Raw genomic sequence first — 48,765 nt, forward strand, 5'->3', positions numbered from 1 at the left:
GGAGCGATTATCGAATAAAAGTTCGGCATGCTACGATGCTGGGACAGCCCACCCAGTAGTCCTTCATCGGAGAGAACGTCGTGGCGAAAACCAATTTTCAGTATGAGAAGCGGCAGAAAGAGCTTGAAAAGAAGCGCAAGAAGGAAGAGAAGCTGAAGCGCAAGCAGGAGCGCGGAAGCGAAAGCGGCGAGAGTGGCGAGAGTGGCGATACCCAGGCCAGCGGCACGGAAGCGCTGCCCGAGCCGGTGGAACACGATTCCCAGACCGAAACGCCCTGATCCGGTTACCGCTGGAACAGGCGCAGCCTGACCAGCACCGCGCCGTGGTCGGAGGTTTCGGGGGCGCGGAAAATGACATGGTCATTCAGGTAGGCCACGTCGAGCACTTCACCCAGCGCATGCTTTGATGCCGGATTGAACTCCTCCGAGACCAGCACATGGTCGATGGTCTCAAAGTTGCCGTCATGCACATGGGTATAGCCGACATCGCGCAGCGGGTCGCGCCGTGACTGCAGCCGGTAGCATTCAAACATCCGTTCGTCATGGCCATTCAAACCACGGCCGCCGCCCAGCGCCATCTGGGTCGGCACCGCGTCGGCCACATCATTGAAGTCGCCCATCACCATCATCGGCAGGCGCCGGCCGGCGGCGAAGTCGGTCAGCAGGTAGCGCAGGCCCAGCGCTTCGGCGCCGCGCCGCACCATGGATCGCAATACCGCCGCGCCGACGCTGGCGGGATCGGTTTCATTGTCATCGGTCCGGTAGTCAGGTCGCTTGGATTTGAGGTGGACCACAAAAATCGTCAGCGCCAGTCCAGGCGCCAGCAGGACCGGCACCTGCAGCACCGGCCGGGTGAAGCGGGTCATGGCTTCCTTCAGGTCCAGCAGCGGCACCGCCAAGCCACGCGGCAGGTCCACATGCTTGACGGGCTCGCCGGCCAGCGGCAGCCGGGTGACCAGCGCAACGCTGGGTGTAAGCTTGCCCGGCTCGGGCTCGAAGCCGATATGGACGGCATCGCGGTAGCGTTCGCTGCGGGCCATCACGTCCCTGACCGCGTCCTGCGAAAACACTTCCTGCAGGGCAATGACATCGGCGTCGAGCCGGTCGAACTGGCGCGCCAGCCAGTCGATCTTGGCGCCGTACTGCGCTTCGGTATAGGGTTCGATGCCGTCGTAGAAGCGCAGGCCGGGACGGGCGAGGTTCAGGACGTTAAAGGTCGCCAGGCGAATTTCCTGTTGCATAATACCTCACCAAAATTTCGAATGAGCGTATCACGCATGAGCAGGAAAGAGCATATCTCCGAGACCCCGGCCACCCAGTATCTGCGGCGCCAGCGCATTGTGTTCTCGGAACATCCCTATCAGTACGAGGAACATGGCGGCACCACGGTGTCGGCGCGCGAGCTGGGCGTGAATGAACACCAGGTGGTCAAGACCCTGGTGATGCAGGACGAGGCCGGCAAGCCGCTGATCGTGCTGATGCACGGCGACTGCAAGGTGTCGACCAAGAACCTGGCGCGCCAGATCGGCTGCAAGTCGGTCGAACCCTGCGCGCCCGAGGTTGCGCAGCGGCATTCCGGCTACCAGGTCGGCGGCACCTCGCCGTTCGGCACCCGCAAGGCCATGCCGGTATATGTCGAACAGGGCATCCTCGGGCTGGAGCGGATCTACATCAACGGCGGCCGGCGCGGCTACCTGGTCGGCCTCGATCCGGCCGTTCTCCCTGCGATACTCCCGGTGACCGCTGTATCATGCGCGCTGGCCGGGCAATAGCCGGCTCCGACACCATCAATAAGACCCAGGGAGTCTATGTATACCGTTTTGTTCGCCGTTGCCGCCTATCTGATCGGCTCCATTTCCTTTGCCGTGGTTTGCAGCCGGCTGTTCGGCATCGCCGACCCGCGCACCTACGGCTCGAAAAATCCGGGCGCCACCAATGTGCTGCGCAGCGGCAACAAGAAGGCGGCAATCGCCACGCTGATCGGCGACTGCGCAAAGGGCTGGTTCGCGGTCTGGCTGGCCATCCGCCTCGCGCCGCAGTTCGGCGTGGAAGAGGGCGGCATTGCGCTGGTGGCGATCGCGGTCTTTCTCGGCCATCTGTGGCCGGTGTTTTTCCGTTTCGTCGGCGGCAAGGGCGTGGCCACCGCGCTCGGCGTGTTGCTGGGCCTGAATGTCTGGCTGGGACTGGGAACGCTGGCCACCTGGCTGATCATCGCCTATGCCTTCCGCTATTCTTCGCTGGCGGCGCTGGTGGCCAGCCTGTTTGCGCCGTTCTTCTATGTGCTGCTGTTCGGCGTCGATGTGCAATTGCTGGCGGTGGTGGCGATGAGCGTGCTGCTGGTTTATCGCCATGGCAAGAATATTGCCAACCTGATCAGCGGCAAGGAAAGCCGCATCGGCAGCAAGAAGTCGTAGCGGCTGTTCTGGCAGCCGTGCTGGATCACGGTCCATCGCAGGCGCCGGCAGGCGGCATCTGCGCCGGCCCTGGCCTCAGATCCTCAGTTCATCCAGCGGCCAGCGCGGCCGCACATTGAAGGCATAGTCCTTCTGCGCCGCTTCCGGCTGCAATTGCAGCCGCATCGCGCCGGCAAAGGCGATCATCGCCCCGTTGTCGGTGCAGAACTCCAGTTCCGGGTAAAACACCCGGAAGCGTTTTTTCGCCGCCGCCGCATTCAGTGCTTCCCGCAACTGCCGGTTGGCGCCGACGCCGCCGGCGATCACCAGTCGCTTCAGCCCGGTCTGCTTCAGCGCCGCCAGGCACTTCGCCACCAGCACTTCCACGATCGCATCGACGAAGGCGCGCGCCACATTGGCCTTGTCCTGCTCGCAGATATTGGTGATGTTGTTCTTCACCAGCGTCAGCACCGCGGTCTTGAGCCCGGAAAAGCTGAAATTGAGGTTCTTCGAATGCAGCATCGGCCGCGGCAGGGTATAGACGCCCGGATCGCCGAATTCCGCCAGCCGCGAAATCGCCGGACCGCCCGGATAACCCAGGCCCAGCAGCTTGGCCGACTTGTCGAACGCCTCGCCGGCCGCATCGTCCACCGTCTCGCCCAGGAGCGTGTAGCGGCCAACGCCATCGACCCGCATCAGCTGGGTATGGCCGCCCGATACCAGCAATGCGACGAAGGGAAATTCCGGCGGCTCGCTGGCCAGCAGCGGCGACAGCAGGTGGCCTTCCAGGTGATGCACGCCCAGCACCGGCTTGTCCAGCGCCAGGCCCAGCCCGCAGGCGACGGAAGCGCCGACCAGCAGCGCGCCGGCCAGGCCGGGGCCCTGGGTATAGGCGATCGCATCGATCGCATGGCGGTCGGTGCCGCCCTGGGCCAGCACCTGTTCCAGCAGCGGCAGCGCGCGCCGGATATGGTCGCGCGACGCCAGTTCCGGCACCACGCCGCCGTATTGTTCATGCATGGCCACCTGCGAATGCAAGGCATGGGACAGCAGGCCGCGCTGCGTGTCGTACAGGGCCAGGCCGGTTTCATCGCAGGAGGATTCGACGCCGAGGACTATCATTCAGAAGGACCGGAAGAGGGTGGCAAGCTTTTTGCAAAGCGGTATTGTAAAGGAAAGCGCCCCTGCGCTTATCAGACCCATGACCTCCATGACCGATTCGAAACTGCTGCGCATTGTCGTCGTCAATTCCCTGGTTCCCGCCGACGGCGCGGATGCCGCCGCCATCGAGCGGGCCGAGCGCGCCCGCACGCTGCGCATCAGCCTGCTCGAAGCCGGCTACAACATCCTGGCCGCGCTGCCGCCGGACGCCAGGCTGCAGGAGCAGATCGCCCACCTGCAGCCGGATGTGATCATCGTCGACGCCCAGTCCGACGCCGCGCTGAAGGAAGTGGTGTCGGCCACCACCAACGCGCCGCGGCCCATCATCTGCTTTTCCGAGGACGGCGACCGCGACCGCATGCATGCGGCGCTGGAGGCCGGCGTCTCGGCCTATGTCGCCGCCGGGCTGTCGGCGGACTGGGTCAAGGCCGTGCTGGACGTGGCGGTGGCGCGGTTCGAGGTCGACCGCAAGCTGCGCGACGAGCTCTCCGAAACCCGCATGAAGCTGGCCGAGCGCAAGGTGATCGAGCGCGCCAAGGGCCTGCTGATGGAGCGCCACCGCTGCAGCGAGGACGAGGCCTACCGCAAGCTGCGCCGCCTGGCCATGGACAAGAACCTGAAGCTGTCCGATGTGGCGCAGCGCATGATCGACGTGGCTGATCTACTCATTTAACCGCACCACCGCCGGGCCATGTTCCGGGCATGGCCTGCACTTTTCCCGCCGCCTTCCTCTTCTTCTCCTTTGAAAACCCGCGCTGTCCTGGTGCGTCGCACAGGCGCAGGGCAAATCACGCCTCGCGGTGAGGCAAACCGGTTTTCTACTGTGCTGGCATACCAATTGCTGTATGGCAGTGAGCGCCAAGGGAGGCGCACAACACGGTAGTGGGTCGCGGCCAATGGTGGCCGCGATCTTATGGGATCGCTCCCGTTTCTCGACGCAAGGAAGCCATGACAGCCAAAGCAGACAAATCATCATTGACCCGCCGCAGCATGCTCAAGGCGGGCGCCGCGGCCGGCCTCGCCGGCGCCTTTTCCGCGCTGTCCACCCGGGGCGCCTGGGCAGCCGGCTCGGACAAGCCGGAAAAGGAAGAGGTCAAGGTCGGCTTCATTCCGCTGACCGACTGCGCGTCGGTGGTGATGGCATCGGTGCTGGGCATCGACAAGAAGTACGGCATCAGGATCACGCCGTCCAAGGAGGCGTCCTGGCCGGGCGTGCGCGACAAGCTGGTCAACGGCGAACTCGATGCCGCCCATGTGCTGTATGGCCTCATCTATGGCGTGCACCTGGGCGTGTCGGGCCCGAAGAAGGACATGGCGGTGCTGATGACCCTCAATAACAATGGCCAGGCGATCACGCTGTCGAAGAAGCTGGCCGACAAGGGCGCAGTCGACGGCGCATCGCTGGCCAGGCTGATGAAAGCAGAGAAGCGCGAATACACCTTCGCCCAGACCTTCCCGACCGGCACCCATGCGATGTGGCTCTACTACTGGCTGGCGGCCAACGGCATCGATCCGATGAAGGATGCCAAGATCATCACCGTGCCGCCGCCGCAGATGGTGGCCAATATGCGGGTCGGCAACATGGACGGCTACTGCGTCGGCGAGCCCTGGGGCCATCGCGCCATCGCCGACGGCATTGGCATTACCGCCATCACCACGCAGGACATCTGGCGCGACCATCCCGAGAAGGTGCTGGGCACCAGCGCCGAGTGGGTGAAGAAATATCCGAACACGGCGCGCGCGCTGACCGCGGCGGTGCTGGAAGCAGGCAAGTGGATCGATGCATCGCTGTCGAACAAGAACAAGATGGCCGAAACAATCGCCGACAAGTCTTATGTGAACACCTCGGTGGACGTGATCAACCAGCGCATTCTCGGCCGCTACCAGAACGGCCTGGGCAAGACCTGGGACGACCCGAATCACATGAAGTTCTTCAACGACGGCGCGGTGAACTTCCCCTACCTGTCCGACGGCATGTGGTTCCTGACCCAGCAGAAGCGCTGGGGCCTGCTGAAGAACGATGTGGACTATCTGGCCGTGGCGAAGCAGATCAACCAGATCGACCTGTACAAGGACGCCGCCGGCATGGCCAAGGTCAGCGTGCCGAAGGACGCCATGCGCAGCAGCAAGCTGGTCGACGGCGCGGTATGGGACGGCAAGAATCCGCAGGCCTATGCGGCCTCCTTCAACATCAAGGTCTGATCGACCAACCGCCAGAACAGGAAACGCCATGAGCGCTGTGATGAAATCCCTCGACCCTGCCAATCCTCTCGCCTCGCCGGACGCGGCGAGCCCGGCCCCCCAGATCGCCGCAGCAGCCCCGGCGCAGAAGCCCGTGGCCCGCGCCAGGCCGGCCGGCATGTCCCTGCGGCTGCGGCTGCGCGCACTGGCCGGCGTGGTGCTGCCGCCCATGCTGGGCATGGGCTTCCTGGTGCTGATCTGGCAGATCGTCTCGGTCAGCAGCAGCGGCATCCCGTCGCCCTTGGCCACGCTGGAAGAGGCGGTGAAGATATTTTCCGACCCCTTCTACCGCAAGAGCCCGAATGACCAGGGCATAGGCTGGAACCTGCTGGCCTCGCTGCAGCGGGTGGCGGTGGGCTTCGGCCTGGCGGCCGCGGTGGGCATCCCGGCCGGCTTCCTGATCGGCCGCTTCCGCATCCTGGCCGCAATGTTCAATCCCCTCATCTCGATCCTGAAGCCGGTATCGCCGCTGGCCTGGCTGCCGATCGGCCTGCTGGTGTTCAAGGCCGCCAACCCGGCATCGATCTGGGCCATCTTCATCTGCTCGATCTGGCCCATGATCATCAACACCGCGGTCGGCGTGCAGCGGGTGCCGCAGGACTACATGAACGTGGCGCGGGTGCTGAACCTGTCGGAATGGAAGATCCTGACCCGCATCCTGTTCCCCTCGGTGCTGCCCTACATGCTGACCGGCGTGCGCCTGTCCATCGGCACCGCCTGGCTGGTGATCGTGGCGGCGGAAATGCTGACCGGCGGCGTTGGCATCGGCTTCTGGGTGTGGGACGAATGGAACAACCTCAATGTGCCGCACATCATCATCGCCATCTTTGCCATCGGCCTGGTCGGCCTGGTGCTGGAGCAGGCGCTGGTCATGTTGGCCCGCGCATTCACCTATGAAGATGTCAAGAACTGAGGACAGCACCATGGACAACCGTAAATTCATCGATATCCAGGACGCGCAGATGTCCTTCAACACCCGCAACGGCGTGTTCCAGGCGCTGCAGGACATCAACCTGACCGTGGCCAAGGGCGAATTCATCACACTGATCGGCCACTCGGGCTGCGGCAAGTCCACGCTGCTGAACCTGATCGCCGGCCTGCTCAAGGCCAGCGGCGGCGCGCTGCTGTGCGCCAACCGCGAGATCGCCGGCCCGGCGCCGGAACGGGCGGTGGTGTTCCAGAACCATTCGCTGCTGCCCTGGCTGACCTGCTTCGAAAACGTCTATCTGGCGGTGGAGCGGGTGTTCGGCGCCAGCGAGAGCCGCGCGCAGTTGAAGGAACGCGCCAATGCCGCGCTGGCGATGGTGGGCCTGGCCCATGCGGCGCAGAAGCGCCCGAATGAAATCTCCGGCGGGATGAAGCAGCGCGTCGGGATTGCCCGCGCGCTGTCCATGGAGCCCAAGGTGCTGCTGATGGACGAGCCCTTCGGCGCGCTCGATGCGCTGACCCGGGCCCATCTGCAGGACGAGCTGCTGAAGATCGTCGCCCGCACCAGCTCCACCGTGGTGATGGTGACCCATGATGTCGACGAGGCAGTGCTGCTGTCGGACCGTATCGTGATGATGACCAATGGCCCCGCGGCCACCATCGGCGAGATCTTGCAGGTGGAACTGGAGCGGCCGCGCGAACGGGTGGCGCTGGCGCAGGATGCGCGCTATTCGCAGTACCGCACCGCGGTGCTGGAATTCCTGTACCACCGGCAGGCGCATCCGGCACGGGAAGCGGCCTGATTGGCTGCGATTGCCCGGCTCAGTTGGTCGGCTCGACCTTCAGCTCCAGCACCCGCGGCACGCCGCTCGGTCCGGGAAAGTCGGCGAAGGCGCTCTTTACCATGGCCGGCATCACGGTCGCCAGCGTTGGCGTCTGGCCCTGGCTGTCGACCGTGACCTGATACAGGTTGCGGCCATCGGCGGCGCGGCTGATCGTGATCTTCAGTTGCCGGCTGTAGACCACGAAGCGCCGCTCGACCGGCTGCACCACCGGCGGGCCAAACCAGAACGGATCGGCGAACGGGCTGTAGAAGCCATAAGGATAGCGATACCGGCCGAAGAAGCCCGGACCGTACCAGGGATCGACAATCACCGGCTCCACCACCCGCAGGTCGCGCGCATCGACGTGGTAATCGAGGCTGACGTTCAGGCGGCCGCGGTCCGACTCGGAAAAGCCCAGGCGCTGCAATTCGGCGCGCACCAGGTTTTCGTAATTGCGGTATTCCAGGTCGTTGGCCTGCGCGGCGTCCCGCCGGAAGGTATAGCTTTTCTCGCCCGCTTCGGCCGGCCATTCATGAAACGCCGTAACCTCGCTGCGCACGATGGTGCCGGCGCAGCCGGAGAGCAGCAGCGCAAACAGAATGGACAGCCAGGGCAGAAGCCGCCGCGCCAGTTGGCCAGGAAGAGACATATCGGACTCCCTCATGCAGATGGATTATTCTGCGCCGCCCTCATGCCGCCTGCACAGCCATGGCCATGGCGGCATGAGGGCAAACAATGCCGCGCCGCGTCAGGCGATGGCGGCAAAGGCGGCGCGGGCCGCATCCAGGGTGGCATCCACCACCGCGTCGTCATGCTGCGCGGAGAGGAAGCCGGCCTCGAACGCCGATGGCGCCAGGTAGACGCCGGCATCGAGCATCGCATGGAAGAAGGCGTTGAAGGCGCTCTTGTCGCACTTCATCATCTCGGCATAGGAGCGCGGCACCGTCTGCGCAAAATAGATGCCGAACATGCCGCCCACCGAATCGCCGCAGAAGGCCACGCCGGCCGCACGCGCTGCTTCCGTCATGCCTGCCACCATGCGCGCGGTCTGCGCCGACAGTGCCTCGTGGAAGCCGGGCGCCTGGATCAGTTTCAGCGTCGTCATGCCGGCCGCCACCGCCACCGGATTGCCCGACAGGGTGCCGGCCTGGTACACGCCGCCCAGCGGAGCCAGGTGCTTCATGATGTCGGCGCGTCCGCCGAAGGCCGCCACCGGCAGTCCGCCGCCGATCACCTTGCCCAGTACCGTCATGTCCGGCGTGATCTTGTAGATCGACTGCGCGCCGCCCAGCGCCACGCGGAAGCCCGACATCACCTCGTCGAACACCAGCAGCGCGCCATGCTTGCTGCACAGGCGGCGCATGGTCTGCAGGAATTCCGGCGTGGCCGGCAGCAGGTTCATGTTGCCGGCCACCGGTTCGACGATCACGCAGGCAATGCGGTCGCCGACCTTGGCGAAGGTGTCCTCGAGCTGTTGCGGATCGTTGAAGTCGAGCACCATGGTGTGGCGGGCAAAGTCTTCCGGCACGCCCGACGAGGTCGGATTGCCGAAGGTCAGCAGGCCGCTGCCCGCCTTCACCAGCAGGGAATCGGCATGGCCGTGGTAGCAGCCTTCGAACTTCACCACCAGGTCGCGGCCGGTGGCGCCGCGCGCCAGGCGCAGCGCGCTCATTGCCGCCTCGGTGCCCGAGGACACCAGACGCACCTGCTCCAGCGACGGCACCAGCCGGCAAATTTCCTCGGCCATCTGCACCTCGCCCTCGGTCGGCGCGCCGAACGACAGGCCGCGCTCGGCCGCTTCCTGCACGGCCTTGATCACGGTCGGATGGGCATGGCCGACGATGGCCGGTCCCCAGGAGCCGATGTAGTCGATATAGCGGCGATCGTCGGCATCCCAGAAATAGGGGCCGGCGGCGCGGGTGATGAAGCGCGGCGTGCCGCCCACGGAACGGAAGGCGCGCACCGGGGAATTGACGCCGCCAGGCGTGGTGCGCTGGGCGCGTTCAAACAGGATGTCGTTGTTCGAAGTCATGGTAATCGCTTTATAAAGGTTGGCGGGACGGCTGCGGAGAAAGGGCAGAGGCGCGGTCAGGCCATTTCGTCCGTATCGCGGGCCCAGAACAGGCGGTCCGGTATCAGCTTGCCCATGCCCATCCGGCCGGCATGGGCCAGGGCGGCCACGATGAATTCCTGCGCTTCCAGCACGGCTTCCGGCACATCCAGGCCATTGGCCAGCATCGCGGCGATGGTAGCCGACAGCGTGCTGCCGGCGCCGCTGAAGGCGCCGGGCTGGCGCGCCCAGCTGTCGTGCCGCACGCGGCCGGACTCGTTGAACAGGCTGTTGGCCACCTTCTGCACCTCGTCCGGCGCATTGGTGACGAACACGTATTCGCAGCCCAGGTCCACCAGGTGCATCGCGTCGTCGGCCAGCATGTCGCGGTTGCTGGGTTCGCGCCAGGTTTCGGCCAGCCGCGACAATTCCACCGCCGACAGCAGCAGCAGGGTGGTCTGTGGCACCAGCAATTCGCGCACGGCCACCAGCAGGTCCTCGCCGTCGCTGCCGAGGTCGGGCATGCGGCTGGAGAAGGGGTCCAGCACCAGCGCAATGTCGGGGTAGTCGGAGACGATCTCGGCGATCACCGAGACATTCTCGATGCCGCCCAGGTAGCCGACCTTGAAGGCCGACACCGGCATGTCCTCCAGCATGACCCGCGCCTGGTCAGACACCCAGTCGGCCTCGATGGTCTGCGCATCCTCGACGCGGGCGGTATCGCCGACGGCAATCGCGGTAACGACGGAAAGGCCATGGCAGCCCATCGCGGCGAATGAAGCCAGGTCGGCCTGTATGCCGGTGGCGCCGACCGGATCGGCGACATTGAAGCTCATCACGAGCGGAGAAGTTTGGTTTTGCACAGGGACTAGATTAAGATATCCGACTTTGCATTTTACTTGAAGGGCAGTACACCGTGAGCAATGACACAACAGCCGCAACCGACTACAAAACCTGGATGTGCCTGATCTGTGGCTGGATCTATGACGAGGCCGAAGGCCTGCCGGAAGAGGGCATCGCCGCCGGCACACGCTGGGACCAGGTCCCGATGAACTGGACCTGCCCGGAATGCGGCGCCCGCAAGGAAGACTTTGAAATGGTCGCCGTTTAACAATGTGACATTGGCATATCGCGCATTCGTGCGATTGCCAGTAGCAATTTCCCAAGCATTCGCATAAATACCACGTCAGGGAATGATGGCCCCGTGATGCCGATTTAACGATCTTGCTTTTAGTCATGAATGCGCCGTATATTACGAAGCTTCAACAGGATGGCGCCATGACAACACCTACTGAAAACGTCGCCCTGAAAATCATGGTGATCGACGACAGCAGCACGATCCGACGGTCGGCAGAGATTTTCCTGGGGCAGGCAGGGTACCAGACCGTTCTGGCGGAAGACGGTTTCGACGCGCTGGCAAAAATGAATGACCACAATCCAGCCCTGATCTTCTGCGACATCCTGATGCCACGCCTGGACGGCTACCAGACATGCTCGCTGATCAGAAAAAGCGTGCGGTTCCATTCAACGCCCGTCGTGATGCTGTCCTCCAAGGACGGCCTGTTCGACCGTGCGCGCGGCGCCATGGTCGGCTCCAACGCCTATCTCACCAAGCCGTTCACCAAAGACAGCCTGCTGCGCACGGTGCGCGAATACACGGCAGCCGCGGTCTCCCGGTAGTGCACTCATTCCAAGGTTAATGCGATGGCCATACAAAAAATTCTGGTAGTCGATGATTCGCCGACAGAGCGTTACTTTCTGTCCGACATCCTGATCAAGCACGGCTTTTCCGTTTCCACCGCCGAAAACGGCGAGGAAGCGCTGCTGAAGGTCAAGGCCGACCGGCCGCAGCTCATTCTGATGGACGTGGTGATGCCGGGCCAGAACGGTTTCCAGGTCACGCGCGCCATCAGCCGCAACCCCGAAACCCAGGACGTGCCCATCATCATGTGCACCAGCAAGGGCCAGGAAACCGATCGCATCTGGGGCCTGCGCCAGGGCGCCCGCGACTACATCGTCAAGCCGGTCGATCCGCAGGAACTGCTGGCGAAAATAGCGGCGCTTGGCTAAGCCATGGCCAGCCTCCAGCCCGCGCAGCAACACGCTTCCCCAACGACGCAGAACATTGCCGACCGGGCCGGCCGGCGGGCTCGGCTGCGTGATTACCAGACACACCTGGTCGATCGCATGCAGGCCGCGCGCAGCGGCGCCGAGCTCCATCGCAACCAGCTTGGCGTGATGGTCGGCGCAAGCCGTCTGCTGCTGGACCTGAAGCAGGCCGGTGAAATCATGACCATCGCCGGCATCACGCCGGTGCCGCTCACGCAGGACTGGTATCGCGGCCTGGTGAATGTCCGCGGCAACCTGATCGGCGTGGTCGATCTCGCCCGTTTCCAGGGCGGAGAAACCACCGTCATCACCAAGGAAAGCCGTATCGTGGCCTTCGCGCCGTTGCTTGGTTTCAACTGCGGACTGCTGGTGTCGCGGGTGCTGGGCCTGCGCAGCAGCAATGACATGACGTTAAAGAATCCGGCCGCGGCTGCCGATAATGCGTCATGGCTGGGCCGGCAGCATCTGGACCAGGAGGCGCAGGAATGGACTGAACTGGATCTTTCCCTGATCACGCGGGATTCCCGATTTTTGCATGTAGGTTCATGACCGCCAGGCGGTCGCGCCTGGAATTACCGTAATCGGCATCAGGAGACTATGCATGGCGTTCAATCTGGATTTCCTCAACAAGCTCAAGAAACAGCGCGCACTGCCTGAACTCGAGCCTGCGCTTGCCAATACCGCTTCCGCGTCGGCTGCAGTGCCTTCCGCCGGCGCTGGCCGCAAGGCCGGGGAAAAGGACAAGGCAAGGAATGCCGACAGGCCGGCTGCGTCCGCCGCGGCTGTGAGCGCCAGGTTTTCCCCGTCGATGTTCCGGCGTTTTCCGCTGCAATACCAGATGCGCATCCTGCTCGGCCTGCTGGGCGGCTCGCTGCTGCTCGGCTCCGGCGCGGTCTGGCTCAATTCGTCCACCTCCAGCATCAACTCGCTGCAGTCGCAGATCGCCGGCAATGCGCTGATGCACTCGCAGCGTATCGGCAAGGCGGCGCCGAACGCGATCCAGGGTAATGCGTCGGCGTTCTCGCAGCTGGTCGACAGCCGGCGCGAGCTCAACACCGATCTCGATGTGCTGGCCAACGGCGGCGCCTACCAGGGCCGCTCCATCCCTGGCGCGCGCGGCGAAATCAGCGATATCCTCGCCGAGACGCGCAAGGCCTGGGCCAGTTCCGACAAGGCCGCGGGCACGGTGCTGAAGCTGCAGAAGGAATTGTCCGGCTTCGGCGCCACGCTGCAGAAGCTCAATGCGCTGTCACCGACGCTGCTGGAACTGACCGAGCAGATCTCCACGCTCAAGGCCCAGGGCGGCGCTTCGCCGCGTGAAATTGCCGCGGCCGGCCAGCTGGTGATGCTGACCCAGCGTCTGGGCCGCAGCGCCAACGAATTCCTGACCTCCGAAGGCGTGAATCCGGAAACCGCTTTCCTGCTCGGCAAGGATACCAATACCTTCCGCGACATTACCGATGGCTTCCTGAGCGGCAGCGACATCATGCGCCTGTCCGTGACCCGTGATCCGGACACCCGCGAAAAGCTGATGGAGCTGCAAAAGACCTTTGCCGACTATCAGAAATCGGTTTCCAGCATTCTCGGCAACCTGCAGAACTTCATCGCCGCCAAGCAGGCGGAGCAGTTGATCTTTACGGAAAACGAAGCGCTCCGCGAGCGTTTGACCAAGCTGCAGCGCGCCTACCGCGCCCATGAAGAATCGATAGGCTGGACCTTCTGGCCCATGCTGGTCTTCGCGCTGACGGCGCTGCTTTCCGCTGCCGGCATTGCCCGCGTGCTGCTGCTCGACAGCCGGAACCGTGCGCAGGAAGCGGAAGCGCGGCGTGAATCGGCGGAAGCCCAGCGTCTGGAGGCGCAGCGCGAAGAAGAGCAGGCCAAGGCCGCCAATGACCAGAACCAGGCGGCGATTCTGCGGCTGATGAATGAACTGCAGGAGGTGGCTGACGGCGACCTGACCGTGCAGGCCACGGTGTCGGAAGACATTACCGGCGCGATCGCCGATTCGCTGAACTACACGGTCGAGGAATTGCGCGGCCTGGTCGGACGTGTCACCAAGACCGCCGAGCAGGTTCGCTCGGCATCGAACGAAGCGCAGAATATTTCCGCCGAACTGCTGGATGCATCCCAAAAGCAGTCCAGGGAAATTCAGGAAACCGGCCAGGCGGTATTGCAGATGGCGAGCCAGATTACCGAAGTCTCGCGTTCGGCCAGCGAATCCGCTGAGGTGGCCCGCCACTCGGTGACTGCCGCGGAGCAGGGATCGCGCGCGGTGGAAAACGCGATCAAGGGCATGACGGAGATTCGCGAGCAGATCCAGGAAACATCGAAGCGCATCAAGCGGCTGGGCGAATCCTCGCAGGAAATCGGCGAGATCACCGAGCTGATTTCCGACATTACCGAACAGACCAACGTGCTGGCGCTCAATGCCGCGATCCAGGCCGCTTCCGCCGGCGAGGCGGGACGCGGCTTCTCGGTGGTGGCGGAAGAAGTGCAGCGGCTGGCGGAACGTTCCGCCGAAGCGACCAAGCAGATCGGCGCGCTGGTGCGCACCATTCAGACCGATACCCACGATGCCGTGGCGGCAATGGAAAAGTCCACCCAGGGCGTGGTCGAGGGGGCTCGCCTGTCGGACGCCGCCGGTGCCGCGCTGCTGGATATCCGCCGGGTTTCCAATCAGCTGGCGGAACTGATTCAGGAGATTTCCGCGGCCACGGGGCGCCAGGCGCAGTCGGCCAGCAGCGTCGCCGGCAACATCCAGAATATTCTGACAGTGACCGAACATACGCAGCAGGGCACGCAACAGACCGCGCAATCCATTCATACGCTTTCCCAGCTGGCGGAGGAACTGAAGAATTCCGTATCCCGCTTCCGTGTTGCGTAGCGCCAGCCCAACGATGTCGCGGCCGGGCACTGCACCCTGACCAGGCGCATCCGATGCAGGGGCGCGCATCGTACCCATTTGAAACCATGAGGCATTCATGAGCAGCCATTCTTCCAATCCGGGTGCCCTGGATCAATTCGATACCGGACCCTTGTCCTGGGTGATGGAAGAGATCCGCGCCAGCCTGACGCGTGCCAGCGCCCTTGGCCTTTCGGCCAGCGGTGAGGAGTCCGATGCCCGGGCCACGTCGCTGCGCCAGGCCGGCGCGCTACTGCACCAGGCGCGCGGCGCATTGCAGATCGTTGACATAGCGGGCGCACCGCAGCTAATCGAAGCAATGGAAGAGCTTCTGACACGTGCCGCCGATGCCGAAGCAGCGTCGGAAGGAGAAAGCCTTGCAGCAGTGGCTGCCGGCTGTCGTGCCCTGATCGAATACCTGGATGAACTGCTGGCCGGCGTTGCGCCGCAGGCGCTCAGGCTGTATCCCTATTTCCGCGACCTGCAGCAGGCACGCGGGATAAGCCGGGTACATCCTTCCGATCTCTATTTTCCCGACCTGACGATCAGGCCCAGGCTGGCCACGCCGGCAGTGGCCGCCAGTGCAGCAGACGTGGCGCAGTTGCGTCAGCGGTTCGAGAAGGCATTGCTGCCCCTGCTCAAGAGCACCGATGCGCAAGCCGAGAAAAGCAGCGCCGCGGTGCTGGCCGACGTGCTGGCCGATTTCGTGCGGCGTGCGCCAGGAAGGCTGGGGCAGGCCTACTGGTGGGTGCTGCATGGTTTCGCCGCCGGCGTGGCAACCGGAGAAATCAGTCCCGCGGTCCATGTCAAGCAGCTGTTCGGGCGCATCAACATGCAGTTGCGCAAGCTCGACGATGCGCCTTCCGAAACCAGCGAGCGCCTGCTCAGGGATGCGTTGTTCTTTATCGCGACAGCCGCAGACCCGTCGCCGAAACTGCAGCAGATCCGCCAGGTGTATGGCCTTTCCGCGATCAATCCTGATGAGGTGGAAATCGCTCGCTACGGTCTGGTTGACAGCGCCATCCTGCACAACGCAAGAGAGCGCCTGCAGGCCGCCAAGGCAGCATGGGACCGTGTCGCTGCCGGAGATATGCAGGCCGGCGCAAGCTTTGCGCAGGAGATTGCCGTCCTTGCCGAACTGGTAGCTGGCCTGCGGTTGCTTTCATTGGACGACTTGACACAGCAGTTGCGTCGCAGCGCCGATCAGCACCGCGCAACGCAGGACGAAGCCCTGGCGCTGGATGTCGCCGCCAGCCTGCTTTTCCTGGAAAACGCATTGCGCCATGGCGCGCGCTCCAGCGCCAGCATGCATGCCACTGCGGCCAGCCTGGCTGCGCGCCTGGCAGCACGGCTGGATGGCGTCGCGCCGGCCGGCCAGGCGCGATGGCTGGACCAGTTTTCCCGCGATGCCCAGCAGCGCGATACGGTCGCCGCGCTTGCAGATGAAATGCGCGGCAACCTGGCGCAGGTTGAAAAGCTGCTAGATGAATTTTTCAGCAATTCCGCCAAGCGTACCGCGCTGGCGCCGATCGACGGCATCCTGCACCAGATCGAGGGCGGGTTGTCCATCCTCGATCTCGATCAGGCCGTGCTTGCAGTACGCAATGTGCGCGCGCAGGTTGCGGAATTTGCCCTGCCGGAATTCGAGGGCGAGCCTGGCCGGCCCGAATTCCAGCAGGTGGCGCGTAACCTGGGGCTGCTCAGTTTCTTTCTGGAGAGCTTGCGGGTGGATAGTGAGGCGGCGAAAGGCCGTTTCGTATTCGATATCCATAGCGGCTTGTTCAGAAACGTCAATGTGCCGCGAGGCCAGGGCAGGGAGGTTGATGTCGCTGTCGTAGCGGAGTCACAAGGCGCTGCCATGCCGGGGGCCGACGCTGTGCTGGCTGAACCAGCAACTGCGGATGCCGCCAAGCCAGCTGCGCCTCTGGAAACGGAGGCCGCCAAACCGGCGACGGACTTGTCTCAGCCACTGCATGCTGAAACGGTGACAGCGTCGTCCCCAATCGCGGCGGAAGCCGACGCCGCCGACACGGCAATGCCAGCCCCGGCGGTGCCGATGGCAGCCGCCATGATTGCCGACGGCCCGGACTGGCAACGCACTGCCGCCAGCCACCCGTCAGCAGAAGGCCCTGTACCGGCAGAGCAGGCGCACGGGTTCGTGGCTGCACCAGACCCGGTACCGACGCCGATAGCCGAAAGCACGTCGGACGAAGCGGTCGACGCCGAATTGCTGGAAATCTTCCTGGGCGAAGCCGAAGAGGTGCTGGAAAATGTCGCGACTAACCTGCCGCTGCTGCGCATGGCGCCACATGATCAGGCCAGCCTGACCACGTTGCGGCGGGCTTTCCATACGCTCAAGGGCAGCGGCCGCATGGTTGGGCTCAATGCATTCGGCGAAGCCGCATGGGGACTGGAAAAGACCTTGAACCTGGCCCTGTCGGATGGCACGCCCGCCAGCACCGATCTGTGCGACCTGATCGAGCGGGCGCATCGCGAATTGAGCGCCTGGGTGACCGACCTGAAGCAGGAAGGCTCGTCTGCACGCCGCCCCGACGCATTGGTATTCGCCGCTGAGGCAGTGCGCGATGGCGGCAAGTTGCCTGCCGAGGAAGCTGCGCCATTGGCCGCGCCCGCCAAGGCGGTGTCGGTATTGCCTGATCAGTCCGGAGCCGCTGGCGAAGCACCGTACCATTCTGAAACGCTGGAAAACGTCGAAGCGGTCGCGTTGATGCTTGAAATCGGGCAGGCGCCTGCCGCCGGGATCGAGCACGCCGGACTGGACGCATTCGCCACTGCCGGTCATGCGGATCATGTCGCGCTCCCACAGAGGGAACTGGCGGACCTGCTGTCCCCTGAGCATCTGCAGGCACACCCGATGGAAGCGATTCCAGCGCAAGAGGATCTGTTGCCTGCCGTCGGGGAAGTCCAGTTGCCCGAACTGCCGGCACTGGAAGAAGCCGGCGTTTCGGACACCGAAGCGCTGCTGGATGACATCCAGGAACCGACGATTCCCGACCAGACGACCGATGCGACGCAGCTGGTGGAAATGGAAATGCGGGACGACACGGTGCAAGCGCATGCAGACGATGCCAGCATCGACGACATGACGCCGGCGCATCCGGCCGAAACCGTGCCCATGGCGCAGGTAATCAGTTTCCCCGAAGTGCATCCGGTGGAAACCCGGCTGGACGACAGCATCAAGCGCATCGGTAATCTCGAAATCAGTGTGCCGCTGCACAATATCTACCTGGCCGAGACCGACGACCTGGTACGGGTGCTGGCTCAGGATCTGTCCGAATGGCGGCATGAGGCCGGCCGCACCGTCAACACGGTTGCCGTACACGCGGCGCATTCTCTGGCCGGCAGTTCAGCCACGGTAGGCTTCGTTCCCCTGCAGGAAGTCGCCTACGCGCTGGAGCGGGTGCTGCAGGCACTGGCGCGCAAGCCAGTTCCCTTGAGCGTTCAGGAATTCGATGCCCTCGACGCTGCAGTCGGCGAGCTCAAGCAGATGCTGCGGCAGTTTGCATTGGGCGACATGCCGCCAGCCGCGCCGTACCAGGTCCGCATCCTGGAAGAGATGCGCCAGCAGGTCATGGCGCGCGCCGCCACGGTGGTTGTGGAAGTGCAATCCGCCTTGCCTGCCTTCATTGCCGAGGAAGCCAGGCAATCAGGCGATGCCGCTGCGGACATGAGCGGGCTTGCCGAACCCGATCAGGTCGAGGCGGCAGACCCAGGCATTCCCGGCGCCAGGACGCGGCCGCTGGCAGGTTTTGGCAGCCAGGCATCAGCCGGCGCCGACCTCGCCCCGACGCCGGAAACCGGTGCGGCCATAGAGCCGTCAGCGGACGCCGGCCGCATGCCGTACGATGAACTCGATCCGGATCTCCTGCCGGTCTTCCTGGAGGAGGCCAGCGACCTGCTGCCCCAGATCCAGTTGCTGCTGCGCGCCTGGCAGGCTGAACCGGCGTCCCGGGAGCCGGTGCAGGGCTTGCTACGCCTGCTGCATACCGTCAAGGGCAGCGCCAGGATGGCCGGCGCAATGCGCCTGGGCCAGCAGATGCACGATATGGAAAGCCGGATCGAGCAGGTCAGCGCGGTCGGAACGCCGACGCCCGCCGTGTTCGAAGATCTGCTGGGCCGCTTCGATGTCGGCCTGTATCTGCATGACCAGTTGCAGAACCCGGAAGCCGGCAAGCTGGCGCCCGCGGTGGTCCACGGCGCGGTATCGAGCGCCGTTGTCGCCGAAGCTCCCGCCGAAAAAAACCATGCTTCCGCCAGCGCGCCGCTGCTGCGGGTGCGCGTGGATATCGTCGACCGGCTCGTCAATCAGGCCGGCGAAGTATCGATTTCCCGCTCGCGGGTGGAGAATGGCGTCTCAGGCCTCAACCAGTCGCTGTCCGAACTGACGGACAACGTGACGCGTCTGCGTTCCCAATTGCGGGAACTGGAAATCCAGGCCGAAAGCCAGATGGCCTCCCAGATGGCGCATTCGGCCGAGCGAGGATTCGATCCGCTTGAATTCGACCGTTTCACCCGGCTGCAGGAATTGACCCGGATGATTACCGAAACCGTGAGCGACGTCTCCTCGGTGCAGCAGAACCTGGTGCGTGGCGTGGAACAGGCCAGTGCCGACCTGCAGCAGCAATCGCGCCTGACGCGCGACCTGCAGCAGGATCTGATGCGGGTGCGCATGGTGCAGTTCGGCAGCGTGGCCGAGCGGCTGTACCGGGTCACACGCCAGGCAGCCAAGGAACTCGACAAGCGGGTCAACCTCGACATTCGCGGCGGCGCCGTGGAAATCGACCGTGGCGTGCTGGAAAAGATGGCCGGCCCGTTCGAACACCTGCTGCGCAATGCCATCGTGCACGGCATCGAGAGCAGGGAAGAGCGGCTGGCGGCGGGCAAGAAGGACATCGGCGAACTGAAGGTTGAAATCCGCCAGGAAGGCAATGAAGTCGTCATCCAGTTTTCCGACGATGGCCGTGGCCTCGACCTTGCGCGCATCCGTGCCAGGGCCGAGGCCGCGGGCTTTCTGGAACCGCATGCCTCGCCCAGCGACGCCGAACTGCGGGAACTGGTCTTCCATCCCGGTTTTTCCACCGCGCAGGATGTAACCGAGCTGGCCGGACGCGGCATCGGCATGGACGTGGTGCGCTCCGAAGCCGCCGGGCTGGGCGGCCGCGTGGCCATCGACAGCCAGCCCGGCCACGGCGCCACCTTCATGGTCAGGCTGCCGCTGACGCTGGCGGTGACGCAGGTGGTGGTGCTGACCACCGGCGGCAATACCTATGCGGTGCCCTCGGTGCTGGTGGAGCAGGTGCAGCAGCTGAAGGCCGGCGCGCTGGCCGATGCCTATGCCGAAGGCGCGGTAACCTGGCGCGGCGAGCAGGTGCCGCTTTACTACCTGTCCGAACTGCTGGGTGACGGCAAGGCATCGCCGGTGACGCAGCAATACTCGCCATTGCTGATTCTGAAAAGCGGCGAAAGCCGGGTGGCGGTGCATGTGGACGATGTGCTGGGCAACCGCGAGGTCGTGGTCAAGAACGTCGGGCCGCAACTGGCGCGGATGGCGGGCGTGGCCGGCGCCACGGTGCTGGGCTCCGGCGATATCGTGCTGATTCTTGACCCGGTGCCGCTGGCGCAGCGTCTGCTGGAAACAGCGCCACGTTCCCGGCAGGGCGCCAGGCCGGCGTCCGGGCAGGCGTCACACGCGCCGCACAGCCAGCCGATCGTGATGGTGGTGGACGACTCATTGACGGTGCGCCGCGTGACCCAGCGTTTCCTGACGCGCGAAGGCTACCAGGTAATGCTGGCCAAGGATGGCGTGGATGCGCTGGAACAGCTGCAGACGGTCACGCCGGACCTGATGCTGGTGGATATCGAAATGCCGCGCATGGACGGTTTCGACCTGACCCGCAACGTGCGCGGCGACAGCCGCACCCGGCACATTCCCATCATCATGATCACCTCGCGCACCGCCACCAAGCATCGCAACTATGCAATGGACCTGGGCGTGAACGAGTATCTGGGCAAACCCTATCAGGAAGCCGACCTGCTGAAGTTCGTCCTTGCGTTCACCGGGCGCGAGATGCCGGCGGCGGCGGGGCAATAAATCGGGGTGCGTCCTGTTGTCCGCTTTTCTTGATCAACCAATGGCGGAATGCTCCCGCGGGGTATTCCGCCATTGCTGTCCGGCACACTGTCTGCTACGGCCCTGAAGGTTGCCTTGAGGTGTACTGTCAATAGCGGACACCCTCGTGTCAGGCGGCCTGCCGATGTTTGAAAGTTTCAGCAAACACTGTAGGGGACAGGTAGCCAAGGCGTGAATGGCGCCGCTGGCGGCTGTAAAAAATCTCGATGTATTTCTGGACCGCTGCCTTGGCATGGGCACGCGTTTCATAATGCTGGTGATGTGTCAGTTCATTTTTCAGGCTGCCCCAGAAGCTGTCCATCGGTGCGTTATCGAAGCAATTTCCTTTGCGCGACATGGATGCTTGCATGCCAAACTGGTCCAGTAACTTGCGATAGGCATGCGCACAGATAGGCATGCGCACAGATAGGCATGCGCACAATATTGACTTCCCCTATCCGAATGATGGATCAGTCCCGCTGGTGGTCGCTTGTTGCGCACAGCTTGCCAGAGTGCCCTGGCCGTCAACTCCTGCGTCATGCGCTCGTCCATCGCATAGCCGACGATTTCACATGTGAAGACATCCTTCACGCCAGCCAGGTAAAGCCAGCCTTCCCGAGTGGGCAGATAAGTGATATCGGTCAGCCACATTTCATTTGGGCGGGTCGGCATAAATACTTGGGCCAGCAGGTTGGGCGCCACCGGCAGGTCATGCCGGGAATTGGTCGTGGCTGTGAACTTGCGTTTTTGCTTGCAGCGCAAGCCCAATTCCTGTCGTAGCCGTCCAATACGATCCCGCCCAGCCGGGAACCCTTGTGCCGCCAGCTCTGGCTGCAGCCGGCGTACGCCGTAGGTTTCACGGCTCTGCCGGTGTGCTGCCTTGATGGCCACCTTCAGTCGTTCGTCAGCTTGCTGGCGTTGTGACGGCTTGCGGGCAAGCCAGGCATAGAAGCCGCTGCGCGAGACGTCAAACACACGGCACAGCAATGCAATCGGGTAGTCGAGCCGCATCGTCTTCAATTGCGCGTACCGGGCAGCGACTCCCGAGCAAAGTACGCGGTGGCCTTTTTTAAGACTTCCTTCTCCATGCGCTCCACCGCGAGCTCACGGCGCAACCTGGCGTTCTCCGCTTCCAAGTCAGCAACGCTACGACTACCGGGGGCTGAGGTTGATGCTGTTGATCCCCGGTTGGCAGCCGCGACCCAGTTCGCCAGCGTCCCTTTGGGCACTGACAGCCGCTGCGCCGCCACTTCCAGCGATAGTCCCTGTTCCAATACCAGCTTGACCGCTTCCGCGCGAAACTCGGGCGTATAGGTCCTCAAATCTGTTCTCGTCATGCTTTCTCCCATTGACTCAGTTTATCAAACGGGAGCGTCCACAAAAGTCAGGCTACCTCAGTATCGGCAGCGCTGGAAGATCGAGACGCATTACCAGCGGCTCACCGAACAACTGCATTGCGAGCCACAAGGCCTGACACACCCGCGTGCGGCGCTATTTGCCTTTGCCATGGCCATTGTGGCGAGCAATGCGCTGGCCCTGGTACAGGCGGCATTACGCCAGCAGCATGGGCGCGAAGCGGTGGAAGAACTGTCTTATTACTATCTCGTGATATTCGTCACCAGTGTGTGGGAAGGCATGCACATTGTGGTGCCCACGCCAAGCTGGCGTTTCGTGCGCCGGTTCTGCGCAGCGCAGTTGGCATAGTGGTTAAGCCAGCTGGCGCAAGGCGTGGACATGGGCCAGCTACGTCGAAGTCGGCGCGGCCCGAAAGAACCCTGGACCAAGCGCGCTTCCGGCGACACGTATCACCATGTCTCCATCAAGCGCTTGCTGGATGCGCAATCTTGAATTTCAGCATGTTGACAGGGGTGCCCCCCATTACCCCACCCATTTGCCGAAGCAACAAACAGCTGTGCTACACTCTCGGGGTTTTTTTGCAGCGCCGCAGGAGCGGCTGTTGCCGTAGAAACTGCGGCAGCGACACGCAAATGCGGCTTTTTTGTTGCCGCTTCAACCGGCATTTCTCCATGCCCCTGTCATCACCTACATCCCGCCGCGTGCTCAGGCACCGCCGCGCCATCGAGATCGACGCCTATGCGCGGGAGGACGGCCTGTGGGACCTCGACGCCCATATCACCGATATCAAGACCCGCGACATCAGCACCGCTTCCGGCATCCGTCCGGCTGGCGTGCCGGTGCATGACCTCTGGCTGCGCGTCACGATAGACCGTGCAATGAACATCGTCGATGTCGAGGCGGTATCGGACAATGTGCCGTATCCCGGCTTCTGCAATACCATCGGTCCTGCCTATCGCGCCATGATAGGCCTGAACCTGATGAAAGGGCTGCGCCACGAGCTCAAGCAACGCCTCGGCGGCATTGCCGGCTGCACTCACCTGACCGAACTGGCGCAGATCCTGCCAACGGCCGCGGTGCAGGCGTATGCCGGCGAAGTCATCCCAGTGCAGGGCGATGCTGATGTCAAGCCTTTTCAGCTCGACCATTGCCATGCGCTGCGTACCGATGGCGGCGCGGTCGCCAAGTTCTACCCGCGCTGGGCGGTCGCCCAGGCGGATGATTCCACCACTTAATCCAGTCATTATTCAATCAGCGTCTGAAGGGAAGCTCGCATGAAAATCCATGAGTACCAGGGTAAAGAAATCCTCCGTAAGTTCGGAGTGACCGTTCCACGCGGCATCCCGTGCATGAGCGTCGAGGAAGCCGTCAAGGCAGCCGAAGAGCTCGGCGGCCCGGTGTGGGTCGTCAAGGCCCAGATCCATGCCGGCGGCCGCGGCAAGGGCGGCGGCGTCAAGGTTGCCAAGTCGATCGACCAGGTACGTGAATACGCCAACGCCATCATGGGCATGCAGCTGGTCACGCACCAGACCGGCCCGGAAGGCCAGAAAGTGCGTCGCCTGCTGATCGAGGAAGGCGCCGACATCAAGAAGGAACTGTACGTTTCGATGGTCACCGACCGCGTCTCGCAGCGCGTGGTGCTGATGGCATCCAGCGAAGGCGGCATGGACATCGAGGAAGTGGCCGAAAGCCATCCTGAAAAGATCCACAAGGTGGCGATCGATCCGTCGGTTGGCCTGACCGACAAGGATGCCGACGACATCGCCGCCAAGATCGGCGTGCCGGCGGAATCCATCGCCGATGCGCGCGCCCAGCTGCAGGGCCTGTACAAGGCTTACTGGGAAACCGATGCATCGCTGGCTGAAATCAACCCGCTGATCCTGACCGGTTCCGGCAAGGTCATCGCGCTCGACGCCAAGTTCAACTTCGACTCCAACGCCCTGTTCCGCCATCCGGAAATCGTCGCCTACCGCGACCTGGACGAAGAGGATCCGGCCGAAGTCGAAGCCTCCAAGTTCGACCTCGCCTACATCTCGCTGGACGGCAACATCGGCTGCCTGGTCAACGGCGCCGGCCTGGCCATGGCCACCATGGACACCATCAAGCTGTTCGGCGGCGAACCGGCCAACTTCCTCGACGTGGGCGGCGGCGCAACGGCAGAGAAGGTCACCGAAGCCTTCAAGATCATGCTGAAGAACCCCGGCCTGAAAGCCATCCTGGTCAACATCTTCGGCGGCATCATGCGCTGCGACGTGATCGCCGAAGGCGTGATCACCGCTTCCAAGGCCGTGTCGCTGTCGGTGCCGCTGGTGGTGCGCATGAAGGGCACCAACGAAGACCTGGGCAAGAAGATGCTGGCCGACTCCGGCCTGCCCATCATCGCCGCAGACACCATGGAAGAAGCCGCGCAGAAGGTTGTCGCTGCGGCCAACGGTCAATAACGAATACGCGCAGAAGGAAACACAATGTCCATCCTCATCAATAAAGACACCAAGGTCATCACCCAGGGCATCACCGGCAAGACCGGTCAGTTCCACACCCGGATGTGCCGTGAATATGCCAATGGCAAGAACTGCTTCGTTGCCGGCGTGAACCCGAAGAAAGCCGGCGAAGACTTCGAAGGCATTCCCATCTTCGCGAACGTGAAGGAAGCCAAGGCGCAGACCGGCGCGACCGTGTCGGTGATCTATGTGCCGCCGGCTGGCGCTGCCGCCGCGATCTGGGAAGCCGTTGAAGCTGACCTCGACCTGGCGATCTGCATCACCGAAGGCATCCCCGTGCGCGACATGATGGAAATCAAGGACCGCATGGCAAAGTCCGGCAGCAAGACCCTGCTGCTCGGACCGAACTGCCCGGGCCTGATCACGCCGGATGAAATCAAGATCGGCATCATGCCGGGCCATATCCACAAGAAGGGCCGCATCGGCGTGGTCTCGCGTTCCGGCACGCTGACTTATGAAGCAGTCGGCCAGCTGACCGCACTGGGCCTGGGCCAGTCGTCGGCCGTGGGCATCGGCGGCGACCCGATCAATGGTTTGAAGCACATCGACGTGATGAAGATGTTCAACGACGATCCGGATACCGACGCCGTCATCATGATCGGCGAGATCGGCGGACCCGACGAAGCCAATGCGGCCGAATGGGTACGCGACAACATGAAGAAGCCGGTGGTTGGCTTCATCGCTGGCGTGACCGCGCCTCCGGGCAAGCGCATGGGCCATGCCGGCGCGCTGATCTCCGGCGGCGCCGACACCGCTGAAGCCAAGCTGGCCATCATGGAAGCCTGCGGCATCAAGGTCACCCGCAACCCGTCGGAAATGGCGCGTCTGCTGAAGTCCATCATGTAAGCAGTCAGCTTGAGCGGGCCCGCTTGCGGGCCGCAATAAAAAAAGGCAGCGTTATCGCTGCCTTTTTGTTGCCTGAATCGGATCGGATGCGACGGTCAGTAGGGTGCAATACCCGAAGGGCATTGCACCGCCGATCGCCAACCGGGATGGCATTGTCGGACCATTCCCTCGATCGACCATCGGCGCAATGCCCCTGCGGGGTATTGCGCCCTACGAGTGCTACGAGTGCTCAAGCGGATCGGATGCGACGGTCAGTAGGGTGCAATACCCGAAGGGCATTGCACCGCCGTTCGCCGACCGGGATGGTGTTGTCGGACCATTCCCTCGATCGACCATCGGCGCAATGCCCCTGCGGGGTATTGCGCCCTACGAGTGCCGAACCTTCTGCGCTTGGGCAATTGCAGCGCCGCCGCGATTCCGGCCTTACCCCTGCGCCTCTTCCGTCACCGCGTCACCCAACCGGAATCTCCCGATCCTGATGATCTGCTCGATGCACTCCGCCGCCTCGACATCCCGGGCATTCTCCAGCCGTTGCGCGAAGTGCTTCAGGATGCTGTGCCGGTCATGCCCCTTCACCGCGATCACGAAGGGAAATCCGAATTTCTCGTTGTAGCGCCGGTTCAGGTCCTGCATGCGCTCGAACTCTTCCGGGCTGCACTGGTCCAGCCCGGCGCCCTTTTGCTCGCGGGTGGATTCGTCGGTCAGCTCGCCGCGCACCGCCGCCTTGCCGGCCAGCTCGGGGTGGGCGCGGATCAGGCGCAGGCGTTCCTCCTCGGTGGCGCCGCGCACTGCATCGGCCATGGCGCGATGCAGCGCATCGACGCTGGCAAACGGCCGCTTCGCCGCGGCGCGTTCGGCGACCCAGGGCGAGTGTTCAAAGATCGCGCCCAGGCGGGCGGTGAAGTCGGCTGCCGACATCGCGTTCAATGCATTCAGGCTGATGGTGCTGCTCATGCTTTTACCTCGTAGGGATGGGTCTCTATCCAGTGCTGGGCGATGTCGATGCGGCGGCAGATCCATACCCGCTCGTGCGACTGAACATAGTCAAGGAAGCGCTGCAGCGCGCGGAAGCGGCCGGGGCGGCCGAGCAGGCGGCAGTGCATGCCGACCGACAGCATCTTGGGCCGGTCCTGCCCTTCCGGGTCGCCTTCCGCATACAGCACGTCGAAGCTGTCCTTCAGGTACTGGAAGAACTGCTCGCCGGTGTTGAAGCCCTGCGGCGTGGCAAAGCGCATGTCGTTGCTGTCCAGGGTATAGGGCACCACCAGGTGCGGCTTGCTGGCGCCGCCGGCGAGGTCGACATCGGTCCAGAACGGCAGGTCGTCGCCGTAGTAGTCGGAGTCGTAGACAAAGCCGCCATGCTCGACCACCAGCCTGCGGGTGTTGGGCGAGTCGCGGCCGGTGTACCAGCCCTGCGGCGCAAAGCCGGTCATCTCGCGGAAGATGGCCACCGCCTCGCGCATGTGGCGCCGCTCGGTGTCCTCGTCCATGCCCTGGTAGTGAATCCAGCGCAGGCCGTGGCAGGCGATCTCATGGCCCAGTTCCTCGAAGGCGCCGGTCAGTTCCGGATGGCGCTGCATCGCCATCGCCACGCCGAACACGGTCAGAGGCAGCTTGCGCTGCTCGAACTCGCGCAGGATGCGCCAGACGCCTGCCCGCGAGCCGTATTCATAGATCGATTCCATCGACATATGGCGCGCCGGATAGGCGGCGGCGCCGACGATCTCCGACAGGAACTGCTCGGACGCCGGGTCGCCATGCAGCACATTGTTCTCGCCGCCTTCTTCGTAATTGAGCACGAACTGGACGGCGATGCGCGCGCCGCCGGGCCAGCGGGCGTGGGGAACGTCGCGGCCATAACCGATCAGGTCGCGCGGATAAGCTTCATGTCTGGACATAGGGTTAAGGATAGTCAGGTTATTCGGCGCCGTGCGTGTTGTCGCGCGCAGCCTGCCGCGCTTGCTCGCTCGACGCCAGTCCGTTGAAGAACAGGTTCAGCAGCACCGCCGAGATCGCCGCCAGCAGGATGCCGCTGTGCAGCAGCGAGGACAGCGACTTGGGCATGTGCTGCGCATAGTTTTCCGCCACCAGCGGCAGCATGCCGAAACCGATCGACACCGCGACGATGAACTGGTTGTGGCGGTTGGTCTTGTAATCGACGCCGGAGAGAATGCGGATGCCGGTGGCGGCCACCATGCCGAACATCACCAGGCCGGCGCCGCCGAGCACGAACTGCGGCACCGCTTCGGCAGCCTGGGCAATCTTCGGCAGCACGCCCATCACGATCAGGATCACGCCCGCGGCGACGCAGACCCAGCGGCTCTTGACGCCGGTCACGCCGACCAGGCCGACGTTCTGCGAGAACGAGGTGTAGGGAAAGGTATTGAAGACGCCGCCGATGATGGTGCCCAGGCCGTCGACCCGCAGGCCGCGGCTGATGTCGTCCTCGCGGATCGGCTTGCCCACCAGGTCGCCCAGCGCCAGGAACATGCCGGTGGACTCGATCATCACCACCAGCATCACCATGGTCATGGTCAGGATGGCGACCGCATCGAAGGTCGGCATGCCGAACTGGAATGGCGTCACCAGCGCAAAGCCCTTGGCTGCGGCCACCTTCTCGAAGCTGACCTTGCCCATGGCCCAGGCCAGCACGGTGCCGGCGAGAATGCCGGTCAGCACCGCGATATTGGCCAGGAAGCCCTTGCCGTACTTGGCCATGGCCAGGATCACCAGCAGCACGAACAGCGCGATGCCCAGGTTGTCCAGCGCCGCATAGGCGGGGTTGGGAATCATCGGCGCGGGTCCGGCCGGCAGTGCGGCGCCGGCCGCCTTGGCCGCTTCCACCAGGCCGGCAAAGGCCGGGTCGGGAATCTTGGCCAGGTTGGGCGGGCCGCCGACGGCCCAGTTGACGCCGACCCGCATCAGCGTGATGCCGATCACGGCGATCACGGTGCCGGTGACCACCGGCGGAAACAGCTTGAGCACGCGGCTCACGAACGGCGCAATCAGCAGCGATATCACGCCGGCGCCAATCACCGAGCCGAAGATGCCGGTGACGCCCAGCGCGGGATTGTTGGCCATGGCCAGCATCGGGCTGACCGAGGCGAAGGTCACGCCCATCATCACCGGCATCCTGATGCCGAACAGCTTGCCGAAGCCGAGCGATTGAATCACGGTGACCAGGCCGCAGCAGAACAGGTCGGCGCTGATCAGCGCCGCCACCTGCTCCGGCGGCAGCTTGAGCGCCCGGCCTATGATCAGCGGCACCGCGATCGCGCCGGCATACATCACCAGCACATGCTGCAGGCCGAGCGTAAGCAGCTTGCCGGCCGGCAGGCGTTCGTCGACGGCGGAGGGCAGGCTGGCGTCGGCAAGCGCCGCGTCGGCGTCCGGCGAGGCCGGTATGGTGGCGGGCCGGTCCGGGCGCGCTGGGAAAGGTGTATGGGCTAAGGACATGCTTGTCTCCGGTTTCCGGGAAGGTGGATGGGTATTTTTATTATTGGGCTGGGGTGGGGCAGGGTTAGCTTTGCCGGTTCGTCAGGGAAGAGGCATGCCGGCGCTCAGGCCTGCTCGGCCTTGCCCAGCGCGGCACGCAGGTCGAAGCGCCGCTCGGGGCGGTTCAGCATGCGGCATGCGCATTGATCGAGATGGCGCGCCATTTCCTGCTGGGCGCGGGCGCAATCCTTGCGCTCCAGGGCGTCGACCACGGCCAGATGCTCGTCGAACGAGCATGGCTGCTGGCCGGCCAGCGCGTCGGCGGTGGAAATGAGCAGCGTCGTGCGCGACACCAGCCGCCGCAGGATGTCCACCACCAGCGCATTGCCCGACAGCCGCGCCAGCGCGATATGGAAGTCGGCCGACAGCCTCACCCACAGCGGGCGGTTGCCCTGCATGTAGGCATCGCGCTCGTCGGCGATCATCTGGCGCAGCCGGGCAAAGTCTTCCGGCCCGGCCTGCTGCGCCAGCTTCTGCACCACGCTCTGCTCCAGCGTCTGGCGCAGGTCGAACATGTCATGGGCTTCCTGCGCATCGGGGCTGGCGATGAAGGCGCCGCGGTTGGGTTCGAGGTCGACCAGGCCGTCCGCTGCCAGCCGCCCCAGCACCTTGCGCACGTGGTGCCGCGCCAGGCCATAGATCTCGCCCAGCGTCTGCTCGGCCATCTTGGTGCCGGCCGGCAGCCGGTGCTCCATGATGGCGTCGTAGATTTCCAGGTACATGCGCTCTTCGGCCGATATGTTGAGATCCGACGGCGCGGACTCGGACGGCGGCGAATTGGCGGCAACCAGTCTTGGGCGTGTGCTCATGCTAGGAAGGGGAGAAGGATAGCGATTTCACTGGTTGACGAGGATGCCAACCGAGGCTAGGATTGTCAACAATTTATTTCCGATTTTGTTTAACCCCCTCCGGGTGAATGCAGTCTCCAGCAGAGATACGTCCCGCCCACTCGTGATACCGCCCAGGTATCAGTCCAAACCCCAATGATGGAGCATCAATGAGCCGCTTGACGACGCACGTCCTGGATACCGCCCATGGCAGGCCGGGACAAAACATTCAACTTTCGCTGTACTGGATTGTCGACAATCAGAGGCAGCATCTGTTATCAACAAAAACCAACGACGATGGCCGCTGCGATGCGCCGCTGCTGGAAGGCGACGCATTCCAGGCCGGCATCTATGAACTCGACTTTGCCCTCGGCGCCTATTTCGCCGGCCTCGGCATCGACCTGCCGCAGCCGCCCTTCCTGGACATGGTGACGCTGCGCTTCGGCGTGGCCGACGCCAGCCGCCATTACCACGTGCCGCTGGTGGCCAGCCCGTGGAGCTATTCAACCTATCGCGGCAGCTAAGGCCGGCGGCACAAGGAGACAAGAGCATGGAAGGTTATCTGCTGGACTGGGCCAATCTGCTGCTGCGCTGGCTGCATGTGATCGTGGCGATTGCGTGGATCGGTTCGTCGTTCTATTTCGTCTGGCTCGACAACAGCCTGCGCGCGCCGATCGACGCGGCGCTCAAGGAAAAGGGCGTCGGCGGCGAGCTGTGGGCCGTGCATGGCGGCGGCTTCTATAATCCGCAGAAATACCTGGGCGCGCCGCCTGCGCTGCCGCAGGACCTGCACTGGTTCTACTGGGAGTCGTACAGCACCTGGCTGTCCGGCTTCGGGCTGTTCTCGGTGCTCTACCTGTTCAACCCCAGGGTCTTCCTGATCGACCCGAACGTGGCCAATATCAGCCCGACGGTCGCGGTGGTCGCCGCCCTGGCTTTCCTGGTGCTGGGCTGGCTGGTCTATGACATCGCCTGCAAGGCATTGCAGAAGCAGGAAAAGCTGCTGGCGGTGCTGGTGGTGCTGTACGTGGTGGCTGCCGCCTGGGCTGCCTGCCATCTGTTCTCGGGCCGTGCCGCTTTCCTGATCATCGGCGCCATGATCGCCACCATCATGAGCGCCAATGTATTCTTCGTGATCATCCCCGGCCAGCGCAAGGTGATTGCCTCGATGAAGGCCGGCGAGCCGGTCAACCCGATCCACGGCCAGCGCGGCAAGCAGCGCAGCGTGCACAACACCTACTTCACGCTGCCGGTGCTGTTTGCGATGCTGTCAAACCACTACAGCATGACCTACAGCCACAAGCACAACTGGCTGGTGCTGGTGCTGATCATGCTGGCCGGCGTGCTGATCCGCCAGTTCTTCATCCTGCGCCACAAGGGCAAGCTCAACCTGGCTTATCCGACGGTGGCGGTGGCGGTGCTGGCCGGCGTCGTGGCCTGGCTGTCGCCATCGGCCCTTCCGTCCGCGCCCGTCCAGGCCGGCGCCGGCGGCGCGGCGGCCACCGACGTGGTGGAACTGGCCCAGGTGCAGAAAATCATGCAGGAGCGCTGCGTGCAGTGCCATGCGGCGCAGCCGAGCATGATGCCGACGCCAGCCAAGGGCATCATGCTCGACACCCCGGAATCGGTGCGCAGCCATGCCCAGCAGATCTATCAGCAGGTCGTGGTGCAAAAGGCCATGCCGCTGGGGAACGCGACCAAGATCACCGACCAGGAACGCGGCACCATCGCCAAGTGGTTCGAGACAGGCGCAAAGTAGGCCTGCAGCCAGGCTGCAGGCCCGGCTGGAGGGGCCGGCGGTGAATGGTACGGAACGGCATCGCGCAAGCGGTGCCGTTTTACTTGGTGCGCCCGGCATGGGCGCTATGCCGCGGATGCAAGGGCGGGCGCGGCAATGCGTCGTGGCATACCTACGGGGAAGAACCGCAACGCAGTGCCGGGGGGCAGTCCAGCCGGTATCGGCAAGTAAGCCCTTTCATGCTCGGCTAGCTGATTTCCGACACCAGCGTGGTCACGCCGCCATTGGCGAAATTCGGCAGGTCTGCCACCGCCACCTTGGCCTCGGCGGAACCCATGACCTGCTGCATGTGGTCCATGTCGTCGAAATAAAGTTCGGCGATCCGGTAGTAGGCCGGCTTGCTGCCGTCAGCGGTCCCCCTGACCAGCGAGAACTCGGTGCGCCGCAAGCCTTGTATCCTGGCCGCCAGCGGCAGGTGGGTGTTGGCGTAATAGGATTCGAACGCCGCCGAATCGGCCGGGTGGCCATACAGCAAAGTCAACTTCACCATCGCAGTCTCCTTTATGTCGCCTTGTCAAATGCATGGCGATGGCCAGGGCGCCGTGCCTTGCCTATTCCATGCTTTCCGGGTGGAACAGATTGCGTCTTACATGCGTCAGGTGTTCGATGATCGCTTTCCGGGCCAGCGCCCCATCCCGTTCGCGCAGTGCATCGACCAGCATGCGGTGCTCCTGCTGATAGGCGCGCCGCCGCTCCGGCGTCAGGCTCTTTCGCTTGAGTTGCCCCCATTCGGCCCGCTCCCGCACTTCATGCATCAGCCGGAACACGGTCAGCACGAAACTGTTATGGGTCGCCTCCGCGATCGCCTGGTGCAGCGCGCCATCCCAGTGTTCGAACTCCTCGAAGCTGATCGCATCCTCGGCCTTGTTCAGGCACTGCTCCATGATGGAGAAGTCGGTGCTGTTGGCATTGCGGATCGTCATCTCCACCAGCGCCGGCTCGAAGGCGATGCGCGCGTCCATCAGCTCGGCCGGGCTGGTGCCCAGGGTGGGAAGCACCGCATCGGCCGCCGGCGCGGCCTGCGCCAGACGCTCCAGAGCGTCGGCCGCCAGATAGGTGCCGCTGCCGACGCTCTGGGTAATCAGGCCCATTTCCTTCATCTGGGTCAGCACCCGCCGCACCGTCGAGCGTCCGACCTGGAAGTCTTCCATCATCCGGCGCTCGGCCGGCAGCCGTTCGCCCGGCTGCCAGCGGCCGCGGCGCAGGTCGGCAAGCAGCATTTCCTTCAGGCGAAAAGCGGTATCGGTAGACAAGGGCGGCCAGGGTCGGGAGGGGAATGCAGATAATAATGGATGTCGGCCAGGCTGACCACATACGTAATTGTTGATTGACAACCGCACGAAGGCGCTGCTAAATTGGTTCAATATTCAAACCTCATAAAACCAATTAAAACCAATTAAGCAAGGCCTGCATCCAGCCGCCCTGGGCAGGCGCATCAAGATAAAACGAAGGCGGAGGAGACACCATCATGCGCAACAGATTCGCTGTACCTTTCCAGCGGGCGGCGACAGCCGTGCTCGCTTCCTTGCTGCTGGCTGGCGCCGGCCACGCGCTGGCGCAGGAATACCCGACCCGGCCGGTGAAGCTGATCGTGCCGTTCGCCGCCGGCGGGCCGGCCGATGTCTACGGCCGGGCGGTGGCGCAGCGGCTGCAGGATGTGCTGAAGCAATCCTTCGTCGTGGAGAACCGGCCCGGCGCCGGGTCGCTGATCGGCACCGAGGCAGTGGCCAAGAGCGCGCCGGACGGTTACACCCTGCTGCTGATGTCCAACACCCATACCGTCAACGAGTCGCTGTTCGCCAGCAAGCCGTACGAGCTGATGCGCGACTTCGCGCCGGTGGCGCCGATCAATTATTCCGACCTGGTGCTGGTGACCCGGCCGACGCTGGAAGCCGGCACCACGGCCGAACTGCTGAAGATGGCCAAGGCCAGGCCGGGCGACCTGTCCTATGCTTCCTCCGGCCCCGGCACGCCGTACCACATGGCGGGCGAACTGTTCAAGGCCATGGCCGGCGTCAACATTCTGCACATTCCCTACAAGGGCAGTTCCGGCGCCCGCACCGACGTGCTCAGCGGCCAGGTCGACATGATGTTCGACGCGGTGCCGACCATGGTCGAATTCGTCAGGAGCGGCCGGGTCAAGGCGCTGGCCACCACCGGCAAGACCCGTTCCCAGGTGCTGCCCAATGTGCCGACCATGGCCGAGTCCGGCGTGCCGGACTACGAGGCGGTGATCTGGCTGGGTCTCCTGGCGCCCAAGGGCACGCCGGCGGCCATCGTCAACCGCCTCAACGAGGAAGTGGGCAAGATGGCGTCCGACCCGCAGGTGGTGCAGGCCTGGGCCAGGCAGGGCGCCACGCCGATGAAGATGAGCCCTGACGCGTTTTCGAAGTACATGCAGGACGACATCGCCAAATGGGCCCGCATCGTGAAACTTTCCGGAGCGAAGGCGGATCGGTGAGCCAGCCTGGCACCGTCACGCTGCTGGTCAATCGCCGCGAGTGCGAGATCGAGGCAGACCCCGACCTGTCGCTGCTGGAAGCGCTGCGCGACCTGCTGGGCCTGAAGGGCAGCCGATATGGCTGCGGCGCCGGCCAGTGCGGCGCCTGTTTCGTGCTGGTCGGCGGCCATCCGGTGCCGGCCTGCGATACGCCGCTGTGGGCCGTGGCCGGCAAGGCCGTCACCACGGTGGAAGGGCTGGGCAGCCCGGACGCGCCGCATCCGCTGCAGCAGGCCTTCATCGCCGAGCAGGCGGCACAATGCGGCTACTGCACTTCCGGCATGCTCATCTCCGCCGCCGCGCTGCTGCGCCGTCATCCTGCCCCCAGCGAGGCGCAGGTGCGCGAAGCGCTGGAACGAAACCTGTGCCGCTGCGGCGCGCATAACCGCATCGTGCGCGCGGTGCTGCGCGCCGCCGCCGCAATCGGTGGCCAGCCATGAACATGGCCTATGTCAGCGCCACCGAGGGCCAGAGCCTGGGGCCGCCGCTGCCGGGCAGCATGCAGCGCAACCGCCGGCTGTGCCAGTGGCTGCGCTTTTCCGTGCAGGGGCACGTTGACGTCCTGTCCGGCAAGGTGGAACTGGGGCAGGGCATCCTGACCGCGCTGGCGCAGATCGTTGCCGAAGAGCTGGACCTGCGGCTGGACCAGGTGCGCATGATCCCCGCCAGCACCGCAACCAGTCCGGACGAGGCGGTGACCTCGGGCAGCCTGTCGGTGCAGGAATCGGGCGCTGCGCTGTGCTGCGCCGGCGCCGAAGCCCGTCATCTTTTCATCGAGGCAGCCGCTGCGCTGCTCGATTGCGCGCCGGCGGACCTGTGCACGGTCGACGGCGACATCGTCCATGCCGACGGCCGTCGCACCAGCTACTGGGCGCTGGCGGAAAAGGTCGACCTGGACCGCGAGGCCAGCGGGCTGGTCGCACCCAAGGACGGCAGCGCCTACCGCCTGGTCGGCCGGGCCGCCGCCCGGCTGGACCTGCCGGCCAAGGTGTTCGGCCTGCCGCACTTCATCCATGACATCGTTCTGCCCGGCATGCGCCATGGCCGCATGCTGCGTCCGCCCGGTCCCGCCGCGCGTTTGGTCTCCAGCGACGCTGCCGCCGCCGCGCTGGAGAGCAGCCAAGCGCAACTGCTGTGCGACGGCTCGCTGGTGGCGGTGGTCGCCGCCAGCCAGCACCTGGCAGAGCGCGCCGCCGCGCTGGCGGCGCCGCTGCTGGCCTGGCAACTGTCGCCCGCGGCGGCGCCGCTGCCCGACCGGCACGACCTGGCCGGCTGGATGCGGCGGCAGCCCGCGCAGTCGGCGCCGATTGCCGCCAGCGAAGGCGGCACGGCAGCCGCGCCGGCCGCGGCCACTCTGTCGGCCAGCTACGGCAAGCCTTATATCGCCCATGCATCGATTGCCCCTTCCTGCGCGCTGGCGCTGTGGGATGGCGCCCATCTGACGGTCTGGACCCACAGCCAGGGCATCTACAACCTGAGGAAAGACCTGGCGCTGGCCTTTGCGCTGCGGCCGGACGACGTCACGGTGCAGCATGCGCAGGGCGCCGGCTGCTATGGCCATAACGGCGCCGACGATGTCGCCTATGACGCCGCCTGGCTGGCGCGCGCCATGCCGGGCGTGCCGGTGCGGGTCCAGTGGTCGCGCGCCGACGAGCTGGCCTGGTCGCCGTTCGGCCCGGCCATGCTGGTCGATCTGGAAGCCGATGTCGATGCCAGCGGCGCCGTGCTGGACTGGCGCCACGTCGTGCGCGGCAATGGCCACAGCAATCGCCCCGGCCGCGCCGCCACGCCGGCGCTCCTGGGAAGCTTTCATGCGGCCGAACCGTTTCCGCCGCTGCTGGCGGTGAATGCGCCGCTGGTGGCCGGCGGCGGCGCCGAGCGCAATGCCCAGCCCTGCTATGACTTCCCGTCCTGGCGCGCCACTGGCCAGCGCCTGCTGACCATGCCGCTGCGCACCTCGGCGCTGCGGGCGCTGGGCGCGCTGGCCAATGTGTTTGCCATCGAGTCCTTCATGGATGAACTGGCGCTGGCGGCCGGCCGCGATGCGCTGGAATACCGCCTCGCCCATTGCAGCGACGCCCGCGCCCGCGCGGTGCTGCAGGATGCCGCGCGCCGGGCCGGGTGGCCGGGCACGCAACTGCCGCCGGAGCGCGGGCTGGGCATCGGCTTTGCCCGCTACAAGAACACTGGCGCCTGGTGCGCGGTGGTGGCCGAGATCGAGGCGGGGCAGGAGATCCGGGCGGTCCGGCTGACCATCTCGGTCGATGTCGGCACCGTGATCAACCCGGACGGCGTGGTCAACCAGATCGAGGGCGGCGCGATCCAGGCATGCAGCTGGGCGCTGAAGGAAGAAGTCGCCTTCGACGACGAGCGGGTCACCAGCGACAGCTGGGAGACTTACCCCATCCTGCGCTTTTCGGAGGTGCCGGCGGTGGACGTGGCGATCATGCCGTCGGACGCGCCTTCGCTAGGCGCCGGCGAGGCCGCGCTCGGGCCGACTGCCGCGGCCCTGGCCAACGCGGTGGCCCGCACGCTGGGCGTACGGGTGCGGGAGCTGCCGCTGACGGCGCAGCGCATTACCCCGTTGCTGCTCTGAATGCCGGCAGCGGGAACAGACAATCAAAGGAGAAGAAATGGATGTACAGATTCTGAGCGGCGGCGCCGCCCAAGGCGTGGTCAAGGCATTGCAGGAGGCGTTCCGCAGCGAGACCGGCGCCGGCATCGCCGGCACCTTCGGCGCGGTCGGCGCGATGAAGGAAAAGCTGCTGGCAGGCGCGTCCTGCGACGTGCTTATCCTGACCCAGGCGCTGATCGCCGAACTGGAAGCCTCGGGCCGGGTAATGCCCGGCAGCGCCGCGCCGCTGGGTCGTGTGAAAACCGGCGTCGCGGTCAAGCGCGGCCAGCCACGCCCGGATGTTTCCAGCGCCGACGGCCTGCGCGCTGCGCTGCTGGCGGCCAGGGCCATTTACTTCCCCGACCCGCAGAAGGCCACCGCCGGCATCCATTTCATCAATGTGGTGAAGCAGCTGGGCATCCTGGCCGACGTGGAAAAGGCGCTGCGGCCCTTCCCGAACGGCGCCACCGCCATGGCCCAGATGGCCGCCTGCGACGAGCCGGGCCTCCTGGGATGCACCCAGGTGACGGAAATCCTCTACACCGACGGCGTGCAGCTGGTGGCCGCGCTGCCGCCGGAATTCGAGCTGGCAACGGTGTACACGGCGGCGGTATGCAGCAGGGCGGCGGAACCGGAACTGGCGAAGAAGCTGGTGGCGATGCTGGGCGGGGAGGTATCGAGGGAGGTGAGGCAGAGCGGCGGGTTCGAGTTTTAAAGCTTGTTATTGCCGGCGCGACCTTGCCTGTCGGTGGCAGGTAATGTCGCGGGAAGCATGCGCCTGGCCAGGGACTTGGTGCAAGGCGGCCGCACTTGGGCTGCTTTGCGCCAAAGCGCTGAGATGGGTTTTTCGGCTGCCGGCGCGGTGCACTTCATGGGCCGCAAACCGGAGCTGCATGAACGACTGGCTTCCCTGCTTGGAACTATCGGTGGAATGCCCCTTCGGGGTATTCCACCCTACGAATGATCAGCGGATGGCTGCGCTCAGGGGACTGACGCTGCGCTCTTCAGGCTCCGGCCACCCAGTCGCCCGACTTCCCCCCATGCTTCTCCAGCACCTTCACGTCCGTCATCACCATCCCCCGGTCCACCGCCTTGCACATGTGGCTTTCAATCGCTAAGTGGCTGATAGTTCAAGATCGGCTGTTACATTTGTTCTGCTTCTTGCGCAGGATTTGGGCCATGATTGGGACATAAACGAAGCCCACACCAAGCGTAGGGTAAAGGGCGTCTCAGTGCAAGCTATCTAGCAAAAGGAATGAGAAGGCAGGTTAGCGGAAGTCGGCTTAAAAATTTAACTTATACAGCATCCGAGTATCGTTCTAATGTAGGCTTTAAATGTGAAAGGAATAAAGCTCGTTAGACTAGAGACCTAAAACTAAATGTTCAAGAGGCTGATAATCGTGCTGAGCAGCAAAGTTCCTTATTTCGCGAATTACTTCTGGGGATAATTCTTTTTTACGGGCTTGCCAAGTCTTATTGGCGACCCAAGACTGTCCAGGTCCATCGCCCACGTAATACGCTGTGCGATACAATCCGTAGGCAGCTGTTTGAAATAAAGCTGGCGGGAACTGCGCCATCGAAAAGGAAGTTAGTATGTCAAGGATAATCTTTAAGTAATTATTATACTCATGAAAAGCCCCCCAAACGTTTGTACGAGCCCACGTCGTATCAATGCATTTGTTTAAGAAGAATACGAAACCTGAGATAAGATAAATTGAGGATTTGCCTAAAGTGTTTAACATGTCTGCCCTAAAGGCTTGATCGTCAATAAATTGGTCAATCATCTTAACGTCTGCCGCGTCAAGTCGTTGAGCCAGTTCCGTTAGATTCTCACGTTCTAACTTTTCTTCGGCGATAACCCTGCTTCGCACTTCCAGATACTGTTGGAAGAACTCTGAAAGATCCTCTACTTCGATAATCACAATTCCATTCTTGTCTCGATAGGGAGCTTCATTTGGGTTCGTTTTGCGAAGGACTTGAACAACGTCATTAGGATAGTTCGCTTGGTTGCCTTTGAACACATTCCGCGACCAGTCTAGAGCCGTTAAGACGTTTACATCTCCAACGCCATAGCCAAGCAAAAGGGTTGTTGATTCTTTTATGGTTAACGCCAACTTAATCTGCCTGTATTCACTAGGCCTAAAGAGGGCCACGTAATCTTCCTGTGCAATTATTATTTCTTCCGGGTTTGTCCGGATCCCATGCAAATGAAAGACTGGTATTACCCCGTTTTGCGACGAAAGAGAATCGTTCGGTCCGAGTGGTATCGATTTCCCTGTGAGCAAACTTTCAATGATTAGATCGTAATTTGTTGTAATAACCCATGCTGGTGATAAGCTTTCTAAGTACTTTGAAAACTTTTCGCGTTTGTCTTTGTCCGGATACCAGCTAGTCAAATTAGCGATCATTCGCTTTAACTCATTGAGAGACTTTTCGTGATCGTTTCCGTTTGCCAATGCATGCAATTTACAAATCTCTGAAGCAACCTCCGGGTAACCGACACCTTCCTTCCAAATTTTGTCGTAATCAATGCCCATTTCAGATGATGCCCGATTGAGCAGTTCTCCCCAAGAAAGAGCGATCTCGCTGCCAGTGTCATTCAAAACTGCTTTTGAGAAGCCAGCACCTATAAATGCACCTAAATTTCCATAACTTGCTGATTTCGATAGAAAAGTTAAGACTTCTTCTCGTGATGGGGATTCCGAAATGTTGTACATTAATTCATTAACCTTCTATAGCTTCAAAATTGAAAGGAAATTCTATAACATTATTGTTTTAGCAGGTGTTTAAATGGCGAGAGTCTGCGGCAGAAAGTTCAGCTCTCGTCGCGAGTTTCGGGAATAAAAATCGAGTTTAATGGCTACAATAAACTTGCCCATTGCAGCCTCTTTGGCCCGATCTGTGCTAAACCCATAATAAAACTGTCCCTATCACAGTGAGATTTTACAGAAATTAGCACGCTTGAAACTTTAGTCATTTACATTTCTAAATACAAATGCATTTCCGAGGTGCTAAACGTTCTCACCTTCGAAATAGTCTGAGTCAATCCTTTTTAGCGCGAAAATGCTCACAGGGGACACACCGACATTGTGATCTACCATCAATGCTGTAAGTTGTTCACCCGAAATCAGAATAATTTTTGATGAGATTAGGCTTACATAATCTTCAGCATCTTTTGAGAATCCCGAAGTAGTAATGAAAACTCCCTTATTAGCACGCTGCCCTTGAAGTGCCCCGGCAAACTTTTGTATTTCAGGACGCCCAACAGTTCCTTCCCAGCGTTTGGCTTGGATGTAAATCACATCTAGGCCTAGCTTATCTTCTTTAATGATTCCGTCAATTCCCCCATCGCCGCTTTTCCCGACCGCTCTTCCAGCATCTTGGCGAGAACCGCCGTAACCCATAGCAACCAGTAGATCAATCACAAGACGTTCAAAGAATGCGGGGGACGAAGATTTGATCTGTTCTAGCAACTCAACTTCAAGATTACTTCGAAGTCGCTGATACGCTTGCGAAAAGGCCTCCTCAGGGGTCGAATCAGATACTCCGCCATTAATTTTAGCTATGTAACTTGGCTGCACTAACGCTGGAAGCTGAATTGACTGTTTATCTTCATTGCGACGATTCTTGAATTCAAGGTATTCAGGAAACCGTTCTAGGACAGAATTATCGATGCGTGGCAGATTTTGTGAAAGGAGGTCTTTCCCTCTTGGGGTAATCTTAAACACACCGCGCTTCCTGGATTCGAGGAGTGCCGCTTGCTTTAAATAAGTCCTCGCCCAGCCAACCCGATTGTCGAAAAGAGGCGCTGTTCCACTAGGTAGCATTGTGTTACGCTCGTCGTCTGTGACATTAGCTTCAACCGCTAACTTCTCAACAGCATCACGGAAACGATGTTCTTCACCATCTCCCGCCAGTCGTAATAATGGTAGCATTAAGCTTTGATAATCTGGTATGGGCATGATAGCAATTATTGAATGGAGCAACGACTGAGAAAGTGAAATAGAATTGGTCAACCGATTTTAGCTGTGCTAACAATCCCCTTGTCGCCAAATACTTGTACCATAGCAGATCGTAAATCTGTAATTGCGCTAGTATAAGAGGACTCATCTTCATCAAATCTTTGAAATAGGCCGGATACAGTATCTTGTAATTTGCACAGTAGGTCAGGTCCAATTGCAAATTCGACATCTGAAAGATTGTATTCTTTATCGCTAGAAAAATCCGTCGAAGCTAATCTTGATTGCATCGTCTCAGCTGCTGCTGTGTACAATTTAATGACGCTTGCTAAATCGTAGTACCGCTGCTCTGCTAAAGCAAGCGTGGTAAATAACTCTGCTCTCCCATGTTCAAACAGAAATGCTAATGAGGCATAATCAAACTTTAGATTCTCGCTAAAGTAATAATGAGTTGGCTTTGCCTGTAGGTAAATCGGGACACTAGCATTTTGCTCAGTAATGGCTTGCTTTGTTTGCATAAAGCCCTTCCGAATTACAAGAAAATCATTCCACTGACGAATGGCTGTTGCAAGTGCAAGGTTCCCTGCTGCTTTATGCTTGCGTTTTCTGTCTTTATGGTGAAACCATAGATTTGAACTGAATGCAAGGCTAGCGCCAACAAATGAACCTACAAGAGTCTTGGTTAAATCAGGCCAAAAATTTTCTGGCAGGATAAAGAGTTCAAACACGTTTCGAGTCCATTCACAATTGAACGTTTATTAAGTTCGCTAATGTAATGGAATTAGGAGCGAGGTAACGCTATCCCAAACAATGCATTCAGTTGTCCAAGTTGACCAGCAATAGGAGGTCGAGTTTTATCAGCTTCGTCTGCTGCCTCACTCATCTCTCTTACAAGGGATTGAAACTCTTCTACCAATTGCTGTTCAGATTCATCTACTTTAGCGTATGCACTTCGCAATACATTTGCTCGAATACTGGCTTCTCCTTGAGTGCGAATTAGGGCATCTTCCATAGTCTTGAGTCCCGTAATCCTGTAGCCATGCAACGCGTCAAGCGCTGTTAAAAGATTGTTTGTGATAAATGCACGAATTTCATTAGGCAAAAGACTGGATTGAATTTTTTCGATTAGTTTCTCAACGGAGACTATCCATTCTTCAATTTGTGGCCCTTCAAGTACTTCTTCTTCGTGAATTAAAACTTCAGAGCACCATTGAAGTGAAAGGAGAAGTTCCGGACTAATTGATCCAAAGTATGCTCGCCAGTGTTGATCACTGTTCAGTGAAGCCATTAGATTGCGAAGCTGTTCCAAATGTGGAAGATAAAGCTCCTGACTGAACTCTAATTTCTTCATCTGAACTTTGATGGTTTGAATCTGATCAATTAACAAGGATCGACGTTTGTCAACAGCGACCCGACGATCGATAGGGCTATCAGCGATAACTCCGAGGACTGCGGCCCAAGCCTCGAAAGTTGGCTGATCCGGTTGGGCTTGAGACAACGCGTTAGCAATGCTAAAGACTCGGTAAGCTGCGTTGATGTGCTTTGCCATTTCCTCTTCCGTGAATTTTTTGTTTTATTAAATCTGCTTAATAGATTTCTTGAAATTTATAGACCATACGTTTTCAAGCTGCAATGATACCTTAGCGACATGGCTAGACTTGATGATTCCATGCTTCACTAGCATCAAATTTGTCAATCGAATTTTGATTAGGTATGCGAGACTGCCTCTCAATAAATACAAGCGATTCTGCCCCCCTCGTGCCCTAGCTGGTGTTCCAGCGTTTGCGAACATTGCGAAGCCGGGTGTGCCATGTCGCTTGCAAGCCCTGCGCCTTTACCCTGTACTCGCAACAAAGCTGTGACAGCGGCGGGTATAGATCTTAGAGTCTCAGGATAACGAACAAGGAGAGGAGCGCATAGACTAGCAGCGAGAGTGCAGCAGGTATAACCCTCCAGCTTTAAAGCCGCAAACTCAGGCTTCTATGCCGCGCTGTAAGGAACATGCCGCATTACCACCGCACTGCCGTAGCACAGCAGCGCCATGTCATACGGGGCCGCATCGTATCTGAAACCTTGTACTTTCTGACCACACGATCGAAACCCAGCAGTAGAGCCCGCCAGTGCTAGCAAGCAGGGTAATTCAGTGGACGCCCATCAAACCACATTGCAAGTGAAAACGGACCAGAAGCGAAACCTTCCAAGATGGACCGGATTCATTCCCTCTCTCGTCTATTACAAAATTGGAATGGATTTCCAAACTCGTAGATTTCGGCCCTAGTCAGGAGTATTCTGACGTTTAGTTTCCTATTGGACACGGTTAGTTGTGTCTAAGGAGGTAGAAGGTGAATTAACAGGACGCGTTATGACACAGTACAGCTTTAAGGTCGGACAGAAATACAAGCGAGAGCAAGTTAGCCAACAAGCAGGTGATGGAGGCAACATTGGTGGCAATTGGGCTACTGGCTATCCCCAGAAAGACGGGGTGACGTTTATCTTTAGCAACGTTGGCAATCCTGGCCAAACTGGTCACGATTACGACAACTACTTCGACGGGCCTGACTTAGTGTGGCGCGGAAGAACAGGAAGCCATAGAAATCAGCCTTCTATACAGCGCATGACGACTTCTGGCTCAGAAGTGCACGTGTTCTGGCGGACCGGCGGCCGTGATCCGTTCACCTATGGCGGCATAGGTAAAGCCGTGGACATTACCGACGAAATTCCTGTCCGCATTCGCTGGCAGTTAAGCGATCCTAGCAATCCCCAGCCGGTGTCTGCGAAAACCCAACGGTTGCCTGCATCGGAACTGAATAAAGTCAGGCCAGAGAACGTATGGGAAGCAGTTCAGCTGTTGATTGGTGGCTACGCCGATCATCCGTTTGCCCCGTCTACTGATTACGACGTTGTTACTGATGACGGAAACAGGCTTCCCCCAAAAGCTGTCTTCGGAATTGCGGCTAAGCTTGCCCTTGGTTTCGAAGTAGGCCCAGCCCATTTCACAGCAGGACTCTTATCCCCGTGTTTCAGAAGCATTGAAGATGCAGGATTCAAGATTGTCGCGAAGAATGAACAGCCTCCTGAGTCTCCGACACTCATTCCTGAAGACCAGTATTGGACAGAAGGAAACAAGAAGTTGACTTCCCACATGAAGCGTGAGCGCTCACCTGCAGCTAGTAGAGCAAAAAAAAGTCAATTCAAAGCGGCGCATGGGAATCTCTTTTGCGAGAAATGTGGGTTAGTTCCAGTTGATCATTACGGCACAACACACGCAGAATCTTGTATTGAAGTCCACCACCGATACGTTCAGGTACAAGACATGCCAGAAAACCATCGCACAACCCTCGACTCGCTCCAATGCTTATGTGCGAACTGTCACCGTCTTGAGCACAAAATCCTTAAGGCAGAGGCAGGCGAGTTGCCTTAACCCAATCTATAGACGGTGCTGATTACGCTGTAGCGTTAGTCCGCTTGCGGATTGAAAGCACCTCGACCAACCCCACTTCGATCCGCAAATGAAGATGCCTAGCGAAATCGGGCATGCCCTCAAAATTCACTCAGCACAAAAAGCATCCCCGCCGATCTCCTTCAAGTTTTTTTCGGCTCAATAAGAACGCCAAATCTTGCAAAGGATACTGAGACAGGATTAGTCCCACGTTTTCCCTATAACATTACCTAGGTCACAACTTGTACCTTGTGACCCAGCAGCAATGATGGGCTCTCGCGTGGCTCATAAGATACTTGACGGCAATTGTGCGCCAGTTCATAATGTGCACTCTATCTTCTGAGCCTCACGCCGCTCATCATGGCACACATCGCGTACTACCGAGTAAGCACCTCCGACCAATCCGTATCAGCGCAGAAGGCTGCACTGGCCCAGGGATGCAGCATTGACCGTGAGTTCATGGACGAGGGCATCAGCGGCGCTGTGCTGGCTGCGAACAGGCCCGCCTTCAGCGCCCTGCTGAACTACATCCGAGAGGGCGATACGCTGCATGTGTACGCCGTGGATAGGCTGGGTCGGGATGCCATTGACGTGCAGAGCACCATCAGGACGTTGCTTGCCAAGGGTGTGCAGGTTCATGTCCGTGGCCTTGGTGTCATCGGCAAGGGCGTAGGAGAGTTGATTATTGCCGTGCTGGCTCAGGTTGCCGAGATGGAGCGGGAGCGCATCAGGGAGCGTACAGCCACCGGGCGAGAGGCCGCGAAGGCTGCGCTTGCAGCCACTGGCAAGACTCACCGTGGCAAAAACAGCCTTGGCAGACCGCCAGCACAGGATGCCGCAGCAGTCCGTGCATGGCGTGCCGAGCATTGCGCCACCATCCGGGCGACCGCCAACCACTTCAATCTCTCACATTCAACCGTGAAGCGATACACAGCCGCCGCACCTGCTTGAATACAGCCCCGTGGCAGGGTTTCCAGAATGCAAGCAAGGGCAGCGTACCTGCCCGCCTTTCGGATGCCCCTGAGGCCCGCTGAGCCAGCCTTGTTTTCTGCCTCCAGCTCTTGCATCCTGCTCCGCACTCCCTGAACAGTCTCCCGCCGATCATCCTCCGCGAGCAATGCCCGCCCGGCTGCAGCAGCGGCCCTGCATGGCGCTGGACCGTGCCAGCCCTGCCCAGCTGTACCCACCGTGAACAGGACCGCCTGTGCAGCCTATGGCCCCTTTGAATAGAGGCACATAGATTGAGTACATAGGATGCCCCTCTGACTTAGAGCCTCATACCTTGGATAGAGAAGATCGCCTGTGTCGGTGTAAGGCATTCTGATAGAGCACCCGTCCTGGGCATAGGATGCCCCTCTAACTTAGAGCGACCTAGTATGGACAGAAGAACATCTGCGGTTATGCAAGGAAGGAATTCATTAGAGTCGCGCAGACTGGATACATAGGCTTCCGCTCTGATAGAGCCACATGTCTCTGAACAGGGTAACGCCTGCTCCTATTCAACGTAGCAGCGTACTTCCTAGCCCAGCAATGTCCCACCGAGCATTCCGCTTGAACCCTTCTGTATAGCCTACAAAGCTTGCAGCGTTCCAGCGCTAGCAAGCACAGCGCTATCCCCCTGAGCAGTACAGATCACCTCCACTATTCCTAAGGATCAACATGACTAGCCTCGACCGCATTATCTCGCTAGGATTCAACAGTACCAGCATCCGTATTGTTAGCATTGAGGATCAGCCCTGGTTCATCGCTGCCGATGTTTTCCGAGCACTTGGTATCCTGAACTGCACCACTGCTGTGAAGTCTCTCCGCAAGGATGAAGTACGCCTTACCGAAACCCTTGCACAGCGCACGGTTCAAGCCCTCTCTGAGAAGGGACTCCGTAAGAAGTGCATGCGCTCCTCGAAACCTGAGGCTCAAGCCCTACTGCATTGGGCAGAGCAAGAGGCCCTCCCGGCTTTCAAGGAAGCAGCCAAGGCTGCACAGGCTGGACAGCGCAGCGCTCCTGATGCCGTATTCCGCTTAGCAGCTAGGGTTGCCGAGCTTGAACAGCAAATCAGTACTCTTAGGGCCGCTACCTTGCATGCCATGCAGACCCCGAGCCAGCGGCAGAGCCGGATGCTGTAACCCGATTCGCCATCACTAACAACCCAACAAGGCCCGCCACTGTGCGGGCCTCTTCACATCTAAAAGCCATGTCTATGAATTTCGCACAGCAAGAACAACTCCGCATGCTAGAGCGGCTCACTGAGTCTGTAATTGCACGCAGGGATACCCTCAGTAACATCGCTAACACCTTTGGCCCGAGATACGCCGAGATAATCCAAGAACGACTATCCGCATCAGGGCATACCGGGAACGGCACAGCCGAGAAGCGCAGCGTCATCATGCGCCAGCAGCGAGAACGGAATGAACTCGCCGCCAAACAAGCGCAGGAACGGACAAGTGTTGGGATGCTGGCGTACAACCCGAAGCAGGAAATCTTTACCGCTGTACTGCGCAAGCACCTAGACGGCTGTGAGTCCGGGGAGTACCCAACAGCGACCAAGACGGCACAAGCTATAGTCGGTGACAAAGCTACCAAGCTGCTTGCTAAGACTGCTAAGACACGCCTTCGTACTGCCTTCAACGACAACAAGGAGCATCCCGGTATGCAGCGTATTAGCGCCCTAGTGAGTCACTCGTCTATCACCGCAGCGTCATCAGGCACTGTGTCTAGTTGCCTTGGCGCGCTTGCGGATACACATAAGATTGCCCGCCTCATAAATCAGGAACGGGCAGAGCGGATGCAAGAGCAGGAGCAACAGCGCCAGCGTGATGCCGCGATGCAAGCTGAACTTGTTACTGTACGGGCAGAAGCAGCAGAAGCTAAAGCGGAAGCCGCACGAGCCAATTCCAGGCTCGATGAAACGGACCGGTGGAAAGCAGATGCTGTGAAGCTGTACCTCGCTGGGAAATCGTATGGCAGCATCGCCGTCAGCGTAGTCAAAGGAAAGTCCACGGTGAATGACTACATCCGAACCCTGATTAGTGCAGGCACGCTCGAAGCTAGATCCTGAAGGCTCCAGAACGGTACGGCCACAGCCTATACATCGGCGTGACCGTCCGGCGCCGGACGATTTCCGGAGGATTTCGAGGGCACTTTCTATAAGCTCTAAAGAGCTATTACAAACCCACTCCACTGCCGCTGCCTTCCCAGAACACCGAGTCGATACCCCAACGATTCGCGCGAAAGCACACTGACTCAATAAGCCTATTCTGGGTGACTCTGCATTCAGAGCAGCGTTGGGATCACCCTGCTGTGTCATCAGGAACGCACAGGAGTAGCGTGCTTTCCATCAGGCACTCGACATACCACCCATCATCTTGCGCTTCCCCTGAGCAATCCTGAGCAGCTCCGGAGGCATTCCGAGCACAAAGCCAGCGCCAACATCAGCGCCGTGTGCGAGCGATACCTGCTTCTTCGTTCTTGCGTAGCTATCCCTCTGTGCACCCTAGCACCGCCCTGATTGCCTAGGGCTTTCCGTGATCTAGCACCGAAGCCAGTAAGCCTGAGTAGTACCGCTAGAACTGTCAAGGCAGCACCGAGTACAGGCAGTGCCAAGCAGCATCTCCGCAGCACCCGCCCACCCGTAGCAGCCTAGCGCTGCATCCTACGAATTGGAATCGAAATGACCACCACGCAGTTACCAAGCCTTGAAGTCCTAAACAATCTATTCATTCTAGACGCCGATACCGGAGAGCTTGTACGGCGGTGCAAGGCTCGAGGCCGGGAAAGGAAGCAAAGCACCAAGGAACGTTATCGTCGCATTAGGATCGGCAATACCCAGTACGCTGTCCACGTGATCGCATGGATGCTCGCGAATCAACAAAGTATCGATGCAGGGCTTGTAGTCGATCACATCAATAGCGATACGCACGACAACAGGCCATGTAATCTCCGTCTCGCCACGCCCATACAAAATCACTGCAACCGCAACCTCTATAGCAATAATCGCAGCGGATACAAAGGTGTGCGTTACCACAGCAAGCACGGCAAGTTCCTAGCTTGTGTCGCAATGAACGGAATGTCCTACCACGTAGGAATCTTCGGCACTGCCGAGGAAGCAGCAGAAGCGTATGACCGGGCAGCGATTGATCTGCACGGCGAGTTCGCCAGGACGAATGCACAGCTTGGACTGCTGCCGACAGCGCCAGCGTCACCAGCCATGGACCGAACGCCTGTACCAACGCAAGCCTCCCGGAGCTATCCCGGCGTGCCAGACATGCCCTTGCCATTCCCGCGCTGTGTACCTGCATAGGGCCGCCCAGCACCTAGCCGGGCTGTACCTGTCCTGTATTAGCAGCTTGTTCTGAGCAAAGTATTCCCGACCTTCTTGCTAGCTAGCGCGTAGCGCATTGCCCAATACCCGCTACGGCATCGTCACACCGCTCAGCCTCCCAAGCTGCTTGGTCATCACCCTAGCCGGTGGCTATCACCTGCACCGTGCTTCGCAGCTTTACCAATCCTCTACCGCAGCATAAGCCGCACCAGTGGCCTAAATCCCGGCGCTATGCGCTTCCAATACTTAGAGCATCTAACAAAATGAGTTTTTCAAAATGCGCCAGCAAATAAGGGCGCAGCCCAAGTGAAGGAATGCTTCATGAATCGAGGGCAGTCGTTCGTAGCGTACGCGCAGTCGCCGGAATTGATGCAA

44 protein-coding genes and 3 pseudogenes (1 of these 47 only partly in view) are annotated in these 48,765 nt (G+C 61.1%); 29 read left to right on the plus strand and 18 right to left on the minus strand.

Going from position 1 to position 48,765, the window contains the following annotated elements; all coding sequences use genetic code 11:
- Both IGW04_RS14790 and IGW04_RS14795 read left to right on the plus strand, forming a co-directional pair.
- Positions 1-18, plus strand: partial view of a DUF488 domain-containing protein gene (locus IGW04_RS14790; RefSeq protein WP_194713894.1) — the 3' portion only. 369 nt of this gene lie to the left of the window's left edge; 18 of the gene's 387 nt are visible here — the last part of the coding sequence; its start codon lies off the left edge, out of view; its stop codon occupies positions 16-18.
- Positions 19-80: 62 nt separating this feature from the next.
- Positions 81-278, plus strand: coding sequence for a hypothetical protein (locus IGW04_RS14795; protein ID WP_194713851.1), 198 nt, complete (start codon positions 81-83; stop codon positions 276-278).
- Between the two features lie 5 nt (positions 279-283).
- Here IGW04_RS14795 and IGW04_RS14800 read toward each other — a convergent pair whose 3' ends face one another.
- Positions 284-1,240, minus strand: coding sequence for an endonuclease/exonuclease/phosphatase family protein (locus IGW04_RS14800; protein WP_194713852.1), 957 nt, complete (start codon positions 1,238-1,240; stop codon positions 284-286).
- A gap of 36 nt (positions 1,241-1,276) precedes the next feature.
- Between IGW04_RS14800 and IGW04_RS14805 the strand changes: the two genes are divergently transcribed.
- Positions 1,277-1,771, plus strand: coding sequence for an aminoacyl-tRNA deacylase (locus tag IGW04_RS14805; RefSeq protein ID WP_194713853.1), 495 nt, complete (start codon positions 1,277-1,279; stop codon positions 1,769-1,771).
- Between the two features lie 36 nt (positions 1,772-1,807).
- A complete protein-coding gene (plsY, locus tag IGW04_RS14810) occupies positions 1,808-2,413 on the plus strand; it encodes a glycerol-3-phosphate 1-O-acyltransferase PlsY (protein ID WP_194713854.1) in 606 nt (201 codons plus the stop codon).
- A gap of 75 nt (positions 2,414-2,488) precedes the next feature.
- Here the strand turns inward: plsY and tsaD are convergent, their stop codons facing one another.
- On the minus strand, positions 2,489-3,514 hold the full coding sequence (gene tsaD, locus IGW04_RS14815) for a tRNA (adenosine(37)-N6)-threonylcarbamoyltransferase complex transferase subunit TsaD (RefSeq protein WP_194713855.1): 1,026 nt from the start codon (positions 3,512-3,514) through the stop codon (positions 2,489-2,491).
- Positions 3,515-3,602: 88 nt separating this feature from the next.
- On the opposite strand from tsaD, the gene IGW04_RS14820 reads away from it, so the two are divergent.
- From IGW04_RS14820 to IGW04_RS14835, 4 genes are all read left to right on the plus strand, one after another.
- Complete coding sequence (locus IGW04_RS14820) at positions 3,603-4,226, plus strand: ANTAR domain-containing response regulator (protein WP_194713856.1); 624 nt, start codon at positions 3,603-3,605, stop codon at positions 4,224-4,226.
- Positions 4,227-4,543: 317 nt separating this feature from the next.
- Positions 4,544-5,755: a CmpA/NrtA family ABC transporter substrate-binding protein gene (locus tag IGW04_RS14825; protein WP_228527114.1), complete on the plus strand. Its 1,212-nt coding sequence runs from the start codon at positions 4,544-4,546 to the stop codon at positions 5,753-5,755.
- A 28-nt stretch (positions 5,756-5,783) separates the two neighbouring features.
- Positions 5,784-6,707, plus strand: coding sequence for a nitrate ABC transporter permease (ntrB, locus tag IGW04_RS14830; RefSeq protein ID WP_194713858.1), 924 nt, complete (start codon positions 5,784-5,786; stop codon positions 6,705-6,707).
- Between the two features lie 10 nt (positions 6,708-6,717).
- Positions 6,718-7,524: an ABC transporter ATP-binding protein gene (locus tag IGW04_RS14835; protein WP_194713859.1), complete on the plus strand. Its 807-nt coding sequence runs from the start codon at positions 6,718-6,720 to the stop codon at positions 7,522-7,524.
- Between the two features lie 19 nt (positions 7,525-7,543).
- On the opposite strand, the gene IGW04_RS14840 is transcribed toward IGW04_RS14835, so the two are convergent.
- The 3 genes from IGW04_RS14840 to thiD form a co-directional block, all read right to left on the minus strand.
- A complete protein-coding gene (locus IGW04_RS14840; protein ID WP_194713860.1) occupies positions 7,544-8,194 on the minus strand; it encodes a DUF4136 domain-containing protein in 651 nt (216 codons plus the stop codon).
- A gap of 99 nt (positions 8,195-8,293) precedes the next feature.
- A complete protein-coding gene (gene hemL, locus IGW04_RS14845) occupies positions 8,294-9,577 on the minus strand; it encodes a glutamate-1-semialdehyde 2,1-aminomutase (RefSeq protein WP_194713861.1) in 1,284 nt (427 codons plus the stop codon).
- A gap of 56 nt (positions 9,578-9,633) precedes the next feature.
- Positions 9,634-10,458, minus strand: a complete 825-nt coding sequence (gene thiD / locus IGW04_RS14850; protein WP_194713862.1) for a bifunctional hydroxymethylpyrimidine kinase/phosphomethylpyrimidine kinase — start codon at positions 10,456-10,458, stop codon at positions 9,634-9,636.
- A gap of 95 nt (positions 10,459-10,553) precedes the next feature.
- Here thiD and IGW04_RS14855 point away from each other — a divergent pair, with 95 nt between their 5' ends.
- The 6 genes from IGW04_RS14855 to IGW04_RS25795 all read left to right on the plus strand — a co-directional run bounded on the left by IGW04_RS14855 (position 10,554) and on the right by IGW04_RS25795 (position 20,718).
- Positions 10,554-10,706, plus strand: a complete 153-nt coding sequence (locus tag IGW04_RS14855; protein WP_194713895.1) for a rubredoxin — start codon at positions 10,554-10,556, stop codon at positions 10,704-10,706.
- Positions 10,707-10,873: 167 nt separating this feature from the next.
- On the plus strand, positions 10,874-11,275 hold the full coding sequence (locus tag IGW04_RS14860; RefSeq protein WP_194713863.1) for a response regulator: 402 nt from the start codon (positions 10,874-10,876) through the stop codon (positions 11,273-11,275).
- A gap of 24 nt (positions 11,276-11,299) precedes the next feature.
- On the plus strand, positions 11,300-11,665 hold the full coding sequence (locus IGW04_RS14865) for a response regulator transcription factor (protein WP_194713864.1): 366 nt from the start codon (positions 11,300-11,302) through the stop codon (positions 11,663-11,665).
- Positions 11,666-11,668: 3 nt separating this feature from the next.
- Positions 11,669-12,253 carry a chemotaxis protein CheW gene (locus tag IGW04_RS14870; RefSeq protein WP_228527109.1) on the plus strand — a complete coding sequence of 195 codons (585 nt, stop codon included), beginning with the start codon at positions 11,669-11,671 and terminating at the stop codon, positions 12,251-12,253.
- 52 nt (positions 12,254-12,305) lie between these two features.
- Positions 12,306-14,588 (plus strand): methyl-accepting chemotaxis protein, encoded by a 2,283-nt coding sequence (locus IGW04_RS14875; RefSeq protein WP_194713865.1) that lies wholly within the window; start codon positions 12,306-12,308, stop codon positions 14,586-14,588.
- Between the two features lie 97 nt (positions 14,589-14,685).
- Positions 14,686-20,718, plus strand: coding sequence for a hybrid sensor histidine kinase/response regulator (locus IGW04_RS25795; RefSeq protein ID WP_228527110.1), 6,033 nt, complete (start codon positions 14,686-14,688; stop codon positions 20,716-20,718).
- A gap of 148 nt (positions 20,719-20,866) precedes the next feature.
- On the opposite strand, the pseudogene IGW04_RS14890 reads toward IGW04_RS25795, so the two are convergent.
- Positions 20,867-22,073: pseudogene (locus IGW04_RS14890) on the minus strand (IS3 family transposase).
- On the opposite strand from IGW04_RS14890, the gene IGW04_RS14895 reads away from it, so the two are divergent.
- From IGW04_RS14895 to sucD, 4 genes are all read left to right on the plus strand, one after another.
- Positions 22,072-22,440: a hypothetical protein gene (locus IGW04_RS14895; RefSeq protein ID WP_194713866.1), complete on the plus strand. Its 369-nt coding sequence runs from the start codon at positions 22,072-22,074 to the stop codon at positions 22,438-22,440. The pseudogene IGW04_RS14890 and the gene IGW04_RS14895 sit on opposite strands and share 2 nt — an antisense overlap.
- Positions 22,441-22,763: 323 nt before the next feature.
- On the plus strand, positions 22,764-23,327 hold the full coding sequence (locus IGW04_RS14900) for a DUF2889 domain-containing protein (RefSeq protein WP_194713867.1): 564 nt from the start codon (positions 22,764-22,766) through the stop codon (positions 23,325-23,327).
- Between the two features lie 39 nt (positions 23,328-23,366).
- Complete coding sequence (gene sucC, locus IGW04_RS14905) at positions 23,367-24,533, plus strand: ADP-forming succinate--CoA ligase subunit beta (RefSeq protein WP_194713868.1); 1,167 nt, start codon at positions 23,367-23,369, stop codon at positions 24,531-24,533.
- 24 nt (positions 24,534-24,557) lie between these two features.
- A complete protein-coding gene (sucD, locus tag IGW04_RS14910; RefSeq protein ID WP_194713869.1) occupies positions 24,558-25,439 on the plus strand; it encodes a succinate--CoA ligase subunit alpha in 882 nt (293 codons plus the stop codon).
- Between the two features lie 423 nt (positions 25,440-25,862).
- Here the strand turns inward: sucD and uraD are convergent, their stop codons facing one another.
- The 4 genes from uraD to IGW04_RS14930 form a co-directional block, all read right to left on the minus strand.
- Entirely contained in the window at positions 25,863-26,393 is a 531-nt protein-coding gene (uraD, locus tag IGW04_RS14915) for a 2-oxo-4-hydroxy-4-carboxy-5-ureidoimidazoline decarboxylase (protein WP_194713870.1), read from the minus strand.
- On the minus strand, positions 26,390-27,337 hold the full coding sequence (gene puuE / locus IGW04_RS14920) for an allantoinase PuuE (protein ID WP_194713871.1): 948 nt from the start codon (positions 27,335-27,337) through the stop codon (positions 26,390-26,392). The genes uraD and puuE overlap by 4 nt, the downstream gene beginning before the upstream one ends.
- 19 nt (positions 27,338-27,356) lie before the next feature.
- Entirely contained in the window at positions 27,357-28,895 is a 1,539-nt protein-coding gene (locus IGW04_RS14925; protein WP_194713872.1) for a nucleobase:cation symporter-2 family protein, read from the minus strand.
- Positions 28,896-28,999: 104 nt separating this feature from the next.
- Entirely contained in the window at positions 29,000-29,743 is a 744-nt protein-coding gene (locus IGW04_RS14930; RefSeq protein ID WP_194713873.1) for a GntR family transcriptional regulator, read from the minus strand.
- A gap of 188 nt (positions 29,744-29,931) precedes the next feature.
- On the opposite strand from IGW04_RS14930, the gene uraH reads away from it, so the two are divergent.
- Both uraH and IGW04_RS14940 read left to right on the plus strand, forming a co-directional pair.
- On the plus strand, positions 29,932-30,285 hold the full coding sequence (gene uraH / locus IGW04_RS14935; protein ID WP_194713874.1) for a hydroxyisourate hydrolase: 354 nt from the start codon (positions 29,932-29,934) through the stop codon (positions 30,283-30,285).
- 26 nt (positions 30,286-30,311) lie between these two features.
- Entirely contained in the window at positions 30,312-31,520 is a 1,209-nt protein-coding gene (locus tag IGW04_RS14940) for a urate hydroxylase PuuD (protein WP_194713875.1), read from the plus strand.
- Positions 31,521-31,746: 226 nt separating this feature from the next.
- Here the strand turns inward: IGW04_RS14940 and IGW04_RS14945 are convergent, their stop codons facing one another.
- Positions 31,747-32,049, minus strand: coding sequence for an EthD family reductase (locus IGW04_RS14945; RefSeq protein ID WP_194713876.1), 303 nt, complete (start codon positions 32,047-32,049; stop codon positions 31,747-31,749).
- 61 nt (positions 32,050-32,110) lie between these two features.
- A complete protein-coding gene (locus IGW04_RS14950; protein WP_228527111.1) occupies positions 32,111-32,812 on the minus strand; it encodes a FadR/GntR family transcriptional regulator in 702 nt (233 codons plus the stop codon).
- Positions 32,813-33,027: 215 nt separating this feature from the next.
- Between IGW04_RS14950 and IGW04_RS14955 the strand changes: the two genes are divergently transcribed.
- From IGW04_RS14955 to IGW04_RS14970, 4 genes are read left to right on the plus strand one after another with little or no spacing between them, the layout of a single operon-like run.
- Positions 33,028-34,020, plus strand: coding sequence for a tripartite tricarboxylate transporter substrate binding protein (locus tag IGW04_RS14955; RefSeq protein ID WP_194713877.1), 993 nt, complete (start codon positions 33,028-33,030; stop codon positions 34,018-34,020).
- Complete coding sequence (locus IGW04_RS14960; RefSeq protein WP_194713878.1) at positions 33,975-34,499, plus strand: (2Fe-2S)-binding protein; 525 nt, start codon at positions 33,975-33,977, stop codon at positions 34,497-34,499. Before IGW04_RS14955 ends, IGW04_RS14960 begins: the two co-directional genes overlap by 46 nt.
- On the plus strand, positions 34,496-36,655 hold the full coding sequence (locus tag IGW04_RS14965; protein ID WP_194713879.1) for a xanthine dehydrogenase family protein molybdopterin-binding subunit: 2,160 nt from the start codon (positions 34,496-34,498) through the stop codon (positions 36,653-36,655). The genes IGW04_RS14960 and IGW04_RS14965 overlap by 4 nt, the downstream gene beginning before the upstream one ends.
- A gap of 37 nt (positions 36,656-36,692) precedes the next feature.
- Positions 36,693-37,388: a molybdate ABC transporter substrate-binding protein gene (locus IGW04_RS14970; RefSeq protein WP_194713880.1), complete on the plus strand. Its 696-nt coding sequence runs from the start codon at positions 36,693-36,695 to the stop codon at positions 37,386-37,388.
- A 289-nt stretch (positions 37,389-37,677) separates the two neighbouring features.
- On the opposite strand, the pseudogene IGW04_RS14975 reads toward IGW04_RS14970, so the two are convergent.
- The 5 genes and pseudogenes from IGW04_RS14975 to IGW04_RS14995 form a co-directional block, all read right to left on the minus strand.
- Positions 37,678-37,773: pseudogene (locus tag IGW04_RS14975) on the minus strand (cyclic pyranopterin monophosphate synthase MoaC); the annotation flags it as partial.
- 261 nt (positions 37,774-38,034) lie between these two features.
- Positions 38,035-39,390: an SIR2 family NAD-dependent protein deacylase gene (locus tag IGW04_RS14980; RefSeq protein WP_194713882.1), complete on the minus strand. Its 1,356-nt coding sequence runs from the start codon at positions 39,388-39,390 to the stop codon at positions 38,035-38,037.
- A 294-nt stretch (positions 39,391-39,684) separates the two neighbouring features.
- Entirely contained in the window at positions 39,685-40,635 is a 951-nt protein-coding gene (locus IGW04_RS14985) for a restriction endonuclease (protein ID WP_194713883.1), read from the minus strand.
- 50 nt (positions 40,636-40,685) lie between these two features.
- Positions 40,686-41,360, minus strand: a complete 675-nt coding sequence (locus IGW04_RS14990) for a hypothetical protein (RefSeq protein WP_194713884.1) — start codon at positions 41,358-41,360, stop codon at positions 40,686-40,688.
- A gap of 53 nt (positions 41,361-41,413) precedes the next feature.
- Positions 41,414-42,181, minus strand: a complete 768-nt coding sequence (locus tag IGW04_RS14995; RefSeq protein WP_194713885.1) for a hypothetical protein — start codon at positions 42,179-42,181, stop codon at positions 41,414-41,416.
- Between the two features lie 813 nt (positions 42,182-42,994).
- Here IGW04_RS14995 and IGW04_RS15000 point away from each other — a divergent pair.
- From IGW04_RS15000 to IGW04_RS26235, 5 genes are all read left to right on the plus strand, one after another.
- Positions 42,995-44,053 (plus strand): HNH endonuclease, encoded by a 1,059-nt coding sequence (locus IGW04_RS15000; protein WP_194713886.1) that lies wholly within the window; start codon positions 42,995-42,997, stop codon positions 44,051-44,053.
- A 378-nt stretch (positions 44,054-44,431) separates the two neighbouring features.
- Positions 44,432-45,022 (plus strand): recombinase family protein, encoded by a 591-nt coding sequence (locus IGW04_RS15005; RefSeq protein ID WP_194713887.1) that lies wholly within the window; start codon positions 44,432-44,434, stop codon positions 45,020-45,022.
- A 708-nt stretch (positions 45,023-45,730) separates the two neighbouring features.
- Positions 45,731-46,195 carry a BRO-N domain-containing protein gene (locus IGW04_RS15010; RefSeq protein WP_194713888.1) on the plus strand — a complete coding sequence of 155 codons (465 nt, stop codon included), beginning with the start codon at positions 45,731-45,733 and terminating at the stop codon, positions 46,193-46,195.
- A 74-nt stretch (positions 46,196-46,269) separates the two neighbouring features.
- On the plus strand, positions 46,270-47,127 hold the full coding sequence (locus IGW04_RS15015) for a hypothetical protein (protein WP_194713889.1): 858 nt from the start codon (positions 46,270-46,272) through the stop codon (positions 47,125-47,127).
- A gap of 795 nt (positions 47,128-47,922) precedes the next feature.
- Positions 47,923-48,369 (plus strand): AP2 domain-containing protein, encoded by a 447-nt coding sequence (locus tag IGW04_RS26235; protein WP_407672128.1) that lies wholly within the window; start codon positions 47,923-47,925, stop codon positions 48,367-48,369.
- Between the two features lie 276 nt (positions 48,370-48,645).
- Here IGW04_RS26235 and IGW04_RS25805 read toward each other — a convergent pair.
- Positions 48,646-48,765: pseudogene (locus IGW04_RS25805) on the minus strand (IS5/IS1182 family transposase); the annotation flags it as partial.

Origin of the sequence: Noviherbaspirillum soli (assembly GCF_015352955.1) — a bacterium.
In the GTDB taxonomy this organism is placed as follows: domain Bacteria; phylum Pseudomonadota; class Gammaproteobacteria; order Burkholderiales; family Burkholderiaceae_D; genus Noviherbaspirillum_A; species Noviherbaspirillum_A soli.

What these genes read in the sequence shown, in the direction of transcription:
- IGW04_RS14800 (WP_194713852.1), bottom strand. Translation starts at nt 1,240, where the DNA reads ATGCAACAGGAAATTCGCCTGGCGACCTTTAACGTCCTGAACCTCGCC.
- IGW04_RS14805 (WP_194713853.1), top strand. Translation starts at nt 1,277, where the DNA reads ATGAGCAGGAAAGAGCATATCTCCGAGACCCCGGCCACCCAGTATCTG.
- plsY (WP_194713854.1), top strand. Translation starts at nt 1,808, where the DNA reads ATGTATACCGTTTTGTTCGCCGTTGCCGCCTATCTGATCGGCTCCATT.
- tsaD (WP_194713855.1), bottom strand. Translation starts at nt 3,514, where the DNA reads ATGATAGTCCTCGGCGTCGAATCCTCCTGCGATGAAACCGGCCTGGCC.
- IGW04_RS14820 (WP_194713856.1), top strand. Translation starts at nt 3,603, where the DNA reads ATGACCGATTCGAAACTGCTGCGCATTGTCGTCGTCAATTCCCTGGTT.
- IGW04_RS14825 (WP_228527114.1), top strand. Translation starts at nt 4,544, where the DNA reads ATGCTCAAGGCGGGCGCCGCGGCCGGCCTCGCCGGCGCCTTTTCCGCG.
- ntrB (WP_194713858.1), top strand. Translation starts at nt 5,784, where the DNA reads ATGAGCGCTGTGATGAAATCCCTCGACCCTGCCAATCCTCTCGCCTCG.
- IGW04_RS14835 (WP_194713859.1), top strand. Translation starts at nt 6,718, where the DNA reads ATGGACAACCGTAAATTCATCGATATCCAGGACGCGCAGATGTCCTTC.
- IGW04_RS14840 (WP_194713860.1), bottom strand. Translation starts at nt 8,194, where the DNA reads ATGTCTCTTCCTGGCCAACTGGCGCGGCGGCTTCTGCCCTGGCTGTCC.
- hemL (WP_194713861.1), bottom strand. Translation starts at nt 9,577, where the DNA reads ATGACTTCGAACAACGACATCCTGTTTGAACGCGCCCAGCGCACCACG.
- IGW04_RS14855 (WP_194713895.1), top strand. Translation starts at nt 10,554, where the DNA reads ATGTGCCTGATCTGTGGCTGGATCTATGACGAGGCCGAAGGCCTGCCG.
- IGW04_RS14860 (WP_194713863.1), top strand. Translation starts at nt 10,874, where the DNA reads ATGACAACACCTACTGAAAACGTCGCCCTGAAAATCATGGTGATCGAC.
- IGW04_RS14865 (WP_194713864.1), top strand. Translation starts at nt 11,300, where the DNA reads ATGGCCATACAAAAAATTCTGGTAGTCGATGATTCGCCGACAGAGCGT.
- IGW04_RS14870 (WP_228527109.1), top strand. Translation starts at nt 11,669, where the DNA reads ATGGCCAGCCTCCAGCCCGCGCAGCAACACGCTTCCCCAACGACGCAG.
- IGW04_RS14875 (WP_194713865.1), top strand. Translation starts at nt 12,306, where the DNA reads ATGGCGTTCAATCTGGATTTCCTCAACAAGCTCAAGAAACAGCGCGCA.
- IGW04_RS25795 (WP_228527110.1), top strand. Translation starts at nt 14,686, where the DNA reads ATGAGCAGCCATTCTTCCAATCCGGGTGCCCTGGATCAATTCGATACC.
- IGW04_RS14895 (WP_194713866.1), top strand. Translation starts at nt 22,072, where the DNA reads ATGCTTTCTCCCATTGACTCAGTTTATCAAACGGGAGCGTCCACAAAA.
- IGW04_RS14900 (WP_194713867.1), top strand. Translation starts at nt 22,764, where the DNA reads ATGCCCCTGTCATCACCTACATCCCGCCGCGTGCTCAGGCACCGCCGC.
- sucC (WP_194713868.1), top strand. Translation starts at nt 23,367, where the DNA reads ATGAAAATCCATGAGTACCAGGGTAAAGAAATCCTCCGTAAGTTCGGA.
- sucD (WP_194713869.1), top strand. Translation starts at nt 24,558, where the DNA reads ATGTCCATCCTCATCAATAAAGACACCAAGGTCATCACCCAGGGCATC.
- uraD (WP_194713870.1), bottom strand. Translation starts at nt 26,393, where the DNA reads ATGAGCAGCACCATCAGCCTGAATGCATTGAACGCGATGTCGGCAGCC.
- puuE (WP_194713871.1), bottom strand. Translation starts at nt 27,337, where the DNA reads ATGTCCAGACATGAAGCTTATCCGCGCGACCTGATCGGTTATGGCCGC.
- IGW04_RS14925 (WP_194713872.1), bottom strand. Translation starts at nt 28,895, where the DNA reads ATGTCCTTAGCCCATACACCTTTCCCAGCGCGCCCGGACCGGCCCGCC.
- IGW04_RS14930 (WP_194713873.1), bottom strand. Translation starts at nt 29,743, where the DNA reads ATGAGCACACGCCCAAGACTGGTTGCCGCCAATTCGCCGCCGTCCGAG.
- uraH (WP_194713874.1), top strand. Translation starts at nt 29,932, where the DNA reads ATGAGCCGCTTGACGACGCACGTCCTGGATACCGCCCATGGCAGGCCG.
- IGW04_RS14940 (WP_194713875.1), top strand. Translation starts at nt 30,312, where the DNA reads ATGGAAGGTTATCTGCTGGACTGGGCCAATCTGCTGCTGCGCTGGCTG.
- IGW04_RS14945 (WP_194713876.1), bottom strand. Translation starts at nt 32,049, where the DNA reads ATGGTGAAGTTGACTTTGCTGTATGGCCACCCGGCCGATTCGGCGGCG.
- IGW04_RS14955 (WP_194713877.1), top strand. Translation starts at nt 33,028, where the DNA reads ATGCGCAACAGATTCGCTGTACCTTTCCAGCGGGCGGCGACAGCCGTG.
- IGW04_RS14960 (WP_194713878.1), top strand. Translation starts at nt 33,975, where the DNA reads ATGGGCCCGCATCGTGAAACTTTCCGGAGCGAAGGCGGATCGGTGAGC.
- IGW04_RS14965 (WP_194713879.1), top strand. Translation starts at nt 34,496, where the DNA reads ATGAACATGGCCTATGTCAGCGCCACCGAGGGCCAGAGCCTGGGGCCG.
- IGW04_RS14970 (WP_194713880.1), top strand. Translation starts at nt 36,693, where the DNA reads ATGGATGTACAGATTCTGAGCGGCGGCGCCGCCCAAGGCGTGGTCAAG.
- IGW04_RS14980 (WP_194713882.1), bottom strand. Translation starts at nt 39,390, where the DNA reads ATGTACAACATTTCGGAATCCCCATCACGAGAAGAAGTCTTAACTTTT.
- IGW04_RS14985 (WP_194713883.1), bottom strand. Translation starts at nt 40,635, where the DNA reads ATGCCCATACCAGATTATCAAAGCTTAATGCTACCATTATTACGACTG.
- IGW04_RS14995 (WP_194713885.1), bottom strand. Translation starts at nt 42,181, where the DNA reads ATGGCAAAGCACATCAACGCAGCTTACCGAGTCTTTAGCATTGCTAAC.
- IGW04_RS15000 (WP_194713886.1), top strand. Translation starts at nt 42,995, where the DNA reads ATGACACAGTACAGCTTTAAGGTCGGACAGAAATACAAGCGAGAGCAA.
- IGW04_RS15005 (WP_194713887.1), top strand. Translation starts at nt 44,432, where the DNA reads ATGGCACACATCGCGTACTACCGAGTAAGCACCTCCGACCAATCCGTA.
- IGW04_RS15010 (WP_194713888.1), top strand. Translation starts at nt 45,731, where the DNA reads ATGACTAGCCTCGACCGCATTATCTCGCTAGGATTCAACAGTACCAGC.
- IGW04_RS15015 (WP_194713889.1), top strand. Translation starts at nt 46,270, where the DNA reads ATGAATTTCGCACAGCAAGAACAACTCCGCATGCTAGAGCGGCTCACT.
- IGW04_RS26235 (WP_407672128.1), top strand. Translation starts at nt 47,923, where the DNA reads ATGCTCGCGAATCAACAAAGTATCGATGCAGGGCTTGTAGTCGATCAC.